Genomic DNA, 56650 nt, shown 5'->3' on the forward strand with positions numbered 1-56650 from the left:
CTGCTGCCCATGATGGCGTCGCTCTACGTGACGACCTGGGCCACGTACTTCCACCACGTGGGCCTGGACACGGCGAACCACTCGGAGGCCTCGTACAACATCCTCCACAAGGGCTACAACCTGATGACGGGCAACCTGGGCTACCACACCGCGCATCACACGCGGCACGGCCTGCACTGGTCCAAGCTGCCGGAGCTGCACGCGCAGTTGGCGCGCGACATCCCCGCGAACCTGTACCGCCAGCCGGGCATCCCGTTCGTCTGGCGCGGCTCCGAGGAGAAGCTGGTGCTGAGCGAGCACGAGGTCGCCGCACTCACCGGCGGGCCCGTGGAGGGCCGCGGGGAGAAGCTGGCCGCCTAGCGGTCCCGCCGTCCCCGCTGCAAGCCCCCGCCGGAAGCGCTCCCTTCCGGCGGCGGGGTTCGACGGACGGCTACTTCGGCTGCTGCGGCTCCGTCGTGCGGTTCGCCGCGAGGCTGATGACGTTGAGGAGCAGGTCCTTCACGCGGCGGGGCTTGTTGCCGCCGTTGTCCTCGATGATCTTCTCGATGTCGTCATCCTGCCGGTGGTACTCGGGGATGAGGTCGCCGCCGCCCTCGGGGTTGGACAGGCCCTCGAAGAGGAAGAGCACGTCCTCGCCCTTGCGCCCGAAGGACGCGCCGTCCTGCCGGTCGCGGTAGACGTTGATGTCGCGGTTGATGCGGTCGAACGGATCCGCCAACTGCTGGTTCGCCTGGTCCACCACGTCGCGGAAGTAGTTGGGCTGGCCCTTGGTGTTGGTGTCCACCACGGACAGGCGCTGATCATCCCAGCGGCCCACCATGTCCGTGTTGATGACGCCGGCGATGTTCTTCAGCTCCAGGCCGGGGATGGGGTGGTCCACGAAGTACTGCGAGCCCACCAGGCCCTTCTCCTCCGCGCCCGTCCAGATGAAGAGCACGGAGCGGTCCAGCTTGCCGTTCTTCGCGGCCTCCGCCAGCTCCGGCACCGCCGCCATCAGCACCGCGCTGCCGGACGCGTTGTCGTCCGCGCCGTTGAACGGGTTGCCCTTGCGGTCCACGCCCACGTGGTCCAGGTGGGCCATCACCACGATGACCTCGTCCTTGTGGGGGCCCGTGCCGGGCAGCATGGCCATGGTGTTCACCGCCTGGCCCGTGGCCGTGGCCACCTGCTGGAGCTCCTCCACGCTGCGCTGCTTGCCCGCGCGCGCCGGCACCACCGACTGGCCCGCCGCCTTCATCGTCTGCTCGTACTGCTGGTTGAGCCGCTTCAGCGTGTCCTTGGGCATCTTCTCGTCCAGGTAGAAGCCCTCCTGGAAGAGCGTGTGGCCGAACTCCTTGTGCTCGGCGTGGGCTCCGGCCGTCTCGCCCGCCTTGTCCGCGCCCAGCCAGGAGTAGACCTTGAACTTCTGCTGGAAGGGGTTCTCCGGGTTGTTGATGTTGGGCCCCACCAGCCCGTACTTCTCCGCGTGGGCCTGCACGTAGACGGAAGCGGCGTCCAGGCCCGCGGAGGGGCTGTCACGCCCCTGCAGCGCGTCCGAGGCCAGGTACTCGAGGTGCGTCATCGGGTCCGAGTCGGCCGACACGGGCGGCTCGGTGGGCGCCTCCGGCGGCACGGGCGTCGTCGGCGCGGGCGTCGGGGTGGTGGGCGCGGGCAGCCCCAAAATCGGCGGCGGCGCGGGCAGCCGGGGCAGTTGGCCGGGCGCGGGGCGCGTGCCGCCGGAGGACTCGAAGCCGTCCTTCCAGGCGATGGGGCGGTTCCGGGACTTCGCCTCCGTCGTCCGGGCGTCCTGCGAGGACAGCCGCGAGACGGAGGTGAGGGGACGCGAGCTGTCGTTGATCTTCGAGGCCATGGTGGGGAGTCCGGGGGGAGGAACCGCGCTCCCCAGATTATCCGCCGGACCCCCCGCGGAGTTGTGCCCCCCGGCGAAGTTCCGCCTGGGAGTGCGGCGCCATGACGCTCCGTGTGAGACCCGGCTTGCTACAAATCACATGTTTCATGTGACATCCGGCGCTACCCTGTTTTCTCAATCATTGAACAACGTGACTGAAGACAGACGGACCTGGGGTGTTGGCGCGCGGGGTGCAGTGGGGACGGGGGCAGTCCACCCCACACGACGAGGTAGTACATGCATCTGAGAATCACGGGTTCCCTGCTGGCGTCCATGCTGTTGAGCATCACGGGCTGCGCGGGCGGCGCCGACGACGGCCAGGCCGGCTCCCTGGGCGCGCAGGAGGCCGCGGCGTCCCAGTGCGTGAAGCGGTTCGACGGCATCACGAGCTGCGCGCTGGGCCGCGCGAAGGTGGAGTCCGTCGCGGAGGGGCTGGCGGTGTCCAACCTCACGACGCAGAAGGACGGCGTCTCCAGCAGCTTCACGCAGGCCGTGAAGTGGGAGCAGCGCGTGGCGATGAGCCTGGGGGCGCAGGGCGGCTACCAGTTGGCCGCGCGCGATGGCGATCAGGTCGTCAGCACGCTGCGGGTGACGCCGGGCCGCGAGGCGAACACGGTCAACATGGCCCCCACGTTCACGGGCTCGCCGGGCGGCTCCGCGTACCGGATGAACATCTACCGCGGGGGCGTGCTCCAGGGCAGCAGCAGCCAGCCCGCCGGGATGGTCATCACCTTCACCAACTGGCGGGACTTCATCCGCTGGGCGGAGATGAACCACTTCTTCCTGAACGACTTCGACATCGACGGGCTGTCCACCGGCTCCGCGGAGACGAACGTGGGCGCGTGCGTGTGGCGCTTGAACGCGGAGAAGAACACCTTCACCGTGGACATCGACGGCAAGTCCATCACCGGTGACTCGGTGGAGTTCATCGAGACCGTCGCGGATGGCGCGTACCCGTACCGCCACTTCACGGGCATCGACACGAACGCCATCGCCGGCCAGTACACCGTCCGCTCCGAGTCCATCACCCAGCCCACGGGCGTGAAGTAGCCCCAGGGCCCGGAGTCCAGGCGCCGGACGGGGATCACGGTCCCGTCCGGCGTCTTCGCGCCTAGCGCCTCCCGGAGACGGAGGACGTGGGCGTCGCCACGTTCCGGCCGCTGCCCCCCACGCCCGTGGCGGGGCTCACCGTGGGCGTGCGCGCGGCCTCCAGCGGGGCCTTGCGGGCTGGCGCGAAGGCGGCGGGGACTTCATTGGCGTAGAGCAGCTTGTAGGCGCTGTAGCTGCTGAGCACGCGCTTCACGTAGTCGCGGGTCTCGTCGAAGGCGATGTGCTCCACCCACTCGTCCAGCTCCGCCTGGGGCAGGGCCTTGCGCCAGCGCTCCACCGCCGCGGGGCCCGCGTTGTAGGCGGCCACCGCGTAGGCGGGGTTGCCGTCGAAGTGCTTGAGCAGCGAGCCCAGGTACGCCGCCCCCAGCCGGATGTTCTGCGCGGGCTGGAGCAGCGACGACACGTCGAACGACGCCAGCTTGAGCGAGTCCGCCACCGCCTGGGCCGTCGTGGGCATGAGCTGCGCGAGCCCCAGCGCGCCGGTGGACGAGCGCGCGCGAGGGTTGAAGCGGCTCTCCTCGCGGATGAGGCCCTGGAGCAGGTCGGGGTCCACGCGCGCGGCCCGCGAATGGCTCTGGATGAGCGGCCGGAACGCGAGCGGCCACGTCGCCTCCCACACCGGACGGGACGCGGCGCTGAGCGGCCCGGCGGCCTCCTGGCGCAGCGTCACGCGGGCCACCTGCCGCGTGGCCCGGCCCCGGCCGGTGCGGCGCATGGTCTGGTAGAGCAGCCGCGCGGGCGCCTCCGCCAGGCCGCGCGTGTCCACCGCGAGCAGCTCCTCCACCACGCCCGGCTGGCCCAGGCGCAAAAGCTCCACGCCCGCCGCGAAGCGCGCGTCCTTCTGGAGCGGGCCGGGGGGCAGGGGCCAGACCTCGTCGTTGGCCGGCGCGGCGGTGTTCACCGCCTTCACCGTGGCCGGCCGCGCGGCGGCCTCCGTCAACCGCGCCAGCCGCTCCGGCGCGTGCTGGGCCAGCCGCGTCCGGGACAGCAGCCCGTACCAGGCCGTGGGCCGCTCGGTGGCGATGAGCTCGTAGCGCGCGAGCGCCGCGTCCACCGCGCCGGCGTTCTCCTGGGTCCGCGCCTGCCAGTAGCGCGCGCGCCAGAGGGCGTCGTCCGTGCGCGCGGCCTCCGGCAACTGCTCCACCGACATCAGCGACGCCAGGCCCGGCTGCGTCTCGCCCTTGCGCAGGTGCAGCCAGAAGGCGCGGAAGAGGGCCTCGGCGGCGAAGTTGCCGGCCGGGTAGCGCTTCGCCAGCGCCTCGTAGTTCTCCAGCGCCTCGTCCGCGCGGCCCAGGCGCTGCTGCGTCCAGGCCTCGAAGAAGAGCGCGTCGTCCGCGTAGCCGTGCTCCGGGTAGTCCCGCGCCAGCGTGGCGTACGTCTCCACCGCCGCCTCGGGCTGCACCACGGACTGCGAATAGGCGAGCAGGTAGAGCGCCTGCGGACGCTGCTCGGGCGACTGGCACTCGCGCGCCACCGGCTCCAGCACCTGGATGGCGCGGCGGTGCTGACGCTCCTTGCGCAGGGCGCGGCCCAGGGTGAGCTGGGCGCGGCAGGCCAGCTCGTCCGGGAGCTCCGTGCGGGGCCCCGAGCGGGCCAGCATGTTCATGGCCGCGACGTTCTGGTGCAGCTCCACCAGCGCCTCCGCGCGGCGCACGCGCCACTTCATGGGCAGGGGCAGGTCGCGCAGCAGGGCGCGCGCGCGGTCCGCCTCCGGCGACAGGGGCGCGGTGGCCCAGACCTCCAGCAGCGCGCGGTGCTCCGCGTTGTACTGCCCTGCCGCGCGCGCCAGGTCGCAGTAGGCGAGCAGCGCCTTCATGCGCAGCGCGTCCGGCCCGCGGGCCTGCCGGTTGTCGATGAACTCCTGGAGCGCGGCGAGCGCCTCCGGGATGCGGAGCTGGCGCTTGAGCACGCGCGCCATGGTGAAGCGGGCCTCCGGATAGAGCGGGGAGCCGGGGCTCACCTGGCCATACTGCTCCGCCGCGCGCAGCGGCTTGCGCAGCCGCTCATGCGCCTGCGCGGCCTTCATCAGGCAGTGGTCTCGCAGCGGGACGTAGTCCTCCGCGAGCGCCGTGAACTCGGCGGCGGCGGTCGCGAAGTCCCGCGCGAGGAACGCGCTCTGCGCCTGGAGGAAGCGGCCGGGGAGGGAAGGGGAGGGCTCCGTCGCCAGCAGCGCCCGCGCGGACTTGTACCGGCCGCGGTCGAACTCCGCCTTCGCCTTGGCCAGCAGGCCCTCCGCGAAGTAGGGCGTCAGCCGCTCCGGCCCGAAGGCCTCCGCCGTCACCTCGTCCTGCGAGGGCTGCGCCGCGGGCGTGTCGAGCAGGGCCTCCAGCTTCTCCTCCGACATCACGTCGCCGGAGTCGTCCTCGCCGGGCGCCTGCGCCCACGCGGTGCCCGGGGCCCACAGGCCCGCGCACGCGAGCACCACCGCTGCTGTTCCTCGAAGTCCGTCCATGCCAGCCCTCGTTCGTCCGCCAGGGACCCCGATGGATTGGCACTGCCCGTGCGCTTGGAACCTGCCCGCCTGTCCCCTTGCCAGGCCCGCGTTGCCTTTCGTGCATCCGCCCCCAGGCACACATCCGGAGCGCTGCAAGAAAGCCAACGGCTGGCGGGCCGGGCGTCTGGCGCCTGGGGTGCTACATACCCAGGGGCGCCTGCCTGCTGTCAGGGCGTGCGTGACGCAAAGGCCGCCGGGATTGTCCTGGATGGCGGAGCCCTCGCCGTGTCCTCGACTTCGCGCCAGAGGGGATGAGCGTCTGCCTTTGGGGTTCGCCGGAGCGGGGCGGGCTGTAGACAGGTGATACATGAGGGAAACCGATGTGAAGCATTGGGTCCTCTTGCGGTTGGCGGGCCTGTAGCTTTACCGTGCGCCTGCTGCCCTCCCCCGGACATCCATGGCCACTCCGAGTCTCCCGTCGTCGAGTGTCGCAGTCGAAGAAGCCAGGCCCTCGCTGGCCCGCGTCTGGTGGGTCGCGCTGCGGCCCAAGACGCTCACGGCCTCCATCGCGCCCACGCTGGTGGGGTGGGCCTTCGCCAACGTGGAAGGGGGCTGGCGGCCGGTGCCGGCGCTGACCTTCCTGGTGGGCTTCATGCTGGCGCAGATCGTCAGCAACCTGGTGAACGACTACTCGGACTTCGAGCGCGGCGCGGACACGGCGGCCCGTCTGGGGCCCGCGCGCGTCACGCAGAAGGGCTGGCTGTCCTCACGTGAGGTGGCGGGCGCCGCGGCCCTGGCCTTCACCGGCGCCGCGCTGGCGCTGCTGCTCCTGACGCAGGCGGGAGGCTGGCCCGTGCTCGCGGGCGGCGCGGTCTGCCTGGCGGGCGCGGTCCTCTATTCCGCGGGCCCCGTGCCGCTGGGCTACATGGGCCTGGGGGACCTGCTGGTGCTGCTCATCTCCGGCCTCCTGGGCGTCACCGGCAGCTACGGGGTGCTCACCCATCACCTCTCCGGCGACGTGGTGCTCGCGGGCCTGTCCATGGGGCTCATCGCCGCGGGCATCCTCGCGGTGAACAACCTGCGCGACCGCGAGACGGACGTCCTCGCCGGCAAGCGCACGCTGGTGGTGCGCTTCGGCCGCCGCTTCGGCCAGTGGGAGTACACGCTCGCGGTGGCGGGGGCGTTCGCGCTGCCGCTCATCGCCTGGGCGCTGTCGCCGGAGCATCCGCGCGCGTGGCTCTTCACGCTGGCGGGCCTGCCGCTCGCGGCGGTGCAGATCCGCGCCATCTGGAAGGAGGACGGCGGCGCGCTCAACCCGCACCTGGGGCGCACCGCGGGGCTGGGGCTGGTGTTCGCCGTGCTCCTGTCCGCCGGTCTCAGCCTCTGACTCGGCTAGACTCGCAAGCCCCCGCCCGTCCCCCGTTGCCTCCCCCGTCGTCGTTCGCTCCGGAGTCCCCGTGTTCTTCGCGCCGAAGGTCTTCCCCGCCTGGGGTTCGCTCAGCCATGCCGCCCGGTCCCTCTACGGTTGGACCTTCTACACGGTGCCGCTGGCGCTCCTGACGCTCTTGAGCCCCGCCACCTTCCTCACCGTGGCGGGCATGCAGCCGGACCCCGCGGATCCGCACCACTTCGCGGTCCGCATGTTCGGGTCGCTCCTCACGTCGCTGTCCTTCATGTCCCACCAGGCCGCGGTGCGGGAGGTCCGCCCGTTCTTCCACTGGGCCGTCATCGGCCGGACCTTCATCACCGGCGTGGTGCTGCTCTGCACGGCGCTGGGGCAGTGCCCGCCCATCATGGCCTTCTTCGCCTGCATCGACTTCGGGGGCGGCATGTGGACCTTCGTGGGCCTCAAGCGCGACGCCGCCGAGGCCGCCCGCGGCGCCCAGCCCGCCCTGGCCCATCCGACGCCCTGAGTCACCCGCGCGATCTGAAGTCCGCGAATTGCGCGGACTCTCATAATGTGGTCAGTTTGAACCGATGAGGTGTTCTCCTCCCAACCCTTTCCTGGCTTCACCATCTCCGCGTGGCGGAGCGCTGGCGGCGTCGGGAAGGGTGGGGCGCGCGGGCCCGCGCGTGAGGATACCTGCTCCCTTTCCTCCCCCCGACTGCCTCCGGCCTCGTCTTCCATGAACCGCTCAATCCTGCTGAAGAGCGCGTGGTGCGCCCTGCTGGTGCCCCTGCTGTCCTGCAACCTCCTCAAGGTCACTGACGACGAGGGGTCCACGACGGGCCGCGGTGCCAAGCGGTTCGACCCCTACCAGGGCCTCAACTCCGGCGCGATCCGGCTGAGCCTCCAGTACATCAACGGCTGCGCCTTCCTGCCCAACGGGCAGATGGTGGCGAAGAACAGCGTGACCCCGGGGTATCCGGACACGTGCATCACGCCGCTCGCGCAGAACCCGCTGACGCTGTCGCCTCCCACCGGGACGCTGCAGATCCTGTCGGACACGCAGTACTTCCTGAACCAGTTCTCCGTGTCGGAGACGGTGGTCAACCAGCACAACAACCCCAACGACCAGACCGCCGCGCTGGCGTGGATCAAGAACCAGTCCGTGTTCTCCGGCCTGGACTGGACCAACGTCAACCAGGGCCCGGACGAGTGGAGCTTCTACAGCCTCGCGGGCGCGGTGGAGGACTGCTGGACCCGCGAGGTGCAGTTCGGCAACGCGAACTGGCAGAAGGTGAAGGACGACACCATCACCGTGGAGGTGCTGGACGAGACGGGCACCCCGCGCGCGAGCCAGACGTACCTGCGCTCGGAGCTGCTGGCCTCCTCGCCCTACGCCGGCCACAGCCGCTTCTCCTGGCGCTCGGAGAACCTGAAGCCGCCGCGCTTCCCCGGCGACAAGGACCCCGGCACCGTGACGGGCTTCGCGGGCGGCCTGGACCAGAGCGCCATCACGCGCACCATCGCGCGCGTGGACTGGGTGGGCAGCACCAACCCCTTCAAGGTGCTGCGCGTGCCGCGCCTGTCGGGCCCCGGCGCGCTCCGGGCCACCTGGAGCCAGTTGCCGGACAAGCCGTTCTACTTCCCCGTCACGTACATCATCCCGGATGACCGCCCGTCCACCTGCACGGACGACGCCGGCAACCCGGTGCAGTGCAGCCCGGGCCTGGACTCGCGGCTGGTGTTCTCGCCCCCGAAGGAGGGCAGCTTCTACAAGCCCGGCGAGGACGTGAGCGTCTACGTGGACCTGCGCGACAGCGCGGGCGCGCACCTGCACTCGCGCGACCTGCTGCCCAGCGCGCGGGAGATCATCGGCGGCCAGTCCAACGGCATCCAGACCTTCGTCCCCAACGTCATCGCGACCGTCACGGAGAACGACTCCATCTCCAACGTGGCCATCGCCGGTCCCATCCAGGACCTGAAGGTGCTGGGCAATCCCAGCGACAAGCCCGAGTTCTTCGCGCGGCCGTTCCCGTTCGCCATGCTGGATGACGCCACGCTCACGGGGCTGACGCCGGGCCTCATCGACTACAAGTGGCCCACCCGCCAGACGTTCACGCTGCCCGCGAACGCGAAGCCGGGCACCTACGTGGCGCTGGTGAAGTTCAACCGCGCGGCCCTGGGCGAGCGCGTCGCCAAGCTGAACCCCTTCTTCTTCCAGGTGGGCCAGGACGAGCCCACGACGTACCCGGGCAACGTGGGCAACTGCCAGATCTGCCACCGCGGCGTGCTGTCGCTGGACAACCTGCGCCACGGCCTGTCGGTGGACCACATCGAGAGCTGCAAGGTCTGCCACCACTACGACACGGACACGGTGGGCCGCACGCAGGAGATGGTGCACCGCATCCACATGAACTCGCCCAGCTACCCGGCGAACCGCGCGGACTGCACCGTGTGCCACCTGACGCGCAAGAGCACGGAGCGGCCCAGCCTGGCGCTGTGCGGCTCGTGCCACATCTCCCAGCACGGGGACGAGTTCTTCCAGATCGCCTTCAACCAGCGCGGCACGCCCAGCCGGTTCGGCAACTGCGCGCAGACCTGCCACGGCGGCGAGCAGCTCCCCGCCCGACACATCCTCCCCGCGAAGTAGGGGAAGCACCCCGCCATGCAAAGAGCTCTCTTCGTCGGAACGCTCCTCGGCGCGGCCCTGCTGAACGCGGGCTGCCAGGACTCCACCAACCCCGCGGCGTCCACCTTCACGCCGCGCCCCACGTATGAGAACCGCGAGCCGGAGGGCCTCACCTCCCGCGTGACGGGCTTCACCGTGGATCCGGAGGCCTACTTCCTCAACCTGGCCAACTGCGCGCCGCCGCCCGCGCAGTGCGCGCTGCCGCCGCTGTACGCGGAGTTCAGCCCGCTCCTGCAGCGCGCGGTGGTGCGCAACGCGCCCATCACCCTGCAGGACACGCAGCCGGACCCCGCCACGGGCCAGCCGCCCGCGCCGGGCGCGCCCACGGTGTCGGACGCCAACGGCATCTGGACCCTGGACAAGGTGCCCACCCGCCGGGGCGCGCCGTTCCTCGTGCTGTCGCTGGGAGGGCAGGCCACGCTGGCCAACAACGCCACGTTGCCGCTGCCGCCTCCGCTGCCGACGCTGCCGCCCGTGCCGGAGGGGAACTATGTCCCCACGCTGACGGTGCGGCCGGTCGTGCCCGCGCACAGCGCCTGCGTGGGCCTGGAGGCCCTGCAGATGAGCGACAAGGGCATCCTGGAGGCGGTCGCGAAGTCCCTGACCGCCGAGGGCACGCCCACCACGGTGGCGGACCTGCTCAACCCGGCCCGCTTCGGCGGCGTGACGGTGTTCTGGATGTACCGGCCGGGCTTCCCCGTGTTCCGCGTGCCGGCGGCGAACACCACCGTGACGGCCACCTCCGGCCGCGTGCTGAACGTCGAGTGGGCGCCCCCGGGCGCGCTGCCGCCGGCGCTGGCGCCGTTCCAGTCCACGCGCGGCTTCTTCATCCCGCCGGGGCCGCCGGCGCCCAACAGCTCCCTGGGCATCGTCGCCGTCGTCCACCCGCCGCTGATGGGGCCGCCGCCCGTGGTCCACTACGAGGCGAAGGACGTCACCACGAGCGACCCGGAAGGGCGCCCCTGGTCGCTGATGCAGCCGGTGGACCTCCCCGTCATCCCGGGGGTCGTGACGTTCGCCGGCCTCCAGTTGGTCAGCAAGACGCCGTCCTCGACGCCCCAGATTCCCCCGCCCAGCACCTGCCTGCCGGGCCAGTAGCCGCCTCACCCGTCCCAACGCCGGCGCTCCCTCCACGCCTCCCCGTGGTGCGGACGGAGCGCCGTGTGCCGTCCCCGTTCATCCGGAGAAGCGTTCCCCATGATGAAGAAGATCCTGATCGCCATTGGTGCGTTGGTCGCCCTGGTCCTGATTGGCGCGGGCACCGCCATGGGCGTGGCCAGCCACAAGATCAACAAGTCGTATGACTACGTCGCGCTGCCCAACATCACGCGAGACAGCTCTCCGGAGGGCATTGCCCGCGGTGAGCAGGTGTTCCGCGCGGTGTGCGCGGAGTGTCACGCGGGCGGTGGCAACACCAAGCCCACGGGCGTGCAGATGCACGACTTCCCGCCGGAGCTGGGCACGTTCTACTCGGCGAACATCACCTCCGACCCGGAGAAGGGCGTGGGCGCCTGGACGGACCAGGAGATCGCCCGCATGGTGATCAACTCCATCGACAAGAACCACCACGTGCGCCCCATGCCCGCGTTCCCCAACATGGGTGACAAGGACCTGGCGGCGGTCATCGGGTTCATGCGCTCGGGGCACCCGGACTTCGCGCCGGAGAAGACCCAGCCGCCGCGCTCCACGCTGACCCCCATGGGCCGGATGGTGTTCTCCTTCGCCATGGGCATCAACGACAAGGGCCGCACGGAGGCGGTGCCCGTGCCCGCGAAGGCGGCGGACTCCGTGGAGTACGGCCGCTACGTGTCCGCCAGCGTCTACGACTGCGTCTTCTGCCACTCGCCGGGCTTCGAGGGCAGCGCGGCGAAGATGAAGAACCCGGACACCGTGCTGAGCGGCGGCTTCGAGTTCGACCTGACGCCGCTGGGCGGCGAGGGCAAGCTGCTGTCGCCCAACATCACCGTCAGCGAGACGGCCGGCATCGGCAAGTGGACGCTGGACGAGTTCAAGCACGCCATGCGCACGGGCGTGACGCCCGCGGGCCACATCCTGCGCGCGCCCATGCCCAAGTACCGCTACGCGGACGACGTGGAACTCACGGCCATCTACACCTTCCTGCGCTCCATGAAGCCCAACGACACCGTGGTGCCGCCCCCCGCCGGTGGCCGCCCCAAGGCGGAGCCCTCCAGCGACCCGGAGAAGATGTTCAGCTCCCTGGGCTGCGCGACCTGCCACGCCCCCGGCAAGGCCTACGAGGCCAAGCTCCAGGGCGCCAAGGGCAAGGCCCCGGAGGAAGTGGCCAAGTGGATCCGCAACCCGGAGTCCTTCAAGCCCGGCACGCAGATGCCCACCTACGAGTCGCTCGTCGACGAGACCAACGCCCTGGCGCTGGCGAAGTACGTCCTGGGCAGGACGGGCGGCACCGTGAGTGAAGGCACCACGCCCTGAGTTTGACGGCGGTGTGACAAAGGCCCCCGCGTGAGTGTCAACACGCGGGGGGCCCGTGAAACATCACGTTTCTTCCGGGGGGGCGGGAGTCACAGGAAGTACAGGTTGGTATAAGCTTTCATGTGAAGTCGTTCCCCCACCCCGTGGAGCGTCATTCCATGAATGTTTCATCCGCCTCCCCCTCGGCACACCGGACGCAGTCCCCCCAGCCGCTTCACCTCCACGAGACGAAGCACCCGGACGCGCAGGGCCCCATCCGGTTGGATGACGTGCTCTGGAACCCGGTCAACGCGGAGGAGGCGCTGGAAGGGCTGGAGAAGATCCTCGCCCGGCTGAACGCGCGGAATGACTCACGCGCCATCTTCCTGGACATCTACGCCATCGTCACGCGCAAGGTCGTCCACCTGCTGAGCCGGGAGGACGCGGGCGGCTTCCTCGAACCCGAGTGGCTGTCGCACCTGACGGGCCGCTTCGCGGAGGAGGCGCTCATCGCGGTGCGGGACTCGCTGAAGAACCTGCCGCTGCCCACCGCGGCGTGGCGCTTCGCGACGCACTACCCGGCGCAGGGCCTGACGCAGCCGTACCAGGACGCGCTCCTGGGCGTGAGCGCGCACATCAACCACGACCTGGGAATGGTCGTCTACGACAACATCGCCCACCAGTCGCCGCCGGTGGACGCGCGCCGCCTGGCGCGCTACCGGCATGACTACTTCCACGTGAACGAGATCCTCCGCTCGTGCATCCCGGAGTGCCTGGACCTGCTCGCGGAGCGCTACCGGTGCGCGTCCACGCGGCTGCTGCTGCGCGTGCCCTTCAGCCGCCCCGTGGTGGAGCGGGCGGTGATGCAGATGCTCATCGTGTGGCGGCAGCGCGTCTGGGACAACGTCGTCGCGATGCTGGAGGCGCAGACGCCCGAGGAGCACCAGGCCGTCGTGGAGCGCGTGCGCACCACGTCCGGCCGCATCGCGCAGGCGCTGTGCGCGGACAAGGCGCTCTGGTGGACGGTGCGCGGCGAGTCTCCGCCGTTCAGCCTGGACCTGCCGCCGGAGGCGTGGCCCGGCGTGGTGCCGCCTCCGGAGCCCGGGCCGGACGCGGACGCGAGCGCTGCCCGCGCCGGCTAGCAGGCCGCCTTCAGGAGGGCGTGACTCCGGCCACGAGGTAGAAGCGCACCTGGCCGGAGTTGACGGCGTAGGCGACGTCCACGCCCAGCAGGGGAAGCACGACGTTGTTGAGGTACAGCCGCAGGCCCGCGCCCACGCCCTGGGCCACGGTGACGGGGTTCTGGCCCGTGAGGGTCTCCCGCAGGTAGTCGCGGATGACGCGCCCGTTGGCGTCGCGGAGGACTCCATCCTCGGGGACGTCCCACCACGCGATGGCGCCCGTGTCGGAGAAGGCCACGCCCCGGAAGGCCAGCGACTGCACCTTGAAGAGGGGGAAGTGGTACTCGGCCGTGAAGGTGAGGCGGGTGTCGCCGCGGAACTGCCGGTACTGGAAGCCGCGCAGCGTGGTGCCGCCCATCACCAGCTCCTGGTGGAAGGGCAGGTCCCGGCCCAGGGCCAGCTCGCCGCGCAGCACCAGGTTGTGCTCCGTGAAGAAGCGGATGCCGTGGCGGTAGAGCAGGCCGAACTTGCGGTAGTCGAACTCGCTCCACACGCCCGGGGTGGAGACCTCGTAGGAGGCCTCCAGGTTGAGCCCCTCCGTCACCGCGTGCAGCGTCTGGCGCGAGTCCAGGCCCACCATGAGGCGCAGCGACGTGTCCCGCATGGCGGGCCCGGTGGAGAAGGGCGGCACCGTCACCGGCATCTCGGGGTCCGGAGCCTTCGCGTCGATGCTGGCCAGGCGGTACTTCGCCGCCGCGCGCACGCGCTCGAAGAGGATGAAGCCCAGCTCGGAGCTGAGGGACGCGGAGTTGAAGCGCGTGCGCCGGAGGATCTCCGGGTCGTCCTCGCTGGCGTCCATGCTGTACTCGTCCACGCGGTCGCTCTTGAGCTGCCCCTCCAGGCTGAACTTGAGCTGCGGCAGCCCGAAGAGGATGGGGTCCAGGAAGCCCACGTACAGGCCGCTCTCGCCGGTGCTCACCTGCGCCGCGACGGCGAACTTCTTCGCGCGGCCGCCCAGGTTGTTCTCCGCGTAGAGCAGCCCGCCGCCGGTGTTCGCGGAGGACAGGGCCACCGTGGGCGCCACCACCCACGACGCCTTGTCCTTCACGCGCAGCACCAGCCGCACGCGCCCGTCGGGCATCGGCTCCGTGCTCACGCGGGCGTCCTGGAAGAGGCCCGTGGCCAGCAGGCGCCGCTTCACCTTCTCCAGCTCCTCGTCGTCCACCTCGTCGCCCACGTCCACCTTGCCGAACGAGCGCACCGTCGAGGACCGCGTCTTGTTCGCGCCCTCCACCGTCACGTCCCCGACCTCCGAGCGTTGGGAGGTGGACAAGGGCGTGTCCTCGTCGGCGTGGGCCACGGCGGCCCCCAGGCCCGTCAGGGCCAGGGCGAGGACGGACAGGTGACGGCGCAGGCAGGAGAGACGCACGCACCGCTCATACTCCACGGGCCTCGGGCCCTGGTTGTTCCGGCGTGCGGCGAACGGCGCGTGCGCGCGATGCTCAACGTTCCGCGCCCAGCTCAACCTGGCGGCGGCTTGCCGTGCGCCCTGGAGAACAATCGCCTTCGGACGGGCGTCCCGGCGCCAGACGTATTATCGTCATCATATGGATGTGCAGCCATCCGGAAGGGACGCGGGCATGGCATCGACGGACGAGGGCGGGCGCCAGGAGCTGTTCCTGGACGACCTGTCGGTGGGGCAGAAGTTCACCAGCGGTACGCACACGCTGGACGCGGCGCAGATCATCGCCTTCGCGCGGGAGTTCGATCCGCAGGGCTTCCACCTGGACGACGCCGCGGCGAAGGACACGCTGTTCGAGGGGCTCGCGGCGAGCGGCTGGCACACGGCGGCCCTCACCATGAAGCTCAACGTCCAGAGCGGCCTGCCCTTCAAGGGCGGCATCGTGGGGGCGGGCGGGGAGCTGCGCTGGCCCAGGCCCACGCGCCCGGGGGACGTCCTTCACGTGGAGAGCGAGGTGCTGGAGATCATCTCCTCGCGCACGCGGCAGGACCGGGGCATCGCCACCGTGCGCAGCGAGACGCGCAACCAGAGGGGCGACGTGGTGCAGGTGCTCATCGCGAAGCTGGTGCTGCCCCGCCGCCCGGTGGGCGGGTGAGCGGGACGGGACGCTTTGCGTCAGGGCGTGTGGAGGCTACGGTGCGCCCCGCATCGGCCGTGGTCCCCGTCCTGCTCCCGAGGAGTTCTTCCGCATGTCCCGCGCCGCCCCCGACTTCGACCTGGCCTCCGTGGATGTGGAGGGCTTCTACCGGGAGCTGAAGGAGCTGAGAGCCCGGCTGGACGCGAACCTGGGGGAGGCGGACGCGGCGCACCTGCGGAAGATGGAGCGCTGGGGGAAGGTGGCGTCGGCGCTGGGGCTGGCCACGGCGTGGATCGCCCCCAACCCGCTCTCCGCGGTGGCGCTGGGGCTGGGGCGCTCCACGCGCTGGCTGCTCATGCACCACGTGGGGCACCGGGGCTATGACCGCGTGCCGGGCATGCCCGCGTCGCGCACCAGCAAGGGCTTCGCGAAGGGCCACCGCCGGTTCGTGGACTGGCTGGACTGGATGCTGCCGGAGGCGTGGGTCTTCGAGCACAACGTGCTGCACCACTCGCACACCGGCGAGGAGGCGGATCCGGACCTCCTGGAGCGCAACGCGGAGGGCTCGCTGCGCGACACCGGCCGGCCGCTGCCGCTGCGCTACGTGCAGCTCGCGCTGCTGGCCGTCACCTGGCGCGCGAGCTACTACGCGCCGGAGACGCTGGGCTCGCTGCGCCGCAAGGGCCGGCGCGAGGGCGGGGCGCTGACGCGCGCGGAGCTGTGGGAGCTCTTCACGCGCTGCTACCTGCCGTACGCGACCGTCTTCTTCGGGCTGTACCCGGCGGCGTTCCTGCTGGTGTCGCCGTGGGCGGCGTTCAGCGTGTTCTGCAACTCCGTGCTGGCGGACGTCGTCACCAACCTGCACACGTTCTTCGTGGTGGGCCCCAACCACACCGGCGAGGACCTGTACCGCTTCGACTCCGCGCCCGCGAACAAGGCGGAGCGCATGGTGCAGCAGGTGGTGGGCAGCGCGAACTACCGCACGGGCGGCGACCTCAACGACTACGCCCACCTGTGGCTGAACTACCAGATCGAGCACCACCTCTGGCCAGACCTGCCGATGCTGAAGTACCGCGAGGCGCAGCCGCACGTGCGCGCCCTCTGCGAGAAGTACGGCATCCCCTACGTGCAGGAGAGCGTCTGGACGCGCGCGCGGAAGATGGTGGACGTCGTCGTGGGCAAGGCGTCCATGAAGCGGCTGGTGAAGGCGGCGGCGCCCGGGATGTCGGCCGCGGACGCGCGGGCGGAGGCCTCCGCGGCCTGAGCGTCAGGCGGGCGGCGCGCGGCGGCGGCGGGGCAGCGGGGCGAGCGCCACGGGCGTTGCTTCCGCGGCCACGTCCTCCTGGCGCACGGCCTCCACGTTCACCACGCGCACGCCGTCGGGTTGGACGGGCAGCCCCAGGGTCTCCACGAAGAGGCGGTAGCTCTCCTCCAGGCGGCGGTGCAGCGCGCTGAAGGTCTGGTGCGCGGTGCCGGGCATGTCCTCGGTGTAGGTGAAGTACCAGCGCAGCTCGTCCAGGCGCCCGTAGAAGTGGTCCACCACCGCCTGCTCCTGCTCGGTCAGGTGGATGAGCTGGGCGAAGGCGCCGTCCGCGTAGCGCGAGGCCACCGTCTCCACCAGCGGGTCGCGGCTGCGCAGGCGGGAGAAGAGGAGGAACATCTCCTCCCGGCGCGCGGCCAGCCTGCGCATGATGCCGGCGGCGTCGAGGGCGAGCAGGTTGCGCACGCGCGCGGAGGTTTCGTCGGCCTTCTTGCGGCGAGCCATGGTGCGACACAGCCTACCGTCAGTGGCACCCCTCCACGCCAGGGGTTGCCCTCTCCTTGGAGAACCGGGCGGCCGAGGCCAGGCCCGCCTCACGGCGATGCGGCGCGGCGGGAGAGCGGTTGTTACGGTGGGGCCACCATGGTGCTCAAGATCGTCCAGGCGGGGGAGCCGGTGCTGCGCCAGCGCGCGCGGGAGCTGACCCCGGAAGAAATCGGCAGCGAGGACACGCGGCGGCTCATCCAGTTGATGCGCGACACGATGCGGGACGCGCCCGGCGTGGGGCTCGCGGCACCCCAGGTGGGCGTGGGCCTGCGGCTGGTGGTCATCGAGGACCGCGCCGAGTACCAGGCCGGCGCGTCGCCTGCGGACCTGGCGCTGCGCGAGCGCTCGCCGGTGGCCTTCCACGTGTTGATCAACCCGAGGCTGGTGGTGGAGGACCCTACGCCGATGGAGTTCCACGAGGGCTGCCTGAGCGTGAACGGCTTCGCGGCGCTGGTGGCCCGGGCGCGCGGCGTGCGGGTGGAGGCGCTGGGTGAGCACGGCGAGCCGGTGACGGTGTCCGCGCGCGGCTGGTACGCGCGCATCCTCCAGCATGAATTGGATCACCTGGACGGCACGCTCTACGTGGACCGCATGGAGACGCGCAGCCTCACGACGCAGGAGAACCACCGCCGGCACTGGCTGGGCAGGAGCACGGCCCAGGTGCGCACGGCGCTGGGGCTGCCGGAGCAGACCCCTTCGCTTCCCCGAAAGGACCCGACATGAGCAGCAAGCTGTTCTCTCCCTTGAAGCTGCGGGACATCACCCTGCGCAACCGGGTGGTCGTCTCGCCCATGTGCCAGTACTCGAGCGACGACGGTTTCGCGAACGAGTGGCACGTGGTGCACCTGGGCAGCCGCGCGGTGGGTGGCGCGGGGCTGGTGGTGACGGAGGCCACGGCGGTGGAGCCGGAGGGCCGCATCTCGCCGCAGGACCTGGGGCTGTGGAAGGACGCGCACGTGGAGCAGTTGGCGCGCATCAACCGGTTCATGCACCAGAACGGCGCCGCGTCCGGCGTGCAGCTCGCGCACGCGGGCCGCAAGGCCTCCACGCCCCGGCCGTGGGACGCGGGCAAGCGCGTGGAGCCGGAGCACGGCGGCTGGCAGGTGCTGGGGCCCACGACGGAGGCGTTCGAGGAGGGCTACCCGGTGCCCGCGGCGCTGGACGAGGCGGGCATCCAGCGCATCGTGAAGGCGTTCGCGGACGCGGCGGTGCGCGCGAAGGCCGCGGGGTTCCAGGTCATCGAGCTGCACGCGGCGCACGGCTACCTGCTGCACGAGTTCCTGTCGCCGCTGTCGAACAAGCGCACGGACCGGTACGGCGGCACGTTCGAGAACCGGACGCGCTTCGCGCTGGAGGTGACGCGCGCCGTGCGGGCGAAGTGGCCGGAGTCGCTGCCGCTCTTCATGCGCATCTCCGCGACGGACTGGGTGGAGGGCGGCTGGACGCCGGAGGACTCGGTGGCGCTGGCGAAGCTCGTGAAGAAGGAGGGCGTGGACCTGCTGGATTGCTCGTCGGGCGGCGTGGTGCCGAACGCGAAGATCCCGGTGGGGCCGGGCTACCAGACGCAGTTGGCGGAGCAGGTGCGCAAGGAGGCGGGCCTGCTCACGGGCGCGGTGGGGATGATCCGCTCCGCGTACCAGGCCGAGCACATCCTGGCCACGGGACAGGCGGACGTCGTCTTCCTGGCGCGCGAGCTCTTGAGGGACCCGTACTGGCCGCTGCGCGCCGCGAAAGAGCTGCGCGCGGACGTGCTGTGGCCGCACCAGTACGAGCGCGCGAAGAACTGATGCGCGCGGAGGGGACGCCGGTTCAGTCGAGGAACCGGCGGTCCCACCCCATGAAATCGTCGTCGGAAAAGTTGGCCGGGCGCACGCTGGCGTGGAAAGCCCAGGGTTCCAGGACACGGGCCAGCTCCCGGTAGGCAAGAAGCGGTTGGTCTGGACCGCCAGCGAGGGGCTCGGGGCCCAGGATGACGACGGCCCTGGACGCGTCGAGAGCTTCCACGGTGGTTCCGGGCGCGTGCAGTTGAGAGCGCAGGAAGTCCACGCCGCCCATGGCGCTCAGCGATGGCTCACCGATGAAGGTCATCCAGTGCGGGACACGTAGGCGGGTGCCAATCTCAAAGGAAGTCCGGTCGAAGCTCTGGACGTCTACTCCGGGGAAGGGGGCTAGCAGGGGAACGAGGTCCGACATCACAGTCCCTGAGTTCAGGTATCCGCTGACCGACAGCCCCGCGTGCCCGGAACTGAACGGCAGTGGTGCAGCCAGAGCCAGTGCCAGTTCGCGGACACGGAGGGCACCGTGAGCATTCACCCATGACAGGGGCACGATGAAACGAACCGCTGTCACGGGACCCGGATCGTGACGGAATATGGCTGCATGGATGTCCTTGCCCAGGTATTCGAACTCGAACTTTTCCGGGTAGGGCGCATCATTGGTGAGCAGGACAGAGGGCGCGACCGGATGATGGAGCTTCGTGTGAATGAATGCCCATCCGGCGTCATCCAGTTCACGCGGTTCGTCGTCGTCCCCGATGTAGTAATTGAGTGCACGGATGCCGATGGCATCGACAAAGTATTGAAGAGACAGTGCGATGGATTGAGAGACCTCTGCCGTCGGTCTGGGAAGATAGAAGCAGATGCTTACATCCTCCTGCGTGACGGCCCTGTTCCTGCGCATGACCTGCAGTCTTGGGGATGTCATCTTCAGAGACCTGCTCCGAGATATGGCTGAACCAGCATCACTTCGTCCAGTTTGAAGGCCCTGAGATACAGGTCACCTTGGTTGCTTCCATGGTAGGGATGTCCTGCAGGATATTTCCGCCATTGGGCCTGTCGCGTCAGGTCTACACACGGGAACTTGAAGTCATAGACGGCTTCAACCTGCGCCGGGTCGCCCGTGTGAAGCACCACGTCGGGAACAAGAGTCCCTTTCAACTCTCCCAGACTGCCATGCTGCCGGATGCGAGCCACTTGCGCGGGTGACAGCCAGATCGTCTTCCCGCTGTCCAGTTCGTAGCGATACGTGGGCTCCAGACTGAACCCACCCGGACGGAGTTCTGTCAGCCTCTCCTCCGCGCACTGCAATGCGACCCGGTGCATCTCCTCCCCGAGCTTCATGGCGCGGGTGATGGTCTGGCCTTGTGCATCGCGGACCAGTTCGTTGCACTCCTGCGGCGTCGGGCTCCGGGTTCCGAAGTTCGCGAGGATGACCGTTGTTCGCGCCTTGTCCGCGCACTCTTCCAGCGCTTCTGTCACCTGCTGCTTCAGCGCGGCATCCAGGAGCTTCACGGCCGCCGCGGCGGAGCTTCCCGTCGTCGCGAACGTCCGCACGGCCCTGGGAACCACCGCTTCCTCTCCCGCGACCTGGGCACAGTAGGCAGGCTGCGTCCTGCAGGAGTTCGTCGCGCTGTCGAAGTCGTACTGACTCCGCCTGTGCGCGCCTCCGCATGCCTGCAAGAGCACCGAAGCGGTGAGGAGCCATGGCCACCGTTGACTCATCCTCACGAACGCCTTCCTTCCGAAGTCCGCATAAGCTTCCCCTCATGCTGACCGAGGTGCAGGCGGGACCCTATACCGTGCGTGGCGTGTCCGTGGGCGGCGTGTACACGTCGCTCCTGGTGCCGGAGCTGGGGGTGCTGCTCGACGCGGGCATCCCCATCCGCTCCTTCGCCACCACGGACCGCATCTTCCTCAGCCATGGCCACTCGGACCATGCGAGCGCGCTGGGTTCGCTGCTGGGCATCCGCGCGCTCGTGGGCAAGGGGCCGCCGTTCGTCTACCTGCCGGCGGAGATTGAAGCGCCCGTGCAGGAGGCGCTCGCGGCCCTGGGGCGCCTGCACCGGATGAAGTCCGAGATCCGCACCGTCCCCCTGCGCCCCGGTGACACCGTGAAGGTGCAGCAGGACGTGTGGGTCCGCGCCTTTCGCACGCACCATCCCGTGCCTTCGCTGGGCTACCAGTTCCTCCGCCGCGTCGCGAAGCTCAAGCCCGAGTTCCGCGAGCTGCCTCCGGCGGAGATCGGCCGCCGTCGTCAGGCTGGCGAGCCGCTGTTCGATGAAGTCGAACGCCTGGAGCTGGCCTACTGCACCGACACGCTCTCCAACGTCCTGGAGCGCCAACCGTCGTTGTTCGACAGCCGCGTGCTCATCCTCGAGTGCACGTTCATCGACGCGGAGCGCACCGTGCGCGACGCGCAGGAGCGGGCCCACATCCACCTGGAGGAGATCGCCTCCATGGCGGACCGCTTCCAGAACGAGGCCCTGGTCCTGATGCATTTCAGTCAGGCTTACAGCCCCGCGCAGGTCCACGCGACGCTCCAGGCCCGGCTGCCGGCATCGCTGCTCGAACGCGTGCGAGTCTTCGCGCCTGACGCCGGCCGCTGGTTCGGTTGACCCGTGGCGCCGGCCCTTCAGGAGGCCGCCATGACGTCCGCATCCGCCCGCCACGTCCTCATCGCCGGAGCAGGCATTGGAGGCCTCACGCTGGCCTGTGCCCTCCAGCGTGCGGGCCTTCGCGCCACCGTGTTCGAACGCGCCGAAGCCCTGCGGCCGGTGGGCGCGGGCCTCATCGTGCAGATGAACGCCGCGCTGGCCCTGCGCCGCATCGGCCTGTGTGACGCCGTCGTCGCACAGGGCGAGCGCGCCGAGCGGACCCGCATCCTCGATTCGACGGGGGCTCGCATCACGGACGTCGACGTGCGTTCGCTCCAGGAGGAACTGGATGCCCCGATGGTGGCCATGCACCGTGCGCGCCTCCAGGCCGTGCTCCGCGCTCACGCGGGCCCGGAGGAGGCCGTGCGGCTGGGTGTCAGCGTGACAGGCTTCCATGACGACGGCGCCCGCGTCACGGTGACGCTGTCCACGGGCGAGACGGTCTCCGGCGACGTCCTGGTGGGCGCGGACGGCCTGCGCTCCGCCGTGCGGTCGGGGCTGCTGGGCGAGCAGCCCACGCGTTACTCCGGCTACACCAGTTGGCGCGGTGTCTGTCCGGGCGCGGAGCTCGTGGAGCCGGGGTCGCTCAGCGAGACGTGGGGCCCCGGGGCCCGCTTCGGCATCGTGCCCATCGGCCATGGCGAGGTGTACTGGTTCGCCACGCTGAACGCTCCCGCGGGGGCGGAGGACGCGCCGGGACAGACGCTCGCCGTCCTCCAGGAGCGCTTCTCCGGATGGCACGCGCCCATCGCGCGGCTGCTCGCGGCGACGCCACCTGAACGCATCCTGCGCACGGACATCCACGACCGTCCTCCGGTGCGGCACTGGAGCCGGGGACGCGTGACGCTGCTGGGGGACGCCGCGCATCCGATGACGCCGAACCTGGGGCAGGGCGGCTGTCAGGCCATCGAGGACGGCGTGGTGCTGGGAGAGTGCCTCGCGGCGCAGGGCAGCGTGGAGGACGCGCTGCGTGCCTATGAGTCCCGCCGGGTGAAGCGCGCCAATGCGTTTGTCGTGCGCTCACGGCAGGTAGGACGTGTGGCCCAGTGGGAGAATGGAGCCGCGCGCTTTGTCCGCGATGCACTATTCCGGCGAGTCCCGCAGTCGGCCGCGAAACGTCAGCTTTGGACGCTGGTCCAAGGCATGCGCTGACACGAATCAAGCTCTGTAGAGTCTGTCTTTGCCAGGGATGCGCAGCCTGCCCTGGCGGGGGGAACTCATGCAGACAAATCCCACGCGGCTTGCCGCCCTGGTCCTCGTGTCCGCGGCTTCCTGTCAACGCACGGAGACTCCGGTGTCCGCCGCGCCGCTGGCCGCTCCCAACGTCGTCACCGGGGGACAGGATGCCGGAGCCGCTGACGTCAACGCCCGCATCCAGCGCATCCTCGGTGAGCCCGCGAAGTACGAGCAGGCGTTCGCGGCGTTCCAGCAGGCGGTGGCCACGCACGACGTGAAGGCGGTCGCCGCCATGGTGGCGTATCCGTTCACCGCGACCGTGGGCGGCAGGAAGGTGAAGCTGCCAGACGCCGCGGCGTTCGTGAGGCACTACGACGTCATCGTCACGCCAGCCATCGCCAGGGTCATCACCCGGCAGCGCTACGCGGACCTCTTCGTCAACGCTGACGGCGTGATGTTCGGCCAGGGGGAGGCCTGGCTCAACGGCATCTGCAAGGACGCCGCGTGCAAGGACTTCGACGTCCGGGTGATCGCCATCCAATCCGCGAACTGATCAGGACCGCGAGACGGAGGCGAGGAACGGCAGGACGTGGGGCAGCACCTTGGGCGCCTTCGCCCAGGCTCCGCCGTGGTCGGCGTGCTCGATGGTCGCGAACGCCGCGCCGGCCCGCCGCGCCACGGCCTTCATGGAGTCGTGGTACGGATCCAGCGCGCCGCAATAGAGCAGCCCCGGCTTGCTGGAGCCCACCAGCGCCTCGTCCAGGCCCGCCGACGTCTCACAGGCCTTCATGCACAGCCGGAGCGCGTCCAGGTCTCCCGCGTCGATGGCCTCCGCCAGCTCCGGCGCACGCCGTGCTCCCAGGAGGAGCACCTGGAACCAGTCCACGGTCGTCCCAGGCTTGAGCTGCTTCTCCAGGGCCGCGTAGGCCACGGGCAGGCCCACCGCCGGATCCCAGCCGCCCACCACGTAGGACGCCAGCCGCTCCGGCGCGAAGGACGCCAGACCACACACCGTCCAGCCGCCCATCGAATAGCCCCACGCGTGCGCCCGGTCGATGGAGAGCGTGTCGAGCACCGACAGCGCGTCCTCCACGCGATGCCTCAGCGCGTAGGACTCCAGGTCGTGCGGTGTGTCGCTCTGGCCGTGCCCCAGCGAGTCGAAGGTCACCACCGTGTACGCATCCGTCAGCGCGGGCACGTACCCCTTGAGCGTCCAGTGCGAGCCCACCTGGAGCAGGCCGTGCAGGAGCAGCAGGGGAGGGCCGTGGCCCTGGACCTCGTAGTGGATGCGGCGGCCGGACCTCGTCGCGAAGGGCATGGCGTGGCGATCCCCTAGATGCCCGAAACCTTCGCGGCGCTGGCCACCGTGAAGCCGAAGGCCACCGTCTGGCGGGAGCGCGGCGGCACGCTCAGCTCGAAGCGCACGATGCCCTCGTCGCTCACCTTCGTGGGCGCGGGCTTCGTGGCGTCCTTGAGCAGCGCCACCTCCACGGCCTCCACCTCCGACACCGGCATGCGCTCCTCCACCGCGAGCGCCGCGGGCTTCGCGCCCATGTTGGAGACGAACAGCTTCACCTTCTGCGTCCGCGTGCGCCGGCCGGTGATGCGGGCCACCTCCTCGCCCACGTCCACCTGCCTCGACACGCGCAGGGAGTCCTCGCTGCCGAAGCCCAGCTTCACGCGCTCGCCCCGGCCCGCGAACTTGAGCTGCGCGCGGCCCACGTAGCCGTTGGCGCGCACCAGGTCCACCGGACCCGCGAGCAACACCGCCGGCCCCGTGTTGTCGAACTTCGCCACGCGGTGCACCAGCGGTGACTGCTCCGGGCAGGCCACCAGCTCCGACGTGGCCGGCGAGGTGAACGCGAACAGCGCCACGCGGTGCGCCTCGCCATCCGACGGCACCGTGGCCTTGTGCGGCGCGGCCAGCGTCACGGGTTCGCCGCCGTCATCCATGCCGGGCAGCGCGTCCGCCGCCTTCGCCGCTCCCGCTTCGCCCGTCTCCTGGAGCGACTCCTCGCGCAGGGTGACGTCCACCACCTGCTTCTCGCGCGACGTCTTCTCCCGCAGGGAGAGCCAGTCCTCCGTGAGCCGGGGCGGCGTGGCGCCCAGCGTGGGCCGCGCCGTGGAGAAGGCCAGCGTCACGTCCTTCCACGCCTCGCCGGTGTTCTGCCAGACCACCGCCTCACACTCCAACCTCACCGAGGACTCCGCCTCCGAGAGGCCCAGCACCGCGCGGTAGGCCGGCCGCCACGCGGCGCACGGCACCAGGTAGCTGAGCGTCAACGTCGCCTCACCGCCCGGGGCGTGGCTCACGTCCAGCTCAGCGCGCACGTCCAGCGTGGGCTCCGGCATCTCCGTGCGCGACAGCACGTCGCGGGTCTCCTGGATGTGCTGCCGCTCCAGGCGCCCCAGGTCACGGCGGGCCTGCCGCAGGTGATCGTCGGTCGCGGTCTGCTCCTGGCGGACCGTCGCCAACTGCTCCTTCCACTTCACCGGATCCGCTTCACCGGCGCCGGTGCGCTCGGAGATGGCGCGGAGGATGTCCCGGCGCGCGGTCTCCAGCAGGACGTGCTTCGCCTCCAGGCGCCGGACCTCCGCCTGGGCGCGTGCCAGCACCTGCTCGCGCTCGAAGGCGCGGCGGGCCAGCTCCGAGTGGTGCTCGCGCAGCGCTTCGGGCAGCACGGCGCGCATCGAGCGGCGCAGGCTGGCCTGGGTCACCATGCCTCCGGTGAGCTTCGCCTGGAGCGAGCGGTCCACCGCCACCGCCGGCAGCCCGTCCACCACGAGGCGGCAGGGGCCCGGGGGCAGCGTCACCGTGCCGCTGCGCTCGACGAGCGCCCGGTCCTCCAGGACCGTCACCTTGATCAGGGGCAACAGAATGGAAGTGCGCATCACGTCCTCCGGTTCCCGCCGTTCAGCATCTTGCTGGCGGGCAGCTTCACGACCCACGTCGCCTTCATCGAACGCTTCTCTCCCGCGGGGACGCTCACGCGCCACACGCGCTCGCCCTCCACCGCCTCTTCACCCGGCAGCGGCGTGGGCTTCTGCCAGGGCGGCACCACCTCCGACTCCTCCACCTTGATGTCCTTCTGGGATTCGGGGACCGCGCTGATCCGCTCGGAGATGGCGATGTTCGCGGCGCGGGAGAGGTGGTTGGCCACCTCCACGGAGACGTGGTGCGTGAGCACCGTGCTGTTTCCGAACATGCCGCCCGAGGCCTCGTCGAAGCGGGTGTTGCGCGCCACCTGGAGCGCCTCCTCCACGCCCAGGCCCAGCCGCTGCGTCTCGCCCGGCCCCAGCGTGGGCATGGGCGACGTCATCAGGAACTCGTCGCCGAGCGTCACGTCCACCGGCCCGGCGAGCAGCGGATGCTGCGAGGCATTGTCCAGGCGCACCGTGCGGAAGACGCGAGGCTCCACGGAGGGCACGCACACGTACTCGGCCTTGAGCTCCAGGGGCACCGTCAGCATGGGCACGGTGTGCCACGCGCCATCGGACGGCACGTCCGCGACGGCCTCCGCGTCGAAGCGCGCGTCGAAGTGCCGGGCTGACTCGCGCGGCGGCACGGCCCAGGAGGGGGGCGCCACGCTGCTCACGGACTCGGCGATGACGAAGGCCTGGGCCTCCAGGCGCACGACCTCCACCTGAAGGCTCACGGACGTGATGGACAGCATCGCCTGGGAGACGAGCGCGGAGCGGGGACGCAACCGGCCGCGCTGCCCCGGAGAGGCCGCGGAGGCCAGCGTCAGCGAGTCGTAGTCGAACAGACCCTCCGCCGGCTCCAGGCCCGCCGCGCTCCGGTGCTCATCGCCAGCGCCGCCCTCTTCTTCATCCATCAACATGTCCGCCATCGGGGCGTCATCGAAGTCATCCTCCGAGACCGCGCGCTTCTTGCTGCGCATGCGGTCCATGCCGCCACCGCCGCGGGGCGGGGGCATGCTCGGTGCCGGAGCGGCGCTGGGGACGTTGCGGCTGGGCGCCGAGGGACGAGCCCCTCCCAGAAAGGCTCCCGAAGCCTTCGGCGCAGCCATGGGCGGAGGCGGCGCGGACACGCTGGGCGGCGCTCCTGGCGGGCCTCCGAACGAGGCCGATTCCTTGTAGAGTTCCTCCTGCTCGTAAGCGCCTTTCGCCATCTCCGGCGCGGGCATGGGCGGCGGTTGGGGCTTTTGGGGGACGGGCTCCGGCCGGGGAACGCGCAGCGCGTCGTAGCCCGCGAACAGCTCCTCCAGGCCCGGCGCGGGTTCACGCCACCCCGAGCGGGCGGGGGGCGGCTGGCTGCGGCCGATGCGCAGCGATTTGAGCTCCGGCACCTCCGCGCGCCGCTCCAGACTCGCGGTGGAGACCGCCAGCCGCACGCCCGTCCAGTCCTCTCCGGTCCGCTGGACGACGGCGGCGCGCATGCGCAGCGTGCCTTCCACCAGCGTGCGCGGGAGGCGCAGGTCATAGGTGGGCACCCAGCGCGCGCCGGCCACCGCGTACTCCAGCACCAGCCGCGCGTCCGCGGTCGCGGCGATGGGGCCGGACAGCGTCAGCAGCGCCGCGCGGAACAGCCGGGCGCGGTCCACGCTCCGCGCGGAGGACAGCTCCTGGACGCGGCGGCGGCGGAGCTCCAGCTCGTTCGTGGCGTCGCGGTGCTGGCGCGCCAGGTCCAGCTCCTGGGCCTGCAGCTCCGCCAGCTCCGCGTCCACGAAGCCCGTGAGGGACAGCATCGCGGTCAGCGGTGCCTCGCGCGGGGGATGGCCCTTGCGCTGGGCCGGCCAGGTGGGAGCCAGGCCGCGCAGCGCCGCGATCTCCGAGCGGACCCGCTCCAGCCGCCCATGCACCGCCGCCAGCGAGGCCTCCGCCGCTTCGAGCGCGTGCTGTTCCGCGGGCAGCTCCGACTCCGGCGGCATCCGCACGTCGAACGTGGGCTTGAGGTCGCGGACGAGGAGCTCCGGCGGGCCCTCCACCACCCGGGCGCGCAGCGAGCCCGTGCGCAGGGCCAGCGGAAGGCCGTCGATGCGGACCTGCCCGGGCAGGTGTCCGTTCTCGGGCGAGAGCACGAACGCGCGCGTGCACAGCGCGCCCTCGGCGTGAACGGTGACGGATTCCAGGACGGACGGTACGACGCGCATGAGCCCCCTCTTCCGTGGAGAGGCCCGCAGGCTACTCCGAGGCCGCCGCGAATGGCGACCTGGAGAGAAGGGGGCAAGAACTTTCAGGGCCCGGCTCACGCTCCGCGCCGTGGGGGCGTGCACGCCCAGAACGCGGTTGACGGCGTGCGCGCGGATCATGTGCGTGTCCGGCGTCTGGGATTGGCAACGTCGAATGCACGGGACCGGGGGGCGCCATCCCGCGCGACCGCATCGTCTGTCTTGAGGGCGAGGGGATTCAGTGGGAGATGGAATTTTGCGATGAGTAACAGCCAGTCATCATGGGCAGGCTTGATTTCGTTCCGTTGTCACGGTGTTCATGCAAAGCTTGCCGTCCATGCGAACGTCCTGGTTACGTCTGTCTTGGGTGCTGTTGCTTTCCGCCTGTGCGACCACGCCGCCCCCGCCCCCCGGCGGCACGGCGGATCCGCTGCACCGGGTGAGCCGGGTGCGGGTGGCGCCGGAGGTCGAACTGGAGGTGCTCGACTTTGGCGGCAAGGGGCCGGCGCTGGTGTTCCTGCCGGGCATGGGGAGCACGGCGCATGTCTATGACGTGCTGGCGCCGGAGTTCATCGCCACGCACCACGTCTATGCCTTCACCCGGCGCGGCTTCGGCGCGTCGAGCTGGCCGGCCACCGGCTACGACAGCGCGACGTTGGGGCATGACGTGCTGGCCGCGATGGATGGCCTGGGGCTCGCGAAGGCGACGCTCGTGGGGCACTCGCTCGCGGGGGACGAGCTGAACTGGATGGGCCTGAACCATCCGGAGCGGGTGGAGGCGCTCATCTTCCTGGACGCCACGGACAACAAGGGAGAGATCGCGGAGTTCCTCAAGCCCGGTCCGCTGCCGCCGCTGCCGTTCACCGTGCTCGACGGGCAGCCGTCACGTGAGGCGGTGACGGCGCTGCTCGCGCGCGACCTGGGCGGTCCGTTCCCGCCGCATGAGATTGATCAGGCATTTGAGTTCGACGCAGCCACGGGCGCGTACCTGCGCTACCATCGCATGCCGGAGGCGACGGAGCAGTGCATCCGGGGCGCCGCCTTGCCGGACTACGCGAAGCTGCGCGGGCCCGTGCTGGCCATCTCCGACGATCTGGCCTTCGCGGCCTGGGTGGAGCATCTGGCCCAGGCGGAGAACCTCCCCGGGGACCTGCGCGAGCGGGCCCGCGCGTTCCTGCCGGAGCTGCGCCAGCGCGAGGCCGCCCAGGAAGCGCTGCTCAAGAGCCTGCCGAACTGGAAGGTCGTGACGCTCCCCGGCGCGGGCCACTACCTCTGGCTCCCGCGACAGGCGGAGGTCATCTCCGAGATGCGCGCGTTCCTCGCGCGATAGGTCTTCACCCCACCGGCATCACCCCCGAGAGGTCACCTGCAATGCGCTGGAGAGCCTTTGTCGTCCCCGCCGTCCTGGTCCTGAGCGCGTGCTCGGAGTCCTCCGATCCCGACCCCACGCCCAGGCGCCCGTTGAAGGCCGTGCTGTTTCCATACATCCCCGACTCGGCGGGGGACGGCTTCGCCAGCCTGGAGCAGCGATTGGAGGCCGACTTCGAGGCGGCCCATCCGGACATCGACCTGGACGTCGTCTTCGACGCCAACCTGGATGTCTATGACCTGAGTGAAGGCGGGACGCTGAACCAGTTGCTCGGCACGGGGGCCGGGGCCGCCCAGGTCGTGGAGGTGGACACGCTGATCCTCGGAACGCTCGCGGAGAGACAGTGGATCCAGCCGGTCGCGCTGGAGGCGGGCGTCGTGCATCCCGCGGCGGAGGAGGCGGTCCGCATCGGCGGTGAGAACTACGGCGTGCCCACCTACCTCTGCACCAACGTCGTCTATTCGCGGACCTCGAACATCCAGTCCGCGACGGACAGCGCCTCGCTCGTGCGCATCCTTCGCGAGGCTTCTCCCGGCAAGCGCCCGCTGGCGACGAACCTCGACGGGAGCTGGACGCTGCCTTCCTCGTACATCGATGCCTGGGCGGACACGCATCCAGGGGACGCGCTCGCGGGCGCCATCTCGCTGCCGCTCGACGCTCCGACGATGAGCGCGTTCGCGGACGTCGTCGACAGTTGCTCGCTCGAAGCGGGCGTCAACCCTTGCCTGGATGGCAGCTACGCGGACAACACGGTGGCGGAGGTGGCCTTCGCCCAGGAGCAGGCCAACGGCTTCATGGGCTACACCGAGCGCCTGTTCTACATCCTCCAGTCGCAGCCCGCGATGCCCCTCCCGGAGGTCATCTCCGTCCCGCTGGGCGCGGGCTCGGCGCCGGCGGTCTTCGTGGATGCGCTGGTGCTCAACGCGAACTGCACCGGGACCTGCGCGGAGGACTCCCGCGCCTTCACCGCGTTCATGCAGGCCCCCGGAACGCGCAGCCTCATCGCCTTCAGTGAAGACGGCCCCCAGGGCACCCGGCCTCGCTACCTGCTCCAGGCCAACCGCGCCTTCTATCAGCAGGAGCCCGCACGCTCCGACCCCATGTATCAGCGGTATGAAGCCCTCCTGGGCGGAGCGCGGCCGTATCCCAACCAGCGCTTCCCCGAGAACCGGAAGGCACTGCAGGCGGCCCTGCTCGAAGCCCTCCAGTAGCGCCGGGAGGGCGACGTCTGGCGAATGAGTGGGCGAGCCCCCATCGTTGAAGAGGGAGGAATCCACCCCCTTCACGCGTCCCATGGCCCGCTTGCACGACAGCCCGGCGCAGCCACCCTCGGGTGGCTCGCCATCGGAGTACAGCAACCTCCTGGATGCCGTGCTCGCCAGCATGGGCGAAGGGCTGCTGGTGGCGGACGAGCACCAGCAGCTCGCGTTCATCAACCCGAAGGGCGAGCAGATCCTGGGCATGGGCGCCACCGACGAGCCGGTCAGCCGGTGGCCCGCGCATTACGGGTTCTACCTGCCGGACCAGGTGACCCTCTATCCGTCCGAGGACCTGCCCATGACCCGAGCCCTCCGGGGCGAGGCTGTCAGCCGGGCGGTGGTCTTCCTGCGCAACGCCAGAAGGCCGGAAGGCACCTGGCTGCACGTCAGCTCCAGCCCGGTCCGCGACGTGACCGGGCGGGTGCGCGGAGGCGCCTCCGTCTACAGCGACGTCACCGACTTCAAGCGGGCCGAGGACGCGGCGCGCGAGGGCGCGGCGAAGTACCGGTCGCTCTACAACACCACGCCCGTGATGATGCAATCCATTGACCCGCACGGGCGGCTCATCAGCGTCAGCGATTGCTGGTTGAGCACGCTGGGCTACGAGCGCGCGGAGGTGATCGGGCGCGAGTCAGTGGAGTTCCTCACCCCGGCGTCCCGGCGTTACGCCCGCGAGGTCGTCCTGCCCGAGTACTACAAAACGGGGGCGTGCAAGGACGTGCCGTACCAGTTCGTGAAGAAGGGCGGGGAGGTCATCGACGTCCTGCTGTCCGCCATCGTGGAGCGGGACACCTCCGGCAGGATGGTCCGCTCGCTCGCGGTGCTGCTCGACGTGACCGAGCGGAAGCGCACGGAGGAGGCGTTGCAGGAGAGCGAGCAGCGCCTGCGCGCCATCCTGGACAACGCGCCGACCGTGTTCTTCCTCCTGGATACCCAGGAGCGCTTCCGGTTCGTGAACCGCGAGTGGGAGCGGCTCTTCCACCGCACCCGGCAACAGGTCGCGGGCAAGACCGTCTTCGATGTCTTTCCCCGGGAGATCGCGGAGACGCTGCACGAGGCCAACCACGACATCTTCCAGCGCCGCGTCGCCGTGCAACGGGAGGAGCGGCTCCTGCACGACGATGGCATCCACGTCCACCTCACGCAGAAGTTCCCGCTGCTCGACGCCACGGGGGCGGCCTACGCGCTCTGTGGAATCGCCACCGACATCACCGAGCGCAAGCGGATGGAGGTGTCCCAGCGGTTCCTGGCCGAGGCGAGCCGCGAGCTGGTGGCCTCGCTCGACCCGGAGACCACGCTCCAGCGCGTCGCCGAGCTGGCCGTGCCCCTGTTGGCGGAGCTGTGCGTCTTCTTCGTGCGGACGGACGGCGTGGGCCTGCGGCCGGTGGCGGTGGCGGACCGCTCGCGGGCCCGCGCGGCGAGCGTGCGGGAGTGGCTGTTGCGCCACCCGCCGGACCCGGACGCCCGCCACGGCCCGGCCCACGTGCTGGCCACGGGTGAGTCGGAGGTGTCCGAAGCGTCACGGGGCCTGTGGGACACCGAGGCCCTGACAGAGGAGCTGCGGCCGCTTCGGGAGCGGCCCTCGCTGGGGGTGCCGCTCCAGGCCCGAGGCCGCACCCTGGGCGTGCTGTACCTCCTGTCTCCCGAGCCGGGGCGCACGTACGCGCGGGAGGAGCTGACGTTGACGGAGGAGCTGGGGCGCCGGGCCGCGTTCGCCATCGACAACGCGCAGCTCTATTGCTCGGCGCAGGAGTCCATCCGCGCGCGGGACGAGTTCCTGTCCATCGCCTCCCATGAGCTGAAGACCCCGTTGACCTCCATGCGGCTGCGGGTCCAGCAGATGGAGTCCGTGCTGTCGGGGGCGCGGCCCCTGTCCCCGGAGCGGATGACGCGGATGCTGGAGGTCTTCCAGGACCAGCTCCAACGCCTGTCGAACCTGGCGGACCACCTGCTCGACGTCTCCCGCGTCCACGAGAAGCAGCTCGACCTGCGCATGGAGGAGATCGACCTGGCGACGGTGGCCCGGCACATGGCGGGCCATGTCTCGGAGTCGCTCCAGAAGGCGGGCTGCGAGTTCGAGCTGGTGGCCCCCGAGCCCGTCTGGGGCCGCTGGGATCGCCTGCGGATGGAGCAGGTGATGCTCAACCTGCTGACCAACGCGATGAAGTACGGCGCGGGGCGGCCCATCCGGATGGAGGTCACGAAGCACGCGGGCAGGGCGCTGCTCATCGTCGAGGACCAGGGGATGGGCATTCCGCTCGAATCCCAGGAGCGCATCTTCGAGCGCTTCGAGCGCGCCGCCTCCCTCAACTACGGAGGGCTGGGCCTGGGGCTCTTCATCACGCGACGCATCGTCGAGGCGCACGGCGGCAGCATCCACGTCGAGAGCGAGCCGGGGCACGGCGCGAGGTTCATCGTGGAGCTGCCTCCGCGCGCGGCCTGAACGGCCGGTCGTAATTCTCGAACGGGCTCAAGCTGCGCGTCGGGCCGAGCCAAGGCCGCATGACATTATGCCCGAGAGGCGCTTGCGCAGCGTGACGCTCTACTTGGGCACGGCGTTACGTACCAGGCCTTCCAGGACTCCTGGCAGGAAGCGCTTGAGTAGGAGCGCCAGCAGCTCTTTTCCGAACGCCCCGACGTAGGTCTCGCTCGTCTTTTTACTGACGGCATTGAGGATCTGGCGTGCGGTGAGGTCCGCTGGGTGGCCTTTGGCGATATCGCTCCCCACCTCGTTCTTCGGCGAGCCGTCACCCGTGAGGGCGTTCTTCGATACGTCGGTCTGGATGTAACCGGGGCAGACCAGCGTTACAAAGAGCCCGTCGTCAGCAATCTCCGCACGCAGGCAGTCGAAGAACCCGTGCAACGCGTGCTTGCTCGCCGCGTAGGCTGAGCGTTGCGGTGTGCCGACCTTTCCCATCACCGACGAGACAACGACGAAGTGTCCGGCCTTCCTCTTCACCATTGACGGAAGCAGTGCCTTCGTTAGCGCCACCGCGCCGAAGTAGTTGACGTCCATGATGCGGCGGTCGACGTCGAGGCGGGTCTCCTGGGCCAGCGAGCGCTGGCTGATGCCACCGTTGTGGACAACGACGTCGATGTGGCCGAAGCGCAGAAGCGCGGCCTCGACGTGGGCAGGAAAGGTTTCCGGCTCCTCGAGATTGAGCGGCAGCACGAATGCCTCGGTGCTGCACCTCGCGGCGACCTGTTCGAGCTCCGCGCGCCGACGCGCCGAGAGGACCAGTCGCGCGCCCTCACTCGCGAACGCCTCTGCTAGCGCCGCGCCGATGCCCGAGGATGCTCCCGTGATCCAGATGACCTGGCCCTCAAAACGACGTCGCATTCAATCCTCCGCTTGCTGCAGCAGCATCCCGGATGCCGAGGAGGTCAAGGGACTCGCGAAGCACGCGCTCTGCGTCCGAGACCGGCCCATCGTGAAGAGTCGTCCGGTCAGGTCGAACGACGACGCACCACTCGTCGCGTGTGAGCTTCGCGAACGCCCCCGTGGCATCCTCGAAGCTGCCTGGTTTCGGTGCGCTCCCTTGCGCGTGCAGCACCACCGTCGTTCCGCCGAGGCGCTCCCAGCGCCGTGCCGTGTCGGCGCCGATGGCCGGCGGTGCGGCGGCGGAGCAGAGCAATGTGAAGCCATGCCCGAAGGCCTCATCGCTCAGCAGCGTCGTTCCGTGCGAGTCGCGGACTTCGCCCTGCGGGAGCCACGCGCCACGCGCGAGGCGGCCTGAACCGCGCGCGAAGAGGCCGTTGTCGTACGCATGCGCCGGCTTCATGCCGAAGTCGCTGATGAACGACTTGAACGGCGGGAGGTGCCGCAAGACCTTGAGGCTGCCGTGGGCGAGCCACGCCCACGCCCGCGAGCGCGGCATGATGAAGAGCCCCGCGAAGCGCGCGAGGTCGATCATCTTCTTGGCGTGCGGACGCCGCTCCAAATCGTAGCTGTCGAGAATCGAGGCCGCGGCACGTTGCTGTGTGACCCATGCGAGCTTCCACGCAAGGTTCGCGGCGTCGCGCAGGCCCGCGACGAGCCCTTGCCCGACGAAGGGCGGGGTGATGTGGGCCGCATCTCCCACCAGGAAGACGCGTCCCTTGCTGAAGTGCGCGCAGGCGCGAGCATGAAACCGATAGACTGCCTTTCGCTCGAGCCGGTATTCGCCCGGGCTCGTCCAGGGGCGCAGCAGCTCGGAGATGGCTGTATCCTTCAACATCTCGTCCCGCCGTTCACCCGGGTGGAGCATGAACTCCCAGCGCGTTCGGCCTCCGGGCGCGGCCATGTGTGGGCCAGGCCGCTTCGGGTCGCAGATGAACTCGACATGGTCGATGGTGTTGGGGAGATCCAGCGCATCCACGATGAGCCAGTCTTCAACGTACGTGGCTCCATCGAAGGACTCACCGATGGACGTGCGGACCGACGAACTCGCGCCGTCCGCACCCACAAGGTAGCGGGCGCGGACGAACTCCTCTGTTCCATCCGTTGAGCGGAGCAGCGCTCGGATGCCGTCGGCCTCTTCGGTGAATTGGACCAGCTCCATGCCGGTGCGGGCCGTTACCGTGGCTTGCCGCTCGACGTTCGCGCGCAGCGCACGCTCAAGCTCTGGTTGGAAGAACGTCACAAGCATCGGGTGGCCATCAATGACCTTCGATGTGTCGATGCGTGCGATCTCACCGAACTGTGGGCTGCGAAGCACGACGTAGGGGACAGGCATGCGGGCGAAGTCGCGTGCTCCGACGCCGACCTGCTGGAGAATGCGCAGGGCTTCATTGTCGAGAGCAATGGCCCGTGGTGCCGTGAAAACCTCCAGGGCCTTGTCAACAACCAGCGCACGCACTCCGTAGCGGCCGAGCAACCCCGCGAGCGCCGCTCCGACGGGGCCGTAGCCAACGATGAGGACGTCGAAGTCCATCGCTTACCTCTCCGCGATGATGAGGTTGCGTTGAACACCGAGGTCGAGTCGACCGTCGTCGCTCCGGATGCTTGCTTCCACGACATCCCCGGGCTGCAGGTACTGTGTCCGCTTTGCCTGCATGGCCAAGAACAGTTTCCACCTGGCTTTTTCGGGAACGAGCGCTGCCAGCCGTTGTTTCATGGGAGAAGGGACGCTGAGCGCGCATCCGGCAGGCGTGCCCGTCGCGAGGAGATCCCCTGCGCGAAAGTCGTGAACGCCTGACAACTCAGTGAGTGTGGCGGCAGGACCGTGTACGAGGTTCGCCGTGGTGTCCTGCTGGCGGACCTTGCCGTTGACCTTCAAGCGGAGGGTCAGCTTGCGCAGCAGGTGCGTGTCCTCTGCGTCGAACAATGCGAGCTGCGGACCCACGGGGCCGAAGGTCCGGAACGACTTCCCCTTGTAGAACTGCATCTCGGGGATTTGTACATCGCGCGCCGAGTAGTCGTTCACGATTACCGCGCCTGCGATGAAGTCATGGAGGTTCTGGTCCGTGATCTCCTGGGGTTGGGTGATGTCACGCCGGAGCACGAGCCCAAGCTCAATCTCGTAGTCGAGGAACCGCACGCGCGTGGGGCGCACGACGTCGCTGTCGGCGGGGACGATGCACGACGACGCCTTGGTAAAAATCATGTTGAACGTCTTGGTGTCGGGGTCGACTCCTGACTCGACCATGTGCTGGCGGTAGTTCGCGCCCTGGCACACGAACTGCTGGTTGTGCGTGACAGGCGAGAGGACCTTGACGGTCGCGAGGTCGAGGGATGTCCCATCGAGTGCGGCGAGCTGGGGAAGGGAGGCACTCCGTACGAAGTCCCCCGTCGTCGGAAAGTCACCGGGCACTGGAGTGACAGAACCGCCGCGCACTACTCCCCAGTGGACCTTGTCTTCATGTTGGTAGCGAACGACATGAACAATCATGTTTCACCCGAAGAGCCGTGCGAGCGTGAAGAGCTTACGGAGGCTAAGGTCAGGGCTGCGCCGGACATGCCGGACGAGGGCCGTGACCGTCGCGGGAGTGATGGCTGGAGCAGTGAACGAGCGCGGCATGATTGGGCCCCATTGGGACATGGCCTCGCGGCTCACCGGGTGAACACCCATGGGCACCTCTTCGGTGAAGAGGTCGCCATCGCAATAGTGCTCGTGCTTCTGACCCATGGGGTCGGTCCAGTAGTCGAAAATCTGACTGCCAAGGATGTGGCGGCCGACCCCCCAGGCGTGTTTCCAGCCGCGCTCGCGCAGCACGCGCTGTCCCATTCCGACCGCGTCGGCGTCGACGACCTCGAATGCCGCGTGGCTGAACGCCGGCCTGATGCCCTGGGCGAGCGCCAACGTGTGGTGATCCGCGGGCGTGTCTCCAAGGTTCAGGCGCATGAAGACGACGGCTGGCGAGCCATCGGGCAGCACCTGTACGTCACTGGGAAGGAAGCCAAAGTGTCGTGTGTACCACCCACACGTTGCCTGAAAGTCGGCGACCTCGAGCACTACGTGGCCCAGCTTGAGCACCTCTGGCGGCGCGATAGGAGGGCGCTGCGGTGAGTTGATGCGTGCGTGCTCTCTCCCGAAGTTGAGAGGGAGGGGGGCGCGGTGCGGAAACGCGTCTTCTTCTTCTTGGCCGTGGATGGCCTCGACGACGAAGCCTGATGGGTCGGTGAGCACCACGGCATTGCCGCCACCCGGATGTTCCGCGGGGCGAATCGGGCTCGCGCCAGGGAGCCCCGCGAGGAGCTCGAGGTCCGCGTTGCTTGCGACCCGAAGCCCGAATCCAATGAAGCCCGCTCCCGCGCCCGCGCGCCGCTCAATGCGATAGCAGTAGGGGGTGGGCGCCGATGCGCGCAGGTAGAGCGCGCTCGCCGTGCGATGCACGACGTCGAGTCCGAAGTCCGACAGGAAGCGCTCAGCCTCTTCGACCTGCGGCAGCCCGAAGATGAGGTGGGTGAGCTCCTGCGCCTTCACGGTTGGCGAGGAACACCTCGAGGGCTCCGCCGTCCGAAGCGTGAGAGACTGAGCACGTGGGTTCATTCTGATGATTTAATCAGTTCTGATATTTTCGTCAAATTGGTTCGACCTATGCCAAGATCCAAGACTGCATCGAAGCGCACCGCTCCTCGCGGACGAGCCCCTGTCCCGACCCCACTGACCGTGCCAGCCGACGAACCGGCATCGCGCGGCGACAAGCGGAGGAGGGAGACGCGTGAGCGCTTGCTGAAGGCGGCCTTCCGGCTGTTCGCCGAGCGTGGTGCCGACGCTGTGCCAATCAACGAGATTACCGACGCGGCGGATGTCGGCTTCGGGTCTTTCTACAACCACTTCCCGTCGAAGGAGGCGATCCACGAAGCGGTCCTCACCCAGGTCTTCGACGCGTTCGGTGATGCCCTCGAGCGGCTGGCAGCCGGCATCGAGGACCCGGCAGAAGTCATCGCGGTGAGCGTCCGCCACGCGCTACAGCGTGCGCAGCGTGAGCCCCTCTGGGGCAAGCTTCTCGTCCGCGAGAGCTACCAGGGGCAGGTCCTCGCGCGTGGACTCGGGCCTCGACTCCTGCGTGACATTGGGCGAGGGATGGCGAGCGGGCGCTTTTCCACGCCTGATCCGCTTGTCAGCTTCATCGTTGTTGGATCCAGTGTCCTGGGTGCCGTCACCGCGCTGTTGCTTCCCCCCGAAGCGGCCCGTCTTGCCGAGGCGGCGAGCCTTGATACGCGGACAGGCGACCTGGATGTTCGCACAGCCGCCGCTGCGCTCCATGTGCTTGGACTGACCCGTTCAGAGGCTGAACGGGTCGCGCGCCGTCCACTGCCTGTCGTCGAGTTCCCTTGATGGTTGTTGGACGCTCAGGGCGCGAAGCCCGTTTCATGCTGGCGCGTCCTGGCGGACCACCGCGGGCGCGGGCTCCAGGTCCAGGGGGCGGCCCAGGCAGTCCTGGCCGTCCTCGGGCGCGGAGGTGCTCCGGGGCCGGTACTCCCAGTGCCACGGCTCCGACTTCACGGTCCGCTGGAAGCCAAAGCGGCACGCGTTTCCCGCGAGCCAGTCATACGTGGGGGAGGCCTCCTCGCTGCCCACCACCAGGTCCACCGCGAGCCCCCGGTTGTGATTGGAGCGGCCCGGCCGCGCGGCCTTGGGCCCCAGGCCCTTGCGGTAGCGGCGCCACAGGTAGCGCTGCTGCTGATACGAACGCCACCCGCTCGTGACGAGCAGCGGCTGCCCCGCCGTGCGCGCCTCCTGCGCCATGCGCTCGAACGCGGCCGCCGCGTCGCGGTGCAGCCGGTGGCCGCTGTGGATCCGCACCAGCCGCGGTGCCTTCGCCTTGGCCCTGCGGACCTTGGCTTCCTTCGCGAACCCGGCGGGGGCCAGCAGACAGACCAGGAGCACGAGGCCCCAGCGGAGCAGGGGAGAGGACATTCTTCGGAGGTCCAAGCAGTGGGCGGGGAGTGGAGGCTGCCGCCTTTGTTCCGCCGTGAAAAGCAGGCGGGCTGGCGAGCGCTTCTCCCTCGTGCCCGGTCGCCCGGACGCTCCGTGAGGACTAGAAGAGCTTGAGCTGTGCGTCGGGTGCGGGCGCGTCCCGGGGCGGCAGCACGTTGAAGCCGTGGGCGCGTGCCCAGGCCTCGCTCGGGCCCCTCCAGTGGTGCGCGTCCATGCGCACGTGCCCCGTGTCGTCGAAGGCGACGCCCTCGGCCTCCAGCAGCTCGCGCTGGCGGTGGCCGGAGGTGCTGATGCCTCCCGTGCGGTTGATGATGCGCTGCCACGGCACCGTCGCGGCTCGCGACCCCAGCGCCGCCATCGCGTGGCCCACGGCGCGCGCGTCACAGGCCCCGCCGACGATGGTGGCGATGTCTCCGTAGGTGGCCACCTGTCCGGAGGGCACCTGTTCGCAGACGCGGTAGATGCGCTCGTACGGGTCCTGCGTGTCGGTGGGGGATGCCATCGGGTCTCCGGGCTGGGGCTGCCCGAATCCTACTCATGGCATCCACCGATGCACGCGGAACCCGAGGCGTCCGCCGCCTCGGGGACGCTAGGCCGCCACGGCCTGCCGCTCCCGCGACGGAGCGCCGGCTTGATTGAGCACCGCCCACTCCTGGCGCAGGCGCACGTACAGGGCATTCAACGGCTGGCCCGGCGCTTCGTACTGGCCCACATGGTGCTCCACGATGTGGCGCAGGAGCACGTAGCAGGTGGTGGCCGCGCCCGCGCCCTCCACGGCGGCGAACTGGGCCGCGTCCGTGAACCAGAGCGTGGTGGGCATCTGGCAGGCCTGCGTGCCCGTCGCCACCAGGTGCGCACCGGGCTTGAGCCACGGGTGCTTCGCGAACAGGTTGGGCCGGTCCACCGTGAGCGTGGAGATGAGGTTGGAGATGCGCCGGTCCTTGAACCTCGAGTCCCCGTACACCTGACCGAACACGAGGCCTCGCACCCGCTTCATGAACACCTGGGACGTCAGCGCCAGGAGCGACGTCCCTCGGAGCACCAGCATCTGCGCGAACTCCGGCACCGTGAGCTTCTTGAAGGATGGCCAGACATCCAGGTCCATCTGCCGCTTCACCAGCGTGATGACATCCGTCAGCCGCGCGCGGACCCAGACCAGCGCCGTCGCCACCGACGCCGTCAGCACGCCGGGGATGAGATAGAGGAAGTAGTCCCGAGGCTCCCAGTCGCCGGTGCGAGCGGTCTCGAACCCGCGCCACGCGAGGATGCCGGCGGAGAGCAGGGCGAGGAAGAAGAGGCCGTAGGCCAACCAGGAGACGCCGTTCAGCGTCACCCAGCCGCGCTTCGTCGGGTTCTCCGGGACGTTGTACATCTCCGGGCTCTGGACGCTGACGTCGGAGATGAGCAGCGTGGGCGGCGGCTCCGCCCGGTTGTACGCGAGCAGCAGGCTGTCGATGCCCTGGTTGTCATAGATGCCGCCGTCCATCAGCGGCAGGCCGCTCTGGAAGCCCGGGCCCAGGGCCGCCAGCGCGGTGTCGAGCGGATAGCCCTGGGGCCAGTGGAACTGCTGCGGGAACACCAGCGGCTCGAAGCCGCCCGGGAAGCAGGACGACGCGGCGGCGATGTCCGCCAGCCGGACGTGGCTGGCCACCGGGCGCGGCATCCGGTAGCCGTTGTTGCCCAGGACGATGCTCGGGTTGCCGCTGCGCCGGAAGCGGAAGTCCAGGCCGGTGTGGAACTCGGTGGTGTTGAAGATGGCCTCCTGGAGCTGGAGCCCGCCCGCGTCCAGGACCTCACCGAAGCGCCGGTCGCCCAGGAAGTCGGGCCGGGCGTAGACGTCCGCGGCGGACCGGATCAGGCTGGCCCACGCGTGGCTGCCGTGGTCCCGGTTGGAGGTCAGCCCGGTCAGGGCCTCCGCGATGACATTCGTCCGCAGCAGATACGCGGAGAACGCCTCGTGAAACGCCTTGAACGGCTTGCCGTCCAACTGGCTCACCACCCAGGCCATGCCCGTGAGCGTCCCCCCGGACACCGTGGACAGGCCCACCACATCGGACAGGAGTCCCACGGTGTCGAGGAACCGCAGCGTCCCCAGGTGGAACGCCGCCGCGCGGTAACCCCCACCGGACAGGGACAGCGCGAGCGGTCCGAGCGGACCGTGTTTCACGGAGACAGGGGCGGTGGTGTCTTGGCTCATGGCGGGATTCGGGGCGCGGCGGGGAGGACGGCGCAAGCTTAGGCCAGAACGGAAGGACCATGGCGCTTCGCACGGGACCTGGGCCAGGCTCCCAGCCCATGCCAATTCCTTCCTCGCATCGTCGCAAGGCCGTCTCCACGGCGCTCTTCTGCGCGGGACTCGCGCTGGGCTGGCCCCTGTTCGCGGGCGCGAAGCTCCAGGGCGGGGTGTGTGATCCGCTGAATGATGAAGCCGACGGCATCCGGGTGAGGCTCGTGTCGGCCACCGCGGATGGCGTCTCCATCATCCCCGAGCAGGGCACGGGGCCCATTGGCGCCGTCTACAACGTGTGGGCCGTCCGGCCGGAGGCGGGAGCGACCGGCGACTTCGCCAGGGCCATGCTCTTCGAAGCCGAGCCGACGGAGGGCACGGGCGAGCTCTACCGGAACCTCGACCTCCAGAGGCAGCCATGAGGAAGCTGGGCATCGTGCTCGCGGGCATGCTGACGAGCGCCCTGGCCTCGTCGCTGTTGACGGCCTGCTGTCCGGATCGCCCCCCGCGCGTGGTCTTCAAGCTCCCCTTCGGGAACTACGGGGTGACGACCCCCACGGCGGACACGAACTATCGCCTCTTCCTCTCCGAGGACGGCGTCACCGTGGTGGAGACCTTCGAGCGCGGGGGCAAGGCCTACCGGCAGGAGTACCGGGTGACGGAGCGGACGGAGACCGACACCTGAGCGGCCGCGACCGGCCTGGGGCCTTCACCCGCGCCGGTCGCGCAGCCGCGTGTAGGTGTATGAGACGAGCAGCAGCATGACGCCCAGCAGGATGAACGTGACCACCCGCTGATCCGGCGGCAGCTTCGCCACGTCCACCAGCACCAGCCGCCCCAGGGCGAGCCCCAGCACCGCCAGCGCGGCCAGCCGGTACCAGCGCTCGCGCACCGCGAAGCCCACGCCGAAGAGGAGGAAGGCGGCGATGACCCAACCCAGCGTGACGAGCCCCTCGGGCATCCGCGCGCCCACCAGCGCCACCAGCGCCAGCCCCGCGCCCGCCGCGCAGACGGCGGTGAAGGCCTTCCGGGCCTCGGGCTCCGGCAGGCCCGCGACGCGCACCGTCCCGCCGCGCTCCACCAGCACGAACGCCACCACCAGCCCGGTGAGCAACGACAGACGCCCCGGCGTCTGCCATTCACACGCACCCAGCGCCACGTAGAGGATGAGCACGCCCACGCCCCGCAGCACCGGGGACTCCACCCCGCGCGCGGCCAGGCCCGCGGCCAGCCCCGTCACCGTCCACGCCGCCACCAGCGCGACGTCGTCGTAGTTCGCGGGCATGGCCAGCGCGAGCGTCACCGCCGTCAGCGCCAGGTACGCGTGCGTCAGCGCGGAGGGCGCGCGCTGGAGCCTCGACACGGCGGCCCCCGCGCCATGCGCCAGCGCGACGACGAGGAGGAAGCCGAAGAGGTGCGAGTCCTGCTCCTGGGAGACCTCGTACGCGCCCAGCGACGTCAGGCCCGCCCAGTTGAGCAGCGTGAAGGCGAGGCTCGCGCGCACGGGCAGGTCGCGCGGGCGCACGAGCAGCGCCACGGAGAACAGCAGGAAGTAGAGCGCGAGGAAGCCCAGGCTCAACAGGAGCCGGTCATCCTCGGGCGCGCCCGGCGCCATGTGGCCCGTGCGCACCGCCCAGACGACGTGCGTGCTGTACACGGCCACCAGGCTGGACAGGGGGACGATGACCCAGCGGTTGCGCACCAGGAAGAACAGCGCGCCCGCCGCCAGCAGCGTGGTGGACAGCAGCGTGAACGCGGTGATGTCGCTGAGCATCCCCGTGTGCAGCCCCAGGAACAGCGCGATGCCCGCCACCGTCTCCGACTGCATCCGGTGCGCGATGGTCACGATGGCCACCACGAACCCCGCGAGCAGCACCAGCGCCAGCACCTCGCTGTCGATGACCCGCACCGCCGGGATGAAGTGCAGCGCGTAGGTGACGAAGTACGCGAGCGCCAGGCCGCCGCCGAAGACGATGCGCCCGAAGAGCTGATGCCGCCGCGCCAGCCACAACCCGAACGCGCCCAGCCCCGCGCTGAGCAGGTAGCCCGCGCCCACGCGCGCCAGCACCCCCAGCTCCCCGAAGTGGTACGTGATGAGGTACGCGATGCCGATGATGAGCGCCACGATGCCCAGGCGGCTCAACCAGTAGGTGCCGACATGCGCCTCCAGGTCCCGCTGCTCGGGCGCGGCCACCGGGGGCGTGACAGGGGAGGGCGAGGCCACGGGGCGCGGCGCCTCCCGGGCCTCCAGGCTCGCGAGCCGCGTCTCCAGGGCCGCGACCGTCGCCTCCAGCCGCTTCACCGTGTCCCGCAGGTCCTGCCCGTCACCCTCGTCCGCCATGGACCTCCCTTGGGCGGAGCTTCAGCGGCTCTGACGCCACGTGCGCGTGGCCGTGGCCCCCGGGAAGCGCGCACGGGGGCTGCGGGCCGTTGCTTCAGGCGAGGTTGTGGAAGACGTGCTGCACGTCGTCGTCCTGCTCCAGCATGTCCACCAGCTTGAGGACCTCCGTGGCCTGCTCCTCGGGCAGCTCCTTCAGCGTGCCGGGCAGGGGGATGTACTCGGACTGGGTGGACACGGGCGTGATGCCCTTGGCTTCAATCGCCGCCTGGAGCTTGCCGAAGTCCGCGAACTTGCAGCGCAGGAGCAGTTGCTTCTCGCCCTTCTCGCCGGTCGTCTCGCCCATCTCCTCCAGGCCGTGGTCGATGAGCTCCAGCTCCAGCTCCTCCTGGTTCACCCCTTCCGCGTCCAGGCGGATGGCGCCCATGTGCTCGAAGAGGCGGGACACGCTGCCCGCCGTGCCCATGCTCCCGCCCAGCTTGGTGAAGGGGAAGCGGACGTTGGCCACGGTGCGCGTGACGTTGTCCGTGGCCGCCTCCACCAGGATGCCCACGCCGTGCGGCGCGAAGCCTTCGTACAGGAGGATCTGGTAGTCAGCCTGGTCCTGACCGCTGGCGCGCTTGATGGCGGCGTCCACGTTGGTCTTCGGCATGTTCGCCGCGCGGGCGTTCTGCACGGCCCGGCGCAGCGCGGGGTTCGATTCGATGTTCGGCCCGCCCGCCTTCACCGCGATCACGATGTCCTTCGTGATGCGCGTGAAGACCTTCGCCATCTTGTTCCAGCGGGCGAACATCGTCGCCTTGCGTGTCTCGAAAATGCGTCCCATGGTTTCCTCAATATACCGTGGCCCGCTCCGGTGGAGAGGCTTTCGGAAAGGGGCGGGTGTGTCACCCGCGCGGGAAGCGGCTCGCCAGCGCGTCGGCCAGGGGGCCCGCGCCCGTCCGGAGGGGGTCCACGCAGGGCAGGCCGTGCGCCCGGCCGGTGGCCTCCAGGAGCGCGCGCGCTTCGGCCTCGCCCAGGTGCTCCGTGTTGATGGCGATGCCCGTGCACTGGATGGCCGGGTTCGTCAGCCGGCCCTCCAGCACCGTGCGGTCGATGACGTCCTGGATGGACGGCAGCGGGTGTTTCACGCCGCGCATGCGCGTGCGCGTGGGCTCATGGCAGACGATGAACGCGTCCGGCTGCGCGCCGTGCAGCAGGCCCAGCGTGACGCCCGCGAAGGAGGGGTGGAACAGCGACCCCTGGCCCTCCACCACGTCCCAGTGGTCCGCGTCGTTGGCGGGCGTGAGCCACTCCGCCGCGCCGGAGACGAAGTCGGACACGACGGCGTCCAGCGCGACGCCGCGCCCGGAGATGAGGATGCCCGTCTGCCCGGTGGCCCGGAAGTCCGCCTTCCACCCGCGCTGACGCAGCTCCTTCTCCAGCGCCAGCGCCGTGTACTTCTTGCCCACCGCGCAGTCGGTGCCCACGGTCAGCACGCGCAGGCCGGGACGCTTCGTGCCCTGGCCCGTGGCGAAGTCCCGGTCCGGGAAGCGCACGTCGTGCAGCCTCCGCCCGTGCTTCGCCGCCGCCGCGGCCACGGCGGGGAACGAGGACAGCCGCTTGTGCAGCCCGGTGGCCACGTCCAGCCCGGCCTCCAGCGCCCGCGCCAGCGTGTCCACCCACGCGTCCGCCAGCACGCCGCCCGGGTTCACCACGCCCACCACCAGCGTGCGCGCGCCCTTCGCCTTCGCCTGGGCGAGGTCCATGTCCGGCAGGCCACAGTCCGCCACGCAGCCCGGGAGGCGCAGTTGACCCACGCACCAGTCGGGCCGCCAGTCCACGATGCCGTGGGCCGTCTTGGCCGCGAGCTGATCCTTCACGTCTCCCAGGAACAGCAGGTAGGGCTTGTCGATGTCCACGCGCGGTGCCTTAGCACGGCCGAAAAACGGCGTGGAAATGGCGCGGGGGAATAAGCGCGACAGCGGACGTACCAGGGAGGAGCCCGCACATGGGCTTCATCTTCCGGAGTCATCCATGCGCTTCATTCCCTCCGCCGCGCTCGTGTTCGCCGCCTCGCTTGTCACCGCCTGTGGTGGCCCGCTCGACGAGCAGGCCCCTGGCGCGGACGTGGTGGACGAGTCCATCGCCAGCCAGGAGCAGGGCGTCGACGAGTCCTGCGTGGGCTCGACCGTGGTGCTGGCGCAGCCGGACGGCGCTTCGGTGGCGGCGGTGTTCCCCCACTGCTCGTACGCGGACATCTCCGCGGCCTCCAACGACAGCACGTATGATCAGCCGGCCTGCCCGCACCGCTTCGTGACGGAGATCACCGGCCTGAACGGCGGCTATGCCCAGCCGTTCGTGGAGGTCATCCCGGCGTCGAGCAACGTGACGGAGAGCGCCTGCAAGGGCGTGGCGATCACCGGCGCCGCGTTCGGCTACGCGAACGGCGTCTGGTGGGGGCTGGGCTCGGTGAGCACCACCGGCACCTGGTACCCGGCGGGTCCCTTCTTCCCGGCGTTCTGCGGGCTGCGCTTCAACATCGGCTCGGGCGGGTCCGGCTACAGCAAGATCCGCGTCACGGGCCTGGGGGCGGCGCTGGGCGTCTTCAAGACCCGGGTGCGCACGGGCGTTCGCATCGGCAACGGCCCCTGCTAGCCCTCCGGCCTGCCACCCCGGGCGTCCCACCTTTCAGGTGGGAAGCGCCAGGGAGGGTGTCGACGGACTTCGCGGGCGGGGCGGCTCCTGCTAGGAACGCCCCCGTGGTCTTCCGCCCGCGATCGCCCCGCGCCGTCCCGCCCGGGGAGTCCTCCGCATCCCAACCGGAGGTGTCCTCGGCCTCCCGTGGGGACGCCGCGGAGTTCCAGGCGCTCATCGCGCGGTGCGCTCCGGCCCTGGAGGAGCGGGCCCGCATCCTGTGCCGGGGCCGCAACCCGTCGGACGCGAAGGACCTGTTGCAGGAGACCTACGAGCGGGCCTTCCGCGCGTTTCATACGTATGACCGGTCCGCGCCTCCCATGGCGTGGCTGGCGTCCATCCTCGTTCGACGCTTCCTCGACTGGTGCCGGCACGACCGGCGCCACCCCCAGGAGGAATTCACCGACGCGATGGGGGACACCCTGGCGGAGGCCGAAGCCGCCCCGGAGACATGGGCGCGCTACACGTTGGACGACGTGTGGCAGGCGGTGGAACAGCTTCCCCCGGAGCTGCGCGAGGTGGTCCGTATGAAGGACATGGAGCGACAGAGCTACGCGGAGATCGGCCGGCGGCTCGGCATCCCGTCCATGACGGTGGGCACCCGGCTGTTCCGCGCGCGCAAGAAGCTCAAGGAGCTGCTCCTCGCCCGTGAAGGCACCGCGGGGGGCCCGGCGTGACCGCCTCCTGTGAACAGCTCGCCGCCTTCGTGGACGGGGAGCTTCCGCCCGAAGAGGCCGAGGCGTTCCAGGCCCACCTCGCCACCTGCGCGGAGTGCCAGGTCGGCCTGGAGGATCAGGTGCAGGCGAGCCTGCTGGTGCAGGCCGCCGCCGAAGCGCGTGCCGGCGCCGGAGAGGCCGCGGGCGCGGGCGCCCGGTCCGCGAGGCCTCCCGGTATGGACGCAGGGCCCGTGGCGTCCCGAGGCCCGGCGGAGCCGGTGGGTTCGGAAGGCGTCCCCGCTGCCTCGGCGGCGGGGCCGGCGCTGCGGGCCGTCCCTGGCACGGGGAGCCAGTCCAGGCCGACGCCCGATGCCGGGACGCGCCCTCCGTCCGCTCGCCCTCGCGGCCGCGCGGTGTGGGAGCGCCGCCGTGGGATGGGCTTCGCGGCCGCGGCCGCCGCGATGGTGCTCGCGGTGCTGCTGGTGGGGCGTCCCTGGCGCTCCACGGAGGCCGAGCGCACGCTGCCCTTCGCGTTGGCCTCGGCGCGCCCGCTGGAGGGCCGGCTCAGTCATCCGGGCCTCGCGGGCTACCGCGCCACGGGCACGATGCGCGGCGGCGCGGACGGACGGCCGGAGCTGGATTTGCGGGCCCTGTCGGAGCTGGAGGCGAAGGGCGATCTGCACGGCGTCTCGACCGCCTGGCTCGCGGCCGGGGACTTCGAGCGCGCGGAGCGCATCCTGGAGCGGCTGCCCGCGTCGCCCGCCGTCCTGGGCGACCTGGCGCTGGCGGCCCTGGGGCGTGCCCAGCCGGAGCGCGCGCTGACGCTCCTGGAGCGGGGCCTGGGGACCGCGCCGGACGACGCGCGGCTGCACTGGAACCGGGGCCTCGCGCTCCAGGCGCTCTCGCTGGAGCTGGCCGCCGCGGCGGAGTTCTCCCTCGTGGCGCAGGCGAAGGAGCCCGGCTGGAGCACCGAAGCCACCGAGCGCGCGGAGGGCCTGCGCAAGGGCGCGCTGGCGCGGCGGGATTCGTGGCAGGCCATGAACGCGGCCGGCATGGCGCTGGCGCTGGACGGCACGCCGTACCCGGGCTCGATGGCGCGGCGCAACCCGGACCTGGCGCGGCTGTACCTGTACCACGCGCTCCGGGCGGCCCCGTCCGCGGAGCGCGTGAAGGCGCTGGCCCCGCTGGCCGCGCTGCTGGACGGCGTCACCCGCACCCAGACGGCCAGCGCCTACGTGGCGCGCGTGGCGGCGGCGGACTTCAGCAAGCGCGGCCCGCTGGCCGGCACCTACCGGGAGCTGCTCGCCGGCACCCGTTCGCTGGCGGGCGCGGAGGCGGACGCGTTCCTCGCGCGGCTGCGGCGCTCCGGCGAGCGCGACCTGCTGCTGGGCGCCATCCTGCTGCTCCACCAGGAGGACCGCTTCGTCGACGAGCTGGCGACGCTGGTCCAGCAGTCGGGTGAGCCCGCCTGGTACGACGCCCCGCTCGCCCGGGGCCGGGCCCACGCGGCGCAGGCCCGGGGCGACCTGGAGACGGCGGAGACGTCCCTCAAGGACGGGCTGGCGGCGTGCCGGAGCGCGGGCTTCCAGGACCGCTGCGTGGACCTCCAGCGGCACCTGGCGGCGCTCTACAACCGGATGGATCGCCGCCACGAGGCCGAAGCGCTGGCGCGCTCCGCGCTGGAGGAGGCGTTCCGCACCGACAGTTGGTTCCAGGAGGAGGTGCTCCTGTCCGACCTGGTGACGAGCGCGCGGCTGAGCCACGCCCCGGCGCTGGCCCGCGCCTACCTGGACGAGTTCGTCCAGCACGCGCCGGAGGACTGCGCGCGCCGGTCGGAGTACCACCACGCCCGGGCGCTCCTCTTCGTGGAGGACCTGGACGCGAAGCGGGCCCGGCGCGAGGTGCAGGACGCGCTCACCTGCCCCACCGCGCCCACGCTCCTGGAGGTCGCCGTCGCGGGAGACCTGCTGCGGCTGGAGGGCGCCACGGTGCCGGGCCGCGAGCTGGACCGCGTGCGCGAGCGCATCCGCGTGCTGCGCGAGGACCCGTCGCTGACGGTCGGCGAGCGGCTGCTCGTGGACCACATCGAAGGGCGCATCCTCATCGAGCGCGACCGCGAGGCGGGCCAGAGGCTCCTGCGCGGCGTCATCACCGGCTCGGCGCTCCACCGCTCCACGGACATCGAGGCGCGCAAGGCCTGGGCCCACAGCCACCACGTGCTGGTGATGGACGCGGGCCGGTCCAGCGAGTGGGGCCCCGCGGTGGACCTGCTCGCCCAGGAGGTGGACCGCACCGCGCCCACGTCGTGCCTGCTGGCGCTGGCCGGACAGGACGAACGGATGCTCTTCATCGCCCGGGGGCCCACCGGCGCGAGTGACGGGGTGTACCTGCACGCCCTCAAGCAGCCCCTGCGAGAGAAGGTGCCCGCGGTGCCCGAGCGGCTGCTGCAGGTGCTCGCCGGCTGCGACGTGGTGAGGGTGCTCGCGGAGCCCATCCTCCTGGGACGCCCGGGGCTGCTGCCGGGGGAGCGCGCGTGGAGCTACCTGGCTCCGGGCGGCCACCGCGTGGACGCTCCGGCCCCGGCACCCGTCCCGAAGCGGCTGGTGGTGTCGGACGTGGAGCCGCCCGCGGCGCTGGGGCTGCCGCGCCTGATGCCGTGGAAGGGCATGACGGGGCCGGGGGACGTCCACCTGCGGGGCCGCGCGGCCACGCCGGAGGCGGTGCTCGCGGAGATGGAGGACGCCACGGAGGTGGAGCTGCACACGCACGGCCTCGCCGGCACCGTGTCCGACGCGGCCTTCCTGGCGCTGTCCCCGGACGCGGCCGGCCGCTACGCGCTCACCGCGGAGGAGCTGGAGGGGCACACGCTCCGGGGCGCCCCGGTGGTGATGCTGGCCGCCTGTGACGCGAACGTGGGCGCGTGGCGCTACCACGCGGTGTCCAGCCTGCCGTCCGCGCTCATCCAGGCGGGCGCGCGCGCCGTGGTCGCGCCGTCCACGGAGGTGCCGGACGTGGAGGCCGGGGCCTTCTTCCAGGCGCTGGTGGACTCGCTGCGGCGCGGCACCCCGCCGGCCCGGGCGCTCCGGGACACCCGCGCGCGGTGGCTCCAGCAGGGCAGCGCCCGGTGGGTCCAGGACCTGGTCGCGTTCGAGTAGGCTCCCGGCGAATATCCGCGCGACCGCGCGTAGATGAACCGGGAGGAATCATGATCACGCGTTGGAAGTCCGCAGTGGGAAGGATGGCCGTGGGGTTCGCCGCGCTGTCGGCCGCGCAGGCCGGTGCCCAGCAGGTGAAGACCCAGAACCCCCCGGTGAAGGTCTCTCCGGCGGCGAGGCCCATCTCGAGCCCGGCGACGGCGAAGGCCACCGGGTCCGTGGACGTGGCGGTGGACGAGGGCGCCAAGGGCACCCGCCTGTACCGGTACGACCGGGGCAGCGGGAAGCTCACGCTGGTGAAGCAGCTCACCCAGAAGGAGGCGGCCCGCAGCACCTCCGGCTTCAAGGCGCTGTCCGCCGTGGAGGCCGGTGGCGGCACGTCCCTGGTGGATCCGGACCGCGGCGGCGCCGTCGCCCCCGAAGGCAAGCCCCCCAAGGGCGGCCCTCCGGGCGGACATGATCCGGACCCGCTCACCCAGACGGACCTGGCCAACATCCACCGCGAGCTGGGCAACCTGAAGCTGAACAAGTCCCAGGTGAAGATCGCCACGCAGGCCCAGCGGTAATCCCAGCTTCTCAGCGGACGAAACGGACGGCCGTGGCGCCGGGGTGGGGGCACGTCGCCTCACCCCGGAGGGCCACGGCCTTCACGTTCCTGGATGGATGCCGGCCCACGCGTTCAACCCCAGACGCCTGGAGTGTCCGCCCTGACCTCGCTCCCGTGTTTCCCGCACCTCTCGCGCCTTGCCACACGTACAACGTGCTCACACTTTTCGTGCGTGAGGGGGCGCAGCTCGCCCGTTTGTCTTTGACGCCCTCCCTGTCCAAACGTTCGTGGGGCCGGCCGGAGCGCCCGCGACAGCAGGAGGTTGCACACATGGGGAACGTGGAGAACGGGCGTCGTCGTGGCGCGGGAGTGCTCTCCCGGTGGGCGTGGGGGTTGGCGGTGGCCGTCGTGGGCGCGGGCTGTGACCCGGGGGCCCGGGAGCATGCGCCAGCGGATCCGCCAGGCACGCAGGAGCAGGCGGCCCTCAGCTACAACAGCCTTTCGTACAACGGGCTGTCGTTCAACGGCTTGTCGTTCAACGGCCTGTCCTTCAACGGGCTGTCGTTCAATGGCTTGTCATCCGCCGACTTCGCCGCGTGGTACGCGGCGGAGCCGGAGCTCGCGGACGAGGTCATGCGCTACGTCGTGCGCTGCGCCGTGCCTCAAGGGCAGACGCGCACGTTCAAGGACCCGCAGACGAACACGGTGCATACGTGGACGGGGCTGTTGGGCCTGGCGCCGGGCTGGGCGGGGGGCGCGCCCGCGACGGAGGCCGAACAGCAGATCGTCTCCGCGTGCCTCGCGGCGCACAGCAATCCCTTTGGCGTGAGCGTGCCCATCTCCGTGCTGGGGCGGAACGGGCAGGGGGCGGCCATCCCCGCCTCGGACGGGGAGCTGGCCGCCTTCGGCCGGCCGGAGTCGTGCTTCTTCGGCAACGTCTTCAAGGGGCAGGGGCTCTACGCGGGCAGCCAGAACCCGCCCCTGGACGCGACCCAGAGCACCACGCGCGCGTGCGCGGTGGTGGATGGCTCCGGGATGCCCCGCATGACGTGCGCGCCGCTCGTCTACGTGGGGAGCTGCTCGTCCGTGTGCACGCAGACGGGCGCGGCGGGCCCGTCCTTCGCGAGCTGCACGGTGGGCGGGGTGAGCTTCCAGCCGCTCACCACGCGCGTGCGCGCCGCGGACCTGGCGGTGTGCGGCGACGGCGTCTGCCAGGTGACGGAGTCCTGCGGCGCGTCCAACACCTACGACGCGTGCGCGGCGGACTGCGGCGCCTGTCCGTGAGGTGAGGGCGGCGGCCTTCAGCCGGAGTGGGAGCCCAGGCCGGAGGCCGCGCCCGCGCGCAGCCGCTCATGCAGCGCGTCCGTGAGCAGGTACCAGAACTGGACGTTGCCGAAGCTGAGGATGTCGCCGCCCCGCAGCGGCACCTCGCGCTGCCCGATGGTGCTGGCGTTGACGAAGGTGCCGTTGGTGGAGCCCAGGTCGCGCACGGTGCAGCGGCCCGCCGCGCGGCTCCACTTGAGCTCCGCGTGCTGCTTGGACACGGACGCGTCGTCCAGCACCAGCTCGCAGTCCAGCCTCCGGCCAATGCGCAGCACCTCCGAGTCCTTGAGGGTGGGCAGGGTGGCGACGAGCAGGTCGTCGAACTCGAAGAGCAGGGCGAGCATGCCCTGTTCGACGTCGCCGGGGTCCGCCATGCGGGTGGGCGCGAGCGCGGCGGCGGACAGCTCCGACGGCGGACGCTGCACCAGCGCGAAGGGACCCAGTTGATGCTGGAAGGCGCCCACGGGCAGGGCGGAGGCGAGCGAGCGCAATTCCTGGACGGACAGCACGGGGGGCAGCCTAACGGGTCGGCCGTCGGGCGCCCAGCCACTACCGGACGTTGAACGTACGGCTTTCGTTGACCGGCCAGTCACTCGTTCCCTACATTGAGCGTTTCGAGTCGCGGGCCGGGTTCCAGGAGGGAACGCCGGACCTCCGATGCGCAGCCAGGTGACGGAAGGAGCGGTGGTTCGATGAGCGGGAGCGACAACATCCCGATGACCCCCCACGGTTTGCAGAAGCTCAAGGACGAGCTGAAGCAGCTCCAGACCGTGGAGCGGGGCAAGATTTCGCGTGAGATCGAGGTCGCCCGTGCGCACGGCGACCTGCGCGAGAACGCGGAGTACCACGCGGCCAAGGAGAAGCAGTCGCACATCGAGGGGCGCATCCTGACCCTCGGGGATTGGATCGCTCGCGCGGAGGTCATCGACCCGGCGAAGCTGGGCGGCGACAAGGTCGTCTTCGGCGCCACCGTGGAGCTGGTGGACACGGAGAACGACAAGTCCATCAGCTACCGGCTGGTGGGTGAGACGGAGGCCGACCTGAAGAAACGGTGGATCGCCGTGACCTCGCCGGTGGCGCGCGCGCTCATCGGCAAGAAGGTGGGCGACATCGCCACGGTGCAGAGCCCCGGCGGCGTGCGCGAGCTGGAGGTCGTCTCCATCAGCTTCGAGGATCCGCAGGAAGAGCCCGCCAGCGCGAGCTGAAGCCCGGCTGGCTGGATGTCCCTCGGGGGGGCGGGCACAAGGCTCGCTCCCCCGGTTTCGTTTTCCCCGCGGCGTCAGGAGCGCTTCGTAGGATGGAGGCTGGAAATCCCGCGTGAACCACCCGCTCGCCAGCCTCGTTGGACCTCTCAAGTACGCGTGTCAGCGTGACTTCGCCCAGCTCGGGACCGTGCGGGATTTGCGCACGTTGATGGAGCGCACCCTGGCGTCGGCCGGGGGCGTGGACGCGCGGGCCCTGGAGGACTTGAGGGCGGCGCTGCCGCACGTGGATCCGCCCGCGCCGCCGGAGCACCGCAAGGCCGCGCTGCGTCAGGTGCTGGGGGCGCTGAAGCTCAGCGGCGTGGCGCTGCCGGAGGAGCTGGAGCGGGTGGTCGTCACGGGGGAGATCAACGCCGTGGCGGCGGGCTTCCCCCGGGCGCCGGAGCGCGCGCACGTGCTGGAAGGGGAGCTCGTCCCCGCGCCGCCGCGCCGCCGGTTGACGCCGCCGCCGGGGACGGTGGAGGCGCGTGGCAACACCGTGCCGCCGTGGCGTTCGCAGGACCCCGTGCCGCCAGTGGGCGGTGGGGCCGCGTCCGCGCCGGTGGCCCGCACCCCGGCGCCCCCGGGCCCCGCGAAGGGCGAGCCGGTGCCCTACGGCGCGCGCATGGCCGCCTCCCGGGGGACCTCTCCTGGCCCCGCGCAAGGTGAAGCCCCGCCTTACGGTGCGCGCATGGCCGCGGCCCGGAACGCGGCCGTCCCCGCCGGTGCGCCGGCCCGTGCCCCGGGCGCGAAGCCCCAGGCGAGCACCGACCCTCGCAAGGGCGCGCCGCCTCCGGATCGCGCTCCCACGGAGAAGGCCCGGAAGAAGAAGGCCAAGGCCGTGGGCGCGGAGGCGTCCCGCTCCGAGGCGAAGCTCCTGTCCATCGCGCCGCGCACCGGCCCGCTGTCCGCGCCGCTCAAGACGCTGGGCAAGCGCCTGGGGCCGCGGCTCGTCGCCGTGCTCGACAAGAAGGGCCTGCGCCGCACCGGTGACATCCTGTTCCTGTTGCCACGCTGTTACGAGGACCGCCGCAAGCTGCGCACCATCGCGGAGCTCATCCCCGGCGAGCGCGGCGTGACGGTGGGCACCGTGAAGGCGGCCGACTTCGTCCCGGGGCGCGGCGGCAAGCGCATGTTCCGAGCCGTCGTGGGGGACCGCTCCGGCAGCATCGCCGCCACCTATTTCAACGCCGGGCCGTGGCTCAAGAGCCGCTTCTCCGTGGGCAAGCAGTTGGTGCTCTCCGGCGAGGTGCGCGCCTCCATGAACGGCCGGGAGATGGCCCACCCGGAGCTGGAGCCCGCCGAGGACCTGGAGAACACGACCAGCGTCCACTTCCACCGCATCGTCCCCGTCTACCCGGGCTTCGAGCGCGGCGAGCAGCGCTCCTTCCGCGAGCTGGCCTCGCGCATCAGCGAACAGCACGCGCACCACCTGGAGGAGCCGCTGCCCGCGGACCTGCGCCGCCGCTACCACCTGATGGGGCTGCCGGACGCGCTGCGCTTCATCCACTTCCCGCCCGACGACGCGGACCTGGAGGCGCTGGACGCGCACCAGAGCCCCGCGCACCGCCGGCTCGCGTTCGACGAGCTGTTCTTCCTCCAGTTGGGCATGGCCCTCAAGCGCCAGGGCATCAAGGCGGAGGAGGGCATCGCCTTCAACGTCACCCCGGAGCGGCTGGACACGGCGCGCGGCGCGCTGCCCTTCCAGCTCACCGGGGCGCAGGCGCGCGTGGTGGGGGACATCGCCCGGGACATGGCGCGCCCGGAGCCCATGAACCGGCTGGTGCAGGGCGACGTGGGCAGCGGCAAGACGGCCGTGGCGCTGGTGGCTGGCCTGGTGGCGCTCCAGGACGGCTACCAGGTGGCGGTGATGGCCCCCACCGAAATCCTGGCCGAGCAGCACGAGCGCACCTTCCGCCGCATCCTGGAGCCGCTGGGCTACCGCGTGGGGCTCATCAGCGCGGCGGGCACCGCGAAGCACAAGCGCGAGGTGCGCGAGGCCGTGGCGAAGGGCGACATCCACCTCGCCGTGGGCACGCACTCGCTGCTGGAGGGCGGCGTGTCCTTCCAGAAGCTGGGGCTGGTGGTCATCGACGAGCAGCACCGCTTCGGCGTGCTCCAGCGCCACACGCTCATGAGCAAGGGGCTCACGCCGGACGTGCTGGTGATGACCGCCACGCCCATCCCGCGCACGCTCGCGATGACGCTCTACGGCGACCTGGACGTGTCCATCATCGACCAGCTCCCGCCGGGCCGCACGCCCATCACCACGCGCGTCTTCAACAACGAGCAGCGCGCGCGCGTCTACGAAGCGGTGGGCGCGGAGCTGGCCAAGGGCCACCAGGCCTACGTCGTCTATCCGCTGGTGGAGGAGTCGGAGAAGCTGGACCTGGAGGACGCCACCCAGGGCGCGACGAAGCTCCAGACGGTGTTCCCCCACGCCAGCGTGGGCCTGCTGCACGGGCGCATGAAGCCGGAGGAGAAGGACGCCGTGATGGAGGCCTTCCGCGACAAGCGCATCCAACTGCTCGTCTGCACCACGGTGGTGGAGGTGGGCGTGGACGTGCCTAACGCGTCCGTCATGGTGGTGGAGTCCGCGGAGCGCTTCGGCCTGTCGCAGTTGCACCAGTTGCGCGGGCGCGTGGGCCGTGGCGCCGCGGCCAGCTTCTGCTTCCTGGTCGCGGGCGCCGCGCGCTCCTGGGAGTCCACCGAGCGGCTGGGCGTGATGGAGCGCAGCAGCGACGGCTTCGTCATCGCGGAGAAGGACCTGGAGATCCGCGGCCCCGGCGAGTTCCTGGGCACGCGGCAGAGCGGCCTCCCGGAGCTGGCCGTGGCGAACCTCGTGCGCGACGGCGACCTCCTGTCGCTCGCCCAGGTGGAGGCACGGCGCATCATGGACGCGGACCCCCAGCTCCAGAAGCCGGACCACCAGGGGCTGGTGAAGGCGCTGGAGGAGCGCTGGGAGGGCCGGCTCGCGCTTGCCCGGGTGGGGTAGGCCCGAGGAGGCCCGCGCCCGAGCCCCGGATTGTCCCCGACTGTCGCCGTGCTTACGTTCCCCGCCGGAGGACCGGAGGGGGACAGCCACGATGGGAGACTGGGGCCGAGCGGAGTATCTGGCGCGGCAGGGCATCCGGGATCGGCGGGTGCTCGCGGCGATCGCCAACCTGAGCCGTGCGGACTTCGTGCCCGAGGGGATGCGGGACGCGGCCCATCAGGACGTGCCGCTGCCCATCGGCCACGGGCAGACCATCAGCCAACCCTACGTGGTGGCCCTGATGACGGAGGCCCTGCGGCTGCGCGGGGGGGAGCGCGTGCTGGAGATCGGCACGGGCTCCGGCTACCAGACCGCGGTGCTGGCGCAACTGGCCCGTGAGGTCTTCACGGTGGAGATCATCCCGGAGCTGGCCCGGCCCGCCCGGCGGCTCCTCCACCGGCTGGGCTTCACCCACGTGTTCTACCGAGAGGGTAACGGCTCCCAGGGCTGGGCCCGGGCCGCGCCCTTCGACGCCATCATCGCCACCGCCGCGCCGGAGGACGTCCCCCGGGAGCTCCTGCGCCAGCTTCGGCCCGGGGGGCGGATGGTCATCCCCGTGGGCTCCGTGAACGACAACCAGGAGCTGCTGCGCATCCGCCGTGGACAGCCGGGGATGCTGCCCCGGGTGGAGCGCCTGCTGCCGGTGCGCTTCGTGCCCATGACGGGCCTGGGCTCCGCTGCGGTTTGAGCGGCACCCGGCGGGTCCGACAGGCCGCGCGCCTGCACGCCCACTCCCCGCGTCCCGAGGTCGCGT

At 70.7% G+C, this 56650-nt stretch carries 49 protein-coding genes (1 of these 49 cut by a window edge); 29 read left to right on the plus strand and 20 right to left on the minus strand.

The genetic code is table 11. The features are described 5' to 3' along the window. A protein-coding gene (locus K8612_RS12765; RefSeq protein WP_223762457.1) for a fatty acid desaturase crosses the window boundary here: on the plus strand, window positions 1–360 show its final stretch. The gene continues 525 nt to the left of window position 1, outside the view; only the last 360 of its 885 coding nucleotides appear in the window; its start codon lies beyond the left edge, outside the window; it ends in the stop codon at window positions 358–360. A 70-nt stretch (window positions 361–430) separates the two neighbouring features. Here K8612_RS12765 and K8612_RS12770 read toward each other — a convergent pair whose 3' ends face one another. Then, window positions 431–1849, minus strand: a complete 1419-nt coding sequence (locus tag K8612_RS12770; protein WP_223741512.1) for a M28 family metallopeptidase — start codon at window positions 1847–1849, stop codon at window positions 431–433. Between the two features lie 276 nt (window positions 1850–2125). On the opposite strand from K8612_RS12770, the gene K8612_RS12775 reads away from it, so the two are divergent. Continuing rightward, window positions 2126–2938, plus strand: coding sequence for a hypothetical protein (locus K8612_RS12775; RefSeq protein ID WP_223762458.1), 813 nt, complete (start codon window positions 2126–2128; stop codon window positions 2936–2938). A 61-nt stretch (window positions 2939–2999) separates the two neighbouring features. On the opposite strand, the gene K8612_RS12780 is transcribed toward K8612_RS12775, so the two are convergent. After that, on the minus strand, window positions 3000–5450 hold the full coding sequence (locus tag K8612_RS12780; RefSeq protein WP_223762459.1) for a transglycosylase SLT domain-containing protein: 2451 nt from the start codon (window positions 5448–5450) through the stop codon (window positions 3000–3002). Window positions 5451–5889: 439 nt separating this feature from the next. Here K8612_RS12780 and menA point away from each other — a divergent pair, with 439 nt between their 5' ends. The 6 genes from menA (at window position 5890) to K8612_RS12810 (ending at window position 13080) form a co-directional block, all read left to right on the plus strand. Next, complete coding sequence (gene menA / locus K8612_RS12785; RefSeq protein WP_223741515.1) at window positions 5890–6819, plus strand: 1,4-dihydroxy-2-naphthoate octaprenyltransferase; 930 nt, start codon at window positions 5890–5892, stop codon at window positions 6817–6819. A 70-nt stretch (window positions 6820–6889) separates the two neighbouring features. Continuing rightward, a complete protein-coding gene (locus tag K8612_RS12790) occupies window positions 6890–7345 on the plus strand; it encodes a hypothetical protein (protein ID WP_223741516.1) in 456 nt (151 codons plus the stop codon). 213 nt (window positions 7346–7558) lie between these two features. Further along, complete coding sequence (locus K8612_RS12795) at window positions 7559–9469, plus strand: hypothetical protein (protein ID WP_223762460.1); 1911 nt, start codon at window positions 7559–7561, stop codon at window positions 9467–9469. A 15-nt stretch (window positions 9470–9484) separates the two neighbouring features. Continuing rightward, on the plus strand, window positions 9485–10606 hold the full coding sequence (locus K8612_RS12800) for a hypothetical protein (protein ID WP_223762461.1): 1122 nt from the start codon (window positions 9485–9487) through the stop codon (window positions 10604–10606). A 99-nt stretch (window positions 10607–10705) separates the two neighbouring features. Next, complete coding sequence (locus K8612_RS12805) at window positions 10706–11959, plus strand: cytochrome c (protein WP_223762462.1); 1254 nt, start codon at window positions 10706–10708, stop codon at window positions 11957–11959. Window positions 11960–12117: 158 nt separating this feature from the next. Continuing rightward, window positions 12118–13080: a DUF5995 family protein gene (locus K8612_RS12810; protein ID WP_223762463.1), complete on the plus strand. Its 963-nt coding sequence runs from the start codon at window positions 12118–12120 to the stop codon at window positions 13078–13080. Between the two features lie 10 nt (window positions 13081–13090). Here the strand turns inward: K8612_RS12810 and K8612_RS12815 are convergent, their stop codons facing one another. After that, a complete protein-coding gene (locus K8612_RS12815; RefSeq protein ID WP_223762464.1) occupies window positions 13091–14488 on the minus strand; it encodes a BamA/TamA family outer membrane protein in 1398 nt (465 codons plus the stop codon). A gap of 211 nt (window positions 14489–14699) precedes the next feature. Between K8612_RS12815 and K8612_RS12820 the strand changes: the two genes are divergently transcribed. Then, on the plus strand, window positions 14700–15176 hold the full coding sequence (locus K8612_RS12820) for a MaoC family dehydratase (RefSeq protein ID WP_223741521.1): 477 nt from the start codon (window positions 14700–14702) through the stop codon (window positions 15174–15176). A 94-nt stretch (window positions 15177–15270) separates the two neighbouring features. Beyond that, window positions 15271–16422, plus strand: a complete 1152-nt coding sequence (locus K8612_RS12825; protein WP_223741522.1) for a fatty acid desaturase — start codon at window positions 15271–15273, stop codon at window positions 16420–16422. A gap of 3 nt (window positions 16423–16425) precedes the next feature. Here the strand turns inward: K8612_RS12825 and K8612_RS12830 are convergent, their stop codons facing one another. Further along, window positions 16426–16923: a hypothetical protein gene (locus K8612_RS12830; RefSeq protein ID WP_223741523.1), complete on the minus strand. Its 498-nt coding sequence runs from the start codon at window positions 16921–16923 to the stop codon at window positions 16426–16428. 138 nt (window positions 16924–17061) lie between these two features. On the opposite strand from K8612_RS12830, the gene def reads away from it, so the two are divergent. Continuing rightward, window positions 17062–17688, plus strand: coding sequence for a peptide deformylase (gene def, locus K8612_RS12835; RefSeq protein WP_223741524.1), 627 nt, complete (start codon window positions 17062–17064; stop codon window positions 17686–17688). After that, on the plus strand, window positions 17685–18752 hold the full coding sequence (locus K8612_RS12840; protein ID WP_223741525.1) for an NADH:flavin oxidoreductase/NADH oxidase: 1068 nt from the start codon (window positions 17685–17687) through the stop codon (window positions 18750–18752). Before def ends, K8612_RS12840 begins: the two co-directional genes overlap by 4 nt. Window positions 18753–18774: 22 nt before the next feature. Here the strand turns inward: K8612_RS12840 and K8612_RS12845 are convergent, their stop codons facing one another. Continuing rightward, a complete protein-coding gene (locus tag K8612_RS12845; RefSeq protein ID WP_223762465.1) occupies window positions 18775–19644 on the minus strand; it encodes a type VI immunity family protein in 870 nt (289 codons plus the stop codon). A gap of 26 nt (window positions 19645–19670) precedes the next feature. Continuing rightward, window positions 19671–20297, minus strand: a complete 627-nt coding sequence (locus K8612_RS12850) for a hypothetical protein (protein WP_223762466.1) — start codon at window positions 20295–20297, stop codon at window positions 19671–19673. A 212-nt stretch (window positions 20298–20509) separates the two neighbouring features. Between K8612_RS12850 and K8612_RS12855 the strand changes: the two genes are divergently transcribed. From K8612_RS12855 to K8612_RS12865, 3 genes are all read left to right on the plus strand, one after another. After that, complete coding sequence (locus K8612_RS12855; protein WP_223762467.1) at window positions 20510–21358, plus strand: MBL fold metallo-hydrolase; 849 nt, start codon at window positions 20510–20512, stop codon at window positions 21356–21358. Between the two features lie 30 nt (window positions 21359–21388). Then, complete coding sequence (locus K8612_RS12860) at window positions 21389–22549, plus strand: FAD-dependent monooxygenase (RefSeq protein ID WP_223762468.1); 1161 nt, start codon at window positions 21389–21391, stop codon at window positions 22547–22549. Between the two features lie 67 nt (window positions 22550–22616). Further along, complete coding sequence (locus K8612_RS12865; RefSeq protein ID WP_223762469.1) at window positions 22617–23126, plus strand: hypothetical protein; 510 nt, start codon at window positions 22617–22619, stop codon at window positions 23124–23126. Here K8612_RS12865 and K8612_RS12870 read toward each other — a convergent pair whose 3' ends face one another. From K8612_RS12870 to K8612_RS12880, 3 genes are read right to left on the minus strand one after another with little or no spacing between them, the layout of a single operon-like run. Further along, window positions 23127–23891, minus strand: coding sequence for an alpha/beta fold hydrolase (locus tag K8612_RS12870; RefSeq protein ID WP_223762470.1), 765 nt, complete (start codon window positions 23889–23891; stop codon window positions 23127–23129). It lies immediately after the preceding gene. Between the two features lie 14 nt (window positions 23892–23905). Next, a complete protein-coding gene (locus tag K8612_RS12875; RefSeq protein WP_223762471.1) occupies window positions 23906–25465 on the minus strand; it encodes a DUF4139 domain-containing protein in 1560 nt (519 codons plus the stop codon). After that, window positions 25465–27687, minus strand: a complete 2223-nt coding sequence (locus tag K8612_RS12880) for a DUF4139 domain-containing protein (RefSeq protein WP_223762472.1) — start codon at window positions 27685–27687, stop codon at window positions 25465–25467. Before K8612_RS12880 ends, K8612_RS12875 begins: the two co-directional genes overlap by 1 nt. A gap of 385 nt (window positions 27688–28072) precedes the next feature. On the opposite strand from K8612_RS12880, the gene K8612_RS12885 reads away from it, so the two are divergent. The 3 genes from K8612_RS12885 to K8612_RS12895 all read left to right on the plus strand — a co-directional run bounded on the left by K8612_RS12885 (window position 28073) and on the right by K8612_RS12895 (window position 32776). Beyond that, a complete protein-coding gene (locus K8612_RS12885) occupies window positions 28073–29035 on the plus strand; it encodes an alpha/beta fold hydrolase (protein WP_370639871.1) in 963 nt (320 codons plus the stop codon). A 140-nt stretch (window positions 29036–29175) separates the two neighbouring features. After that, complete coding sequence (locus K8612_RS12890) at window positions 29176–30285, plus strand: extracellular solute-binding protein (RefSeq protein ID WP_223762473.1); 1110 nt, start codon at window positions 29176–29178, stop codon at window positions 30283–30285. A gap of 82 nt (window positions 30286–30367) precedes the next feature. Beyond that, complete coding sequence (locus tag K8612_RS12895) at window positions 30368–32776, plus strand: PAS domain S-box protein (RefSeq protein WP_223762474.1); 2409 nt, start codon at window positions 30368–30370, stop codon at window positions 32774–32776. 99 nt (window positions 32777–32875) lie between these two features. Here K8612_RS12895 and K8612_RS12900 read toward each other — a convergent pair whose 3' ends face one another. The 4 genes from K8612_RS12900 to K8612_RS12915 are packed head-to-tail and all read right to left on the minus strand — an operon-like array spanning window position 32876 to window position 37238. Next, window positions 32876–33673, minus strand: coding sequence for an SDR family oxidoreductase (locus K8612_RS12900; protein ID WP_223762475.1), 798 nt, complete (start codon window positions 33671–33673; stop codon window positions 32876–32878). Then, window positions 33657–35246 carry a bifunctional 3-(3-hydroxy-phenyl)propionate/3-hydroxycinnamic acid hydroxylase gene (locus K8612_RS12905; RefSeq protein WP_223762476.1) on the minus strand — a complete coding sequence of 530 codons (1590 nt, stop codon included), beginning with the start codon at window positions 35244–35246 and terminating at the stop codon, window positions 33657–33659. Before K8612_RS12905 ends, K8612_RS12900 begins: the two co-directional genes overlap by 17 nt. A gap of 3 nt (window positions 35247–35249) precedes the next feature. After that, window positions 35250–36203, minus strand: a complete 954-nt coding sequence (locus tag K8612_RS12910; protein WP_223762477.1) for a fumarylacetoacetate hydrolase family protein — start codon at window positions 36201–36203, stop codon at window positions 35250–35252. Window positions 36204–36206: 3 nt separating this feature from the next. Continuing rightward, entirely contained in the window at window positions 36207–37238 is a 1032-nt protein-coding gene (locus K8612_RS12915; RefSeq protein ID WP_223762478.1) for a VOC family protein, read from the minus strand. Between the two features lie 246 nt (window positions 37239–37484). Here K8612_RS12915 and K8612_RS12920 point away from each other — a divergent pair, with 246 nt between their 5' ends. Beyond that, a complete protein-coding gene (locus K8612_RS12920) occupies window positions 37485–38096 on the plus strand; it encodes a TetR/AcrR family transcriptional regulator (RefSeq protein WP_223762479.1) in 612 nt (203 codons plus the stop codon). Between the two features lie 33 nt (window positions 38097–38129). Here the strand turns inward: K8612_RS12920 and K8612_RS12925 are convergent, their stop codons facing one another. From K8612_RS12925 to K8612_RS12935, 3 genes are all read right to left on the minus strand, one after another. Beyond that, complete coding sequence (locus K8612_RS12925) at window positions 38130–38678, minus strand: D-alanyl-D-alanine carboxypeptidase family protein (protein WP_223762480.1); 549 nt, start codon at window positions 38676–38678, stop codon at window positions 38130–38132. 121 nt (window positions 38679–38799) lie between these two features. Beyond that, on the minus strand, window positions 38800–39201 hold the full coding sequence (locus K8612_RS12930; protein ID WP_223737976.1) for an MGMT family protein: 402 nt from the start codon (window positions 39199–39201) through the stop codon (window positions 38800–38802). A gap of 87 nt (window positions 39202–39288) precedes the next feature. Beyond that, window positions 39289–40896: a patatin-like phospholipase family protein gene (locus K8612_RS12935; protein ID WP_223762481.1), complete on the minus strand. Its 1608-nt coding sequence runs from the start codon at window positions 40894–40896 to the stop codon at window positions 39289–39291. A gap of 98 nt (window positions 40897–40994) precedes the next feature. Between K8612_RS12935 and K8612_RS12940 the strand changes: the two genes are divergently transcribed. Next, window positions 40995–41348: a hypothetical protein gene (locus tag K8612_RS12940; RefSeq protein ID WP_223762482.1), complete on the plus strand. Its 354-nt coding sequence runs from the start codon at window positions 40995–40997 to the stop codon at window positions 41346–41348. Continuing rightward, window positions 41345–41611 carry a hypothetical protein gene (locus K8612_RS12945; RefSeq protein ID WP_223762483.1) on the plus strand — a complete coding sequence of 89 codons (267 nt, stop codon included), beginning with the start codon at window positions 41345–41347 and terminating at the stop codon, window positions 41609–41611. The genes K8612_RS12940 and K8612_RS12945 overlap by 4 nt, the downstream gene beginning before the upstream one ends. Before the next feature lie 24 nt (window positions 41612–41635). Here the strand turns inward: K8612_RS12945 and K8612_RS12950 are convergent, their stop codons facing one another. The 3 genes from K8612_RS12950 to dgcN all read right to left on the minus strand — a co-directional run bounded on the left by K8612_RS12950 (window position 41636) and on the right by dgcN (window position 45165). Next, window positions 41636–43267 carry a DUF2339 domain-containing protein gene (locus K8612_RS12950; protein WP_223762484.1) on the minus strand — a complete coding sequence of 544 codons (1632 nt, stop codon included), beginning with the start codon at window positions 43265–43267 and terminating at the stop codon, window positions 41636–41638. A gap of 94 nt (window positions 43268–43361) precedes the next feature. Then, window positions 43362–44090 (minus strand): YebC/PmpR family DNA-binding transcriptional regulator, encoded by a 729-nt coding sequence (locus K8612_RS12955; protein WP_223737979.1) that lies wholly within the window; start codon window positions 44088–44090, stop codon window positions 43362–43364. A 61-nt stretch (window positions 44091–44151) separates the two neighbouring features. Beyond that, a complete protein-coding gene (dgcN, locus tag K8612_RS12960; RefSeq protein WP_223762485.1) occupies window positions 44152–45165 on the minus strand; it encodes an N-acetyltransferase DgcN in 1014 nt (337 codons plus the stop codon). Between the two features lie 115 nt (window positions 45166–45280). Here dgcN and K8612_RS12965 point away from each other — a divergent pair, with 115 nt between their 5' ends. The 5 genes from K8612_RS12965 (at window position 45281) to K8612_RS12985 (ending at window position 51582) form a co-directional block, all read left to right on the plus strand. Further along, a complete protein-coding gene (locus K8612_RS12965; RefSeq protein WP_223762486.1) occupies window positions 45281–45901 on the plus strand; it encodes a hypothetical protein in 621 nt (206 codons plus the stop codon). Window positions 45902–46071: 170 nt separating this feature from the next. Then, the gene (locus K8612_RS12970; protein WP_223762487.1) at window positions 46072–46617 is read left to right on the plus strand and encodes a sigma-70 family RNA polymerase sigma factor; all 546 of its coding nucleotides are present in this window, start codon (window positions 46072–46074) and stop codon (window positions 46615–46617) included. Further along, on the plus strand, window positions 46614–49751 hold the full coding sequence (locus K8612_RS39535; protein ID WP_223762488.1) for a CHAT domain-containing protein: 3138 nt from the start codon (window positions 46614–46616) through the stop codon (window positions 49749–49751). The genes K8612_RS12970 and K8612_RS39535 overlap by 4 nt, the downstream gene beginning before the upstream one ends. A 50-nt stretch (window positions 49752–49801) precedes the next feature. Next, window positions 49802–50317 carry a hypothetical protein gene (locus K8612_RS12980; RefSeq protein ID WP_223762489.1) on the plus strand — a complete coding sequence of 172 codons (516 nt, stop codon included), beginning with the start codon at window positions 49802–49804 and terminating at the stop codon, window positions 50315–50317. 311 nt (window positions 50318–50628) lie between these two features. Continuing rightward, entirely contained in the window at window positions 50629–51582 is a 954-nt protein-coding gene (locus K8612_RS12985) for a hypothetical protein (protein ID WP_223762490.1), read from the plus strand. 17 nt (window positions 51583–51599) lie between these two features. Here the strand turns inward: K8612_RS12985 and K8612_RS12990 are convergent, their stop codons facing one another. Continuing rightward, window positions 51600–52130, minus strand: a complete 531-nt coding sequence (locus tag K8612_RS12990; RefSeq protein WP_223737986.1) for an FHA domain-containing protein — start codon at window positions 52128–52130, stop codon at window positions 51600–51602. A 183-nt stretch (window positions 52131–52313) separates the two neighbouring features. On the opposite strand from K8612_RS12990, the gene greA reads away from it, so the two are divergent. The 3 genes from greA to K8612_RS13005 all read left to right on the plus strand — a co-directional run bounded on the left by greA (window position 52314) and on the right by K8612_RS13005 (window position 56584). Continuing rightward, complete coding sequence (gene greA, locus K8612_RS12995; RefSeq protein WP_223737987.1) at window positions 52314–52826, plus strand: transcription elongation factor GreA; 513 nt, start codon at window positions 52314–52316, stop codon at window positions 52824–52826. A gap of 112 nt (window positions 52827–52938) precedes the next feature. Next, entirely contained in the window at window positions 52939–55857 is a 2919-nt protein-coding gene (gene recG, locus K8612_RS13000; protein ID WP_223762491.1) for an ATP-dependent DNA helicase RecG, read from the plus strand. Between the two features lie 91 nt (window positions 55858–55948). Continuing rightward, window positions 55949–56584, plus strand: a complete 636-nt coding sequence (locus tag K8612_RS13005; RefSeq protein WP_223762492.1) for a protein-L-isoaspartate(D-aspartate) O-methyltransferase — start codon at window positions 55949–55951, stop codon at window positions 56582–56584. The last annotated feature ends 66 nt before the right edge of the window (window positions 56585–56650 follow it).

Source organism: Corallococcus sp. AS-1-6, from assembly GCF_020037015.1.
Lineage (GTDB): Bacteria > Myxococcota > Myxococcia > Myxococcales > Myxococcaceae > Corallococcus.

Bases quoted from the DNA above. Each gene is read 5' to 3' on its own strand.
- K8612_RS12770 (WP_223741512.1), bottom strand. From the start codon at position 1,849: ATGGCCTCGAAGATCAACGACAGCTCGCGTCCCCTCACCTCCGTCTCG.
- K8612_RS12775 (WP_223762458.1), top strand. From the start codon at position 2,126: ATGCATCTGAGAATCACGGGTTCCCTGCTGGCGTCCATGCTGTTGAGC.
- K8612_RS12780 (WP_223762459.1), bottom strand. From the start codon at position 5,450: ATGGACGGACTTCGAGGAACAGCAGCGGTGGTGCTCGCGTGCGCGGGC.
- menA (WP_223741515.1), top strand. From the start codon at position 5,890: ATGGCCACTCCGAGTCTCCCGTCGTCGAGTGTCGCAGTCGAAGAAGCC.
- K8612_RS12795 (WP_223762460.1), top strand. From the start codon at position 7,559: ATGAACCGCTCAATCCTGCTGAAGAGCGCGTGGTGCGCCCTGCTGGTG.
- K8612_RS12800 (WP_223762461.1), top strand. From the start codon at position 9,485: ATGCAAAGAGCTCTCTTCGTCGGAACGCTCCTCGGCGCGGCCCTGCTG.
- K8612_RS12805 (WP_223762462.1), top strand. From the start codon at position 10,706: ATGATGAAGAAGATCCTGATCGCCATTGGTGCGTTGGTCGCCCTGGTC.
- K8612_RS12810 (WP_223762463.1), top strand. From the start codon at position 12,118: ATGAATGTTTCATCCGCCTCCCCCTCGGCACACCGGACGCAGTCCCCC.
- K8612_RS12820 (WP_223741521.1), top strand. From the start codon at position 14,700: ATGGCATCGACGGACGAGGGCGGGCGCCAGGAGCTGTTCCTGGACGAC.
- K8612_RS12825 (WP_223741522.1), top strand. From the start codon at position 15,271: ATGTCCCGCGCCGCCCCCGACTTCGACCTGGCCTCCGTGGATGTGGAG.
- K8612_RS12830 (WP_223741523.1), bottom strand. From the start codon at position 16,923: ATGGCTCGCCGCAAGAAGGCCGACGAAACCTCCGCGCGCGTGCGCAAC.
- def (WP_223741524.1), top strand. From the start codon at position 17,062: ATGGTGCTCAAGATCGTCCAGGCGGGGGAGCCGGTGCTGCGCCAGCGC.
- K8612_RS12840 (WP_223741525.1), top strand. From the start codon at position 17,685: ATGAGCAGCAAGCTGTTCTCTCCCTTGAAGCTGCGGGACATCACCCTG.
- K8612_RS12845 (WP_223762465.1), bottom strand. From the start codon at position 19,644: ATGCGCAGGAACAGGGCCGTCACGCAGGAGGATGTAAGCATCTGCTTC.
- K8612_RS12855 (WP_223762467.1), top strand. From the start codon at position 20,510: ATGCTGACCGAGGTGCAGGCGGGACCCTATACCGTGCGTGGCGTGTCC.
- K8612_RS12860 (WP_223762468.1), top strand. From the start codon at position 21,389: ATGACGTCCGCATCCGCCCGCCACGTCCTCATCGCCGGAGCAGGCATT.
- K8612_RS12865 (WP_223762469.1), top strand. From the start codon at position 22,617: ATGCAGACAAATCCCACGCGGCTTGCCGCCCTGGTCCTCGTGTCCGCG.
- K8612_RS12870 (WP_223762470.1), bottom strand. From the start codon at position 23,891: ATGCCCTTCGCGACGAGGTCCGGCCGCCGCATCCACTACGAGGTCCAG.
- K8612_RS12875 (WP_223762471.1), bottom strand. From the start codon at position 25,465: ATGCGCACTTCCATTCTGTTGCCCCTGATCAAGGTGACGGTCCTGGAG.
- K8612_RS12880 (WP_223762472.1), bottom strand. From the start codon at position 27,687: ATGCGCGTCGTACCGTCCGTCCTGGAATCCGTCACCGTTCACGCCGAG.
- K8612_RS12895 (WP_223762474.1), top strand. From the start codon at position 30,368: ATGGCCCGCTTGCACGACAGCCCGGCGCAGCCACCCTCGGGTGGCTCG.
- K8612_RS12900 (WP_223762475.1), bottom strand. From the start codon at position 33,673: ATGCGACGTCGTTTTGAGGGCCAGGTCATCTGGATCACGGGAGCATCC.
- K8612_RS12905 (WP_223762476.1), bottom strand. From the start codon at position 35,246: ATGGACTTCGACGTCCTCATCGTTGGCTACGGCCCCGTCGGAGCGGCG.
- K8612_RS12910 (WP_223762477.1), bottom strand. From the start codon at position 36,203: ATGATTGTTCATGTCGTTCGCTACCAACATGAAGACAAGGTCCACTGG.
- K8612_RS12925 (WP_223762480.1), bottom strand. From the start codon at position 38,678: ATGTCCTCTCCCCTGCTCCGCTGGGGCCTCGTGCTCCTGGTCTGTCTG.
- K8612_RS12930 (WP_223737976.1), bottom strand. From the start codon at position 39,201: ATGGCATCCCCCACCGACACGCAGGACCCGTACGAGCGCATCTACCGC.
- K8612_RS12935 (WP_223762481.1), bottom strand. From the start codon at position 40,896: ATGAGCCAAGACACCACCGCCCCTGTCTCCGTGAAACACGGTCCGCTC.
- K8612_RS12940 (WP_223762482.1), top strand. From the start codon at position 40,995: ATGCCAATTCCTTCCTCGCATCGTCGCAAGGCCGTCTCCACGGCGCTC.
- K8612_RS12945 (WP_223762483.1), top strand. From the start codon at position 41,345: ATGAGGAAGCTGGGCATCGTGCTCGCGGGCATGCTGACGAGCGCCCTG.
- K8612_RS12950 (WP_223762484.1), bottom strand. From the start codon at position 43,267: ATGGCGGACGAGGGTGACGGGCAGGACCTGCGGGACACGGTGAAGCGG.
- K8612_RS12955 (WP_223737979.1), bottom strand. From the start codon at position 44,090: ATGGGACGCATTTTCGAGACACGCAAGGCGACGATGTTCGCCCGCTGG.
- K8612_RS12965 (WP_223762486.1), top strand. From the start codon at position 45,281: ATGCGCTTCATTCCCTCCGCCGCGCTCGTGTTCGCCGCCTCGCTTGTC.
- K8612_RS12980 (WP_223762489.1), top strand. From the start codon at position 49,802: ATGATCACGCGTTGGAAGTCCGCAGTGGGAAGGATGGCCGTGGGGTTC.
- K8612_RS12985 (WP_223762490.1), top strand. From the start codon at position 50,629: ATGGGGAACGTGGAGAACGGGCGTCGTCGTGGCGCGGGAGTGCTCTCC.
- greA (WP_223737987.1), top strand. From the start codon at position 52,314: ATGAGCGGGAGCGACAACATCCCGATGACCCCCCACGGTTTGCAGAAG.
- K8612_RS13005 (WP_223762492.1), top strand. From the start codon at position 55,949: ATGGGAGACTGGGGCCGAGCGGAGTATCTGGCGCGGCAGGGCATCCGG.